Source organism: Spongiivirga sp. MCCC 1A20706 (assembly GCF_046524175.1).
Classification (GTDB): domain Bacteria; phylum Bacteroidota; class Bacteroidia; order Flavobacteriales; family Flavobacteriaceae; genus Spongiivirga.
This window is the reverse complement of the sequence record NZ_JBEFZF010000002.1, coordinates 518784-576454: the sequence shown is the minus strand read 5'-3', so window position 1 is coordinate 576454 and position 57671 is coordinate 518784. Positions and strand designations below refer to the sequence as shown.

50 protein-coding genes (2 of these 50 cut by a window edge) are annotated in these 57671 nt (G+C 37.2%); 25 read left to right on the top strand and 25 right to left on the bottom strand.

Annotation, left to right across the window (positions count from 1 at the left end):
- The 4 genes in view from ABN763_RS06700 to ABN763_RS06685 are tightly spaced (at most 17 nt apart) and all read left to right on the top strand, a layout consistent with a single transcriptional unit that may run on beyond the window.
- Positions 1 to 1581, top strand: the 3' portion of a protein-coding gene (locus ABN763_RS06700) for a MutS-related protein (RefSeq protein WP_410484668.1). Its footprint begins 189 nt before the window's first position; the window shows 1581 of its 1770 coding nt (coding positions 190–1770); its start codon lies beyond the left edge, outside the window; it ends in the stop codon at positions 1579 to 1581.
- Positions 1582 to 1598: 17 nt separating this feature from the next.
- A complete protein-coding gene (locus ABN763_RS06695) occupies positions 1599 to 2741 on the top strand; it encodes a methionine aminotransferase (RefSeq protein WP_410484667.1) in 1143 nt (380 codons plus the stop codon).
- Between the two features lie 11 nt (positions 2742 to 2752).
- Entirely contained in the window at positions 2753 to 3325 is a 573-nt protein-coding gene (locus ABN763_RS06690) for a sugar O-acetyltransferase (protein WP_410484666.1), read from the top strand.
- A 12-nt stretch (positions 3326 to 3337) separates the two neighbouring features.
- Positions 3338 to 3889 carry an AAA family ATPase gene (locus ABN763_RS06685; RefSeq protein WP_410484665.1) on the top strand — a complete coding sequence of 184 codons (552 nt, stop codon included), beginning with the start codon at positions 3338 to 3340 and terminating at the stop codon, positions 3887 to 3889.
- Here ABN763_RS06685 and ABN763_RS06680 read toward each other — a convergent pair.
- On the bottom strand, positions 3882 to 4268 hold the full coding sequence (locus ABN763_RS06680; protein WP_410484664.1) for a thiol-disulfide oxidoreductase DCC family protein: 387 nt from the start codon (positions 4266 to 4268) through the stop codon (positions 3882 to 3884). The genes ABN763_RS06685 and ABN763_RS06680 overlap by 8 nt on opposite strands.
- A 232-nt stretch (positions 4269 to 4500) precedes the next feature.
- Between ABN763_RS06680 and katG the strand changes: the two genes are divergently transcribed.
- Both katG and ABN763_RS06670 read left to right on the top strand, forming a co-directional pair.
- Positions 4501 to 6732: a catalase/peroxidase HPI gene (katG, locus tag ABN763_RS06675; RefSeq protein WP_410484663.1), complete on the top strand. Its 2232-nt coding sequence runs from the start codon at positions 4501 to 4503 to the stop codon at positions 6730 to 6732.
- A 100-nt stretch (positions 6733 to 6832) separates the two neighbouring features.
- Entirely contained in the window at positions 6833 to 7294 is a 462-nt protein-coding gene (locus tag ABN763_RS06670) for an ankyrin repeat domain-containing protein (RefSeq protein ID WP_410484662.1), read from the top strand.
- On the opposite strand, the gene ABN763_RS06665 is transcribed toward ABN763_RS06670, so the two are convergent.
- A complete protein-coding gene (locus ABN763_RS06665; RefSeq protein WP_410484661.1) occupies positions 7291 to 7806 on the bottom strand; it encodes a GNAT family N-acetyltransferase in 516 nt (171 codons plus the stop codon). The two genes, ABN763_RS06670 and ABN763_RS06665, sit on opposite strands and share 4 nt — an antisense overlap.
- A 44-nt stretch (positions 7807 to 7850) precedes the next feature.
- Between ABN763_RS06665 and ABN763_RS06660 the strand changes: the two genes are divergently transcribed.
- A complete protein-coding gene (locus tag ABN763_RS06660) occupies positions 7851 to 8633 on the top strand; it encodes an amidohydrolase (protein WP_410484660.1) in 783 nt (260 codons plus the stop codon).
- On the opposite strand, the gene ABN763_RS06655 is transcribed toward ABN763_RS06660, so the two are convergent.
- Positions 8569 to 10227 carry an Ig-like domain-containing protein gene (locus ABN763_RS06655; RefSeq protein WP_410484659.1) on the bottom strand — a complete coding sequence of 553 codons (1659 nt, stop codon included), beginning with the start codon at positions 10225 to 10227 and terminating at the stop codon, positions 8569 to 8571. The genes ABN763_RS06660 and ABN763_RS06655 overlap by 65 nt on opposite strands.
- Positions 10228 to 10278: 51 nt before the next feature.
- Entirely contained in the window at positions 10279 to 10968 is a 690-nt protein-coding gene (locus ABN763_RS06650; RefSeq protein WP_410484658.1) for a ComF family protein, read from the bottom strand.
- A 48-nt stretch (positions 10969 to 11016) separates the two neighbouring features.
- Here ABN763_RS06650 and ABN763_RS06645 point away from each other — a divergent pair, with 48 nt between their 5' ends.
- On the top strand, positions 11017 to 11898 hold the full coding sequence (locus tag ABN763_RS06645; protein WP_410484657.1) for a hypothetical protein: 882 nt from the start codon (positions 11017 to 11019) through the stop codon (positions 11896 to 11898).
- 3 nt (positions 11899 to 11901) lie between these two features.
- Here ABN763_RS06645 and ABN763_RS06640 read toward each other — a convergent pair whose 3' ends face one another.
- From ABN763_RS06640 to cobA, 9 genes are all read right to left on the bottom strand, one after another.
- Positions 11902 to 13335, bottom strand: coding sequence for a rubredoxin (locus tag ABN763_RS06640; protein WP_410484912.1), 1434 nt, complete (start codon positions 13333 to 13335; stop codon positions 11902 to 11904).
- A 6-nt stretch (positions 13336 to 13341) separates the two neighbouring features.
- Positions 13342 to 16875, bottom strand: coding sequence for a molybdopterin-dependent oxidoreductase (locus ABN763_RS06635; protein WP_410484656.1), 3534 nt, complete (start codon positions 16873 to 16875; stop codon positions 13342 to 13344).
- 188 nt (positions 16876 to 17063) lie between these two features.
- Positions 17064 to 17735, bottom strand: coding sequence for a response regulator (locus tag ABN763_RS06630; protein WP_410484655.1), 672 nt, complete (start codon positions 17733 to 17735; stop codon positions 17064 to 17066).
- 91 nt (positions 17736 to 17826) lie between these two features.
- On the bottom strand, positions 17827 to 19101 hold the full coding sequence (locus tag ABN763_RS06625) for an alginate export family protein (RefSeq protein WP_410484654.1): 1275 nt from the start codon (positions 19099 to 19101) through the stop codon (positions 17827 to 17829).
- Between the two features lie 40 nt (positions 19102 to 19141).
- Complete coding sequence (locus ABN763_RS06620; RefSeq protein ID WP_410484653.1) at positions 19142 to 19975, bottom strand: ABC transporter ATP-binding protein; 834 nt, start codon at positions 19973 to 19975, stop codon at positions 19142 to 19144.
- 12 nt (positions 19976 to 19987) lie between these two features.
- Positions 19988 to 20827 (bottom strand): ABC transporter ATP-binding protein, encoded by an 840-nt coding sequence (locus ABN763_RS06615; RefSeq protein WP_410484652.1) that lies wholly within the window; start codon positions 20825 to 20827, stop codon positions 19988 to 19990.
- A gap of 11 nt (positions 20828 to 20838) precedes the next feature.
- Positions 20839 to 21945 carry an ABC transporter permease gene (locus ABN763_RS06610; protein ID WP_410484651.1) on the bottom strand — a complete coding sequence of 369 codons (1107 nt, stop codon included), beginning with the start codon at positions 21943 to 21945 and terminating at the stop codon, positions 20839 to 20841.
- 10 nt (positions 21946 to 21955) lie between these two features.
- On the bottom strand, positions 21956 to 23341 hold the full coding sequence (locus ABN763_RS06605; RefSeq protein WP_410484650.1) for a CmpA/NrtA family ABC transporter substrate-binding protein: 1386 nt from the start codon (positions 23339 to 23341) through the stop codon (positions 21956 to 21958).
- A 233-nt stretch (positions 23342 to 23574) separates the two neighbouring features.
- The gene (gene cobA / locus ABN763_RS06600) at positions 23575 to 24351 is read right to left on the bottom strand and encodes a uroporphyrinogen-III C-methyltransferase (RefSeq protein WP_410484649.1); all 777 of its coding nucleotides are present in this window, start codon (positions 24349 to 24351) and stop codon (positions 23575 to 23577) included.
- Between the two features lie 167 nt (positions 24352 to 24518).
- Here cobA and nirB point away from each other — a divergent pair, with 167 nt between their 5' ends.
- The 7 genes from nirB (at position 24519) to ABN763_RS06565 (ending at position 32495) form a co-directional block, all read left to right on the top strand.
- The gene (nirB, locus tag ABN763_RS06595) at positions 24519 to 27017 is read left to right on the top strand and encodes a nitrite reductase large subunit NirB (RefSeq protein WP_410484648.1); all 2499 of its coding nucleotides are present in this window, start codon (positions 24519 to 24521) and stop codon (positions 27015 to 27017) included.
- A gap of 19 nt (positions 27018 to 27036) precedes the next feature.
- Positions 27037 to 27414 carry a nitrite reductase small subunit NirD gene (nirD, locus tag ABN763_RS06590; RefSeq protein ID WP_410484647.1) on the top strand — a complete coding sequence of 126 codons (378 nt, stop codon included), beginning with the start codon at positions 27037 to 27039 and terminating at the stop codon, positions 27412 to 27414.
- Between the two features lie 18 nt (positions 27415 to 27432).
- Positions 27433 to 28026 carry a DUF4202 domain-containing protein gene (locus ABN763_RS06585; protein WP_410484646.1) on the top strand — a complete coding sequence of 198 codons (594 nt, stop codon included), beginning with the start codon at positions 27433 to 27435 and terminating at the stop codon, positions 28024 to 28026.
- Between the two features lie 22 nt (positions 28027 to 28048).
- The gene (locus ABN763_RS06580) at positions 28049 to 29884 is read left to right on the top strand and encodes an ATP-binding protein (protein WP_410484645.1); all 1836 of its coding nucleotides are present in this window, start codon (positions 28049 to 28051) and stop codon (positions 29882 to 29884) included.
- Entirely contained in the window at positions 29868 to 30458 is a 591-nt protein-coding gene (locus ABN763_RS06575) for a bifunctional precorrin-2 dehydrogenase/sirohydrochlorin ferrochelatase (protein WP_410484644.1), read from the top strand. The genes ABN763_RS06580 and ABN763_RS06575 overlap by 17 nt, the downstream gene beginning before the upstream one ends.
- Complete coding sequence (locus tag ABN763_RS06570; protein WP_410484643.1) at positions 30455 to 30820, top strand: DUF7009 family protein; 366 nt, start codon at positions 30455 to 30457, stop codon at positions 30818 to 30820. Before ABN763_RS06575 ends, ABN763_RS06570 begins: the two co-directional genes overlap by 4 nt.
- Positions 30821 to 30953: 133 nt before the next feature.
- Entirely contained in the window at positions 30954 to 32495 is a 1542-nt protein-coding gene (locus ABN763_RS06565; RefSeq protein WP_410484642.1) for a glycine--tRNA ligase, read from the top strand.
- Positions 32496 to 32526: 31 nt separating this feature from the next.
- Here the strand turns inward: ABN763_RS06565 and ABN763_RS06560 are convergent, their stop codons facing one another.
- Both ABN763_RS06560 and ABN763_RS06555 read right to left on the bottom strand, forming a co-directional pair.
- Positions 32527 to 33063 (bottom strand): DUF3575 domain-containing protein, encoded by a 537-nt coding sequence (locus ABN763_RS06560; RefSeq protein ID WP_410484641.1) that lies wholly within the window; start codon positions 33061 to 33063, stop codon positions 32527 to 32529.
- Positions 33064 to 33138: 75 nt separating this feature from the next.
- The gene (locus ABN763_RS06555; RefSeq protein ID WP_410484640.1) at positions 33139 to 33690 is read right to left on the bottom strand and encodes a hypothetical protein; all 552 of its coding nucleotides are present in this window, start codon (positions 33688 to 33690) and stop codon (positions 33139 to 33141) included.
- Between the two features lie 150 nt (positions 33691 to 33840).
- On the opposite strand from ABN763_RS06555, the gene ABN763_RS06550 reads away from it, so the two are divergent.
- The 3 genes from ABN763_RS06550 to ABN763_RS06540 all read left to right on the top strand — a co-directional run bounded on the left by ABN763_RS06550 (position 33841) and on the right by ABN763_RS06540 (position 36738).
- A complete protein-coding gene (locus ABN763_RS06550; protein ID WP_410484639.1) occupies positions 33841 to 34605 on the top strand; it encodes an exodeoxyribonuclease III in 765 nt (254 codons plus the stop codon).
- Between the two features lie 16 nt (positions 34606 to 34621).
- Positions 34622 to 35584, top strand: a complete 963-nt coding sequence (locus tag ABN763_RS06545) for an OmpA family protein (protein WP_410484638.1) — start codon at positions 34622 to 34624, stop codon at positions 35582 to 35584.
- A 113-nt stretch (positions 35585 to 35697) separates the two neighbouring features.
- Positions 35698 to 36738, top strand: coding sequence for an NADP(H)-dependent aldo-keto reductase (locus ABN763_RS06540; RefSeq protein ID WP_410484637.1), 1041 nt, complete (start codon positions 35698 to 35700; stop codon positions 36736 to 36738).
- 103 nt (positions 36739 to 36841) lie between these two features.
- On the opposite strand, the gene ABN763_RS06535 is transcribed toward ABN763_RS06540, so the two are convergent.
- The 7 genes from ABN763_RS06535 to panC form a co-directional block, all read right to left on the bottom strand.
- Entirely contained in the window at positions 36842 to 37168 is a 327-nt protein-coding gene (locus ABN763_RS06535; RefSeq protein ID WP_410484636.1) for a hypothetical protein, read from the bottom strand.
- Between the two features lie 477 nt (positions 37169 to 37645).
- The gene (gene radA, locus ABN763_RS06530) at positions 37646 to 39007 is read right to left on the bottom strand and encodes a DNA repair protein RadA (protein WP_410484635.1); all 1362 of its coding nucleotides are present in this window, start codon (positions 39005 to 39007) and stop codon (positions 37646 to 37648) included.
- Positions 39008 to 39034: 27 nt separating this feature from the next.
- The gene (locus tag ABN763_RS06525) at positions 39035 to 39937 is read right to left on the bottom strand and encodes an ABC transporter substrate-binding protein (RefSeq protein ID WP_410484634.1); all 903 of its coding nucleotides are present in this window, start codon (positions 39935 to 39937) and stop codon (positions 39035 to 39037) included.
- A 49-nt stretch (positions 39938 to 39986) separates the two neighbouring features.
- The gene (locus tag ABN763_RS06520) at positions 39987 to 41129 is read right to left on the bottom strand and encodes an alpha/beta hydrolase (RefSeq protein ID WP_410484633.1); all 1143 of its coding nucleotides are present in this window, start codon (positions 41127 to 41129) and stop codon (positions 39987 to 39989) included.
- A gap of 74 nt (positions 41130 to 41203) precedes the next feature.
- Positions 41204 to 42184: a lysylphosphatidylglycerol synthase transmembrane domain-containing protein gene (locus tag ABN763_RS06515; protein ID WP_410484632.1), complete on the bottom strand. Its 981-nt coding sequence runs from the start codon at positions 42182 to 42184 to the stop codon at positions 41204 to 41206.
- Between the two features lie 4 nt (positions 42185 to 42188).
- The gene (gene panD / locus ABN763_RS06510; protein ID WP_410484631.1) at positions 42189 to 42539 is read right to left on the bottom strand and encodes an aspartate 1-decarboxylase; all 351 of its coding nucleotides are present in this window, start codon (positions 42537 to 42539) and stop codon (positions 42189 to 42191) included.
- 13 nt (positions 42540 to 42552) lie between these two features.
- Positions 42553 to 43398, bottom strand: coding sequence for a pantoate--beta-alanine ligase (panC, locus tag ABN763_RS06505; protein ID WP_410484630.1), 846 nt, complete (start codon positions 43396 to 43398; stop codon positions 42553 to 42555).
- A 108-nt stretch (positions 43399 to 43506) separates the two neighbouring features.
- On the opposite strand from panC, the gene ABN763_RS06500 reads away from it, so the two are divergent.
- From ABN763_RS06500 to ABN763_RS06480, 5 genes are all read left to right on the top strand, one after another.
- Positions 43507 to 44310, top strand: coding sequence for a glycogen/starch synthase (locus ABN763_RS06500; protein ID WP_410484629.1), 804 nt, complete (start codon positions 43507 to 43509; stop codon positions 44308 to 44310).
- 96 nt (positions 44311 to 44406) lie between these two features.
- Positions 44407 to 46083: a DUF4270 domain-containing protein gene (locus ABN763_RS06495; protein WP_410484628.1), complete on the top strand. Its 1677-nt coding sequence runs from the start codon at positions 44407 to 44409 to the stop codon at positions 46081 to 46083.
- A gap of 164 nt (positions 46084 to 46247) precedes the next feature.
- Positions 46248 to 48095 carry a glutamine--fructose-6-phosphate transaminase (isomerizing) gene (gene glmS / locus ABN763_RS06490; RefSeq protein WP_410484627.1) on the top strand — a complete coding sequence of 616 codons (1848 nt, stop codon included), beginning with the start codon at positions 46248 to 46250 and terminating at the stop codon, positions 48093 to 48095.
- A gap of 97 nt (positions 48096 to 48192) precedes the next feature.
- Positions 48193 to 51057: a TonB-dependent receptor gene (locus ABN763_RS06485; protein ID WP_410484626.1), complete on the top strand. Its 2865-nt coding sequence runs from the start codon at positions 48193 to 48195 to the stop codon at positions 51055 to 51057.
- A gap of 17 nt (positions 51058 to 51074) precedes the next feature.
- On the top strand, positions 51075 to 52595 hold the full coding sequence (locus ABN763_RS06480) for a G-D-S-L family lipolytic protein (RefSeq protein WP_410484625.1): 1521 nt from the start codon (positions 51075 to 51077) through the stop codon (positions 52593 to 52595).
- 82 nt (positions 52596 to 52677) lie between these two features.
- Here the strand turns inward: ABN763_RS06480 and ABN763_RS06475 are convergent, their stop codons facing one another.
- Positions 52678 to 53943, bottom strand: coding sequence for a sterol desaturase family protein (locus ABN763_RS06475; RefSeq protein ID WP_410484624.1), 1266 nt, complete (start codon positions 53941 to 53943; stop codon positions 52678 to 52680).
- 262 nt (positions 53944 to 54205) lie between these two features.
- On the opposite strand from ABN763_RS06475, the gene atpD reads away from it, so the two are divergent.
- Both atpD and ABN763_RS06465 read left to right on the top strand, forming a co-directional pair.
- The gene (gene atpD, locus ABN763_RS06470; RefSeq protein WP_410484623.1) at positions 54206 to 55714 is read left to right on the top strand and encodes a F0F1 ATP synthase subunit beta; all 1509 of its coding nucleotides are present in this window, start codon (positions 54206 to 54208) and stop codon (positions 55712 to 55714) included.
- Between the two features lie 12 nt (positions 55715 to 55726).
- Positions 55727 to 56020 carry a F0F1 ATP synthase subunit epsilon gene (locus ABN763_RS06465; RefSeq protein WP_410484622.1) on the top strand — a complete coding sequence of 98 codons (294 nt, stop codon included), beginning with the start codon at positions 55727 to 55729 and terminating at the stop codon, positions 56018 to 56020.
- Positions 56021 to 56109: 89 nt separating this feature from the next.
- Here the strand turns inward: ABN763_RS06465 and ABN763_RS06460 are convergent, their stop codons facing one another.
- Together ABN763_RS06460 and ABN763_RS06455 are read right to left on the bottom strand one after the other, a co-directional pair.
- Entirely contained in the window at positions 56110 to 56640 is a 531-nt protein-coding gene (locus ABN763_RS06460) for a GNAT family N-acetyltransferase (RefSeq protein WP_410484621.1), read from the bottom strand.
- Positions 56637 to 57671 carry the 3' portion of a M61 family metallopeptidase gene (locus tag ABN763_RS06455; protein WP_410484620.1) on the bottom strand. Its footprint extends 780 nt past the window's final position, so the window shows 1035 of its 1815 coding nt (coding positions 781–1815); its start codon lies beyond the right edge, outside the window; it ends in the stop codon at positions 56637 to 56639. The genes ABN763_RS06460 and ABN763_RS06455 overlap by 4 nt, the downstream gene beginning before the upstream one ends.

Genomic DNA, 57671 nt, shown 5'->3' with positions numbered 1-57671 from the left:
ATTTTTTTATGGTTGGTTTCCCGATTTGCCGATATTAAGAAAAGGGCAACACTAGAGGAAGCTATTATTCAACTTAATGAAGAAGAGCTAGCCATTGCGGCTGGTAATTTTCATGAGCGAGATGCCGGAAATGAATTTAAAGATTCCAAACATGTATTCAGTAACGATATTGATTTATTTGGCCTCGGTTCTTTCTTTCAATACATCAATAGAACAGGAACACTACAAGGAAAATACAAGCTTGCTGGTATTCTTAGCTCAAATGACATTTTAAACATTGAAAATAAACAGCATGCCAATAAAGAGTTAGCGACCAAAGCCTCATGGAGACAGCATTATACAGCACTTGCAAGCACCATTAAAGTTCAGGTAAAACCAAAGATTATTGTGGATTGGTTTGCAGATTACCAACCGTTTTTATCAAATGCAATGGCATGGATACCCTTCGTCTTTTCCATATTATCGATTATTGCAACCATAATGATGTTTACGGGTTTTATGTCTTTTTCGCAGCTGTTACTATGGATGTTTATAGGGCTAGGAATAACCGGAATTTATTTAAAGAAAGTCAACCTTTTGTCCCTGCATACTAGCGAAATAAAAGAAACCTTCCAGCAATATAGCCTACTACTAGACTTAATTGAAAAAGAAACTTTTGAAACTACCTTGTTAAAAGAACAACAAGAAAAAATACGCACTGAAAATAAACTCGCCTCATCCATTTTTAAAGATTTTTCAAAGGCTCTTGATGCGTTAGATAACCGCAACAATATATTCTCAGCTATTTTCGCCAACGGTTTTTTTCTTTGGGACATTATGCAGTCATACCGAATTGAACGGTGGATTAGAAACTACCATGAGCAAGTAGAAGCTTGGTTTGAAACCGTCGCTTTTTTTGATGCATACAACAGCCTTAGTGGTGTAATGTTTAATCATCCGCAATTTAATTATCCCGTTATCGATCATTCTTCTAAAACGATTCACGCTGATGAGTTGGGTCATCCTATGCTCTCCATTGAAAAGAGGGTTGATAGTGATTTTGAAATGGACGCTTCTTCATTTTACATTATTACCGGGGCCAATATGGCGGGTAAAAGTACCTTTTTACGTACTGTTTCTTACTTCATAGTGATGGCAAATTGCGGACTTCCCGTATGTGCTAAAAATGCGACCTACAATCCCATTAAATTAATTACTAGTATGCGTACATCCGATTCGCTTACTGATGAAGCCTCATATTTTTTCTCTGAATTATCTCGCTTAAAATTCATTAAAGATAACATTCAAAATGATCGTTATTTCATTGTGCTAGACGAAATTTTAAAAGGGACAAACAGCACTGACAAGGCTCAAGGATCCCGAAAATTTGTAGAAAGGCTGGTTCAATTAAAGGCAACTGGAATTATCGCTACTCATGATTTGAGCCTGACCGAGATTGAACAGGAACTTGATGAAATCAAAAACTATTATTTTGATGCGGAGATTATTAATGACGAACTATTTTTTGACTATAAGTTAAAAAAAGGCGTTTGTCAAAATATGAATGCATCATTCTTATTAAAGAAGATGGATATCGTTTAAATATGTAACTTGCTTACATGCAATTTACATCGAAACTACCTGACCTGCCGACCACTATTTTTACCATTATGAGTAGGTTGGCACACAAACATAATGCGATTAATTTGTCACAGGGCTTTCCCAATTTTGATCCGGATCCGGTATTAATTGATCTGGTTGCCGATGCTATGAAATCGGGTTATAATCAATACGCGCCAATGCAAGGCACCTATACACTGCGCGAAGCAATTTCAGAGAAAATCAGTTCATTATATGGTCATGTTTATGACCCTGAGTATGAAATTACGGTAACAGCAGGAGCAACACAGGCAATTTATACTATTATATCGACCTTCATTCATAAAGATGATGAAGTCATTATTTTGAAGCCGGCATATGACTGCTATGAACCGGCTATAAATGCCAATAAGGGAATTCCAGTTTTTGTTCAGTTAGAAGGCGATGATTTTAAGATTAACTGGGAAGTGCTAAAGCAAAAAATCAACGCTAAAACCAAAATGCTTATCATCAACACTCCTCATAACCCTAGTGGCTCGGTTTTGGGTAAGGATGACATGAAAAAACTAGCAGCGCTTTTAAAAGGCACCAATATTATTTTATTAAGTGATGAAGTATATGAGCACATCGTTTTTGATGAACAGCTCCACAGCAGTGCTTCAAAATATCCTGACTTGGCCGAACGTACTTTTGTATGTGCATCTTTTGGAAAGACCTTTCATGTAACGGGATGGAAAATTGGGTATTGCGTAGCACCAAAAACCTTAATGCACGAGTTTAGAAAAGTTCATCAATTTAATGTTTTTTGTGTTGATCACCCTAAGCAAAAAGCACTTACCACTTATCTTAAATCCCCAAAAAATTATCAATCGTTAAATCTTTTTTATCAATATAAACGCGATGTTTTTTTACAAGCAATGGCTGGTTCAAGATTCAAGTTCACACCATCAAAAGGTACCTTTTTTCAGTTAATGGATTATACTAATATTACTAATGAAGCCGATACCATTTTTGCTGAGCGTTTAGTAAAGGAAGTTGGCGTAGCCGCCATACCTGTTTCTGTTTTTAATATGGATAATCAAGATAATAAGGTCTTGCGTTTTTGCTTTGCGAAAAAAGACGAAACCTTAGAACAAGCAGCAGAAATTTTATGTAAGATTTGAAAGATCATGCTATGACAGAAAAACAAAAAATGCTTAATGGCGAACATTACAATTCAAGAGACCCTGAGCTTTTAAGTATGTATCATCATGCACGCAAACTTCTGAAAGCTTATAATACCCTAGATGCTGATTTAAATGAAGAACGGAATCGATTGTTAAGTGATCTTTTCGAAAATAAGGGAGAAGGTGTTTGGATAGAACCTCCTTTTTTCTGTGATTACGGTGCGCTAATTTCTGTCGGAGAAAACACCTTTATCAATACCAACTGTTTGTTTTTAGATAACAATAAAATTACTATTGGTAAAAACGGATTGATCGGTCCCTTTGTTCAAATTTATACAGCTGAACACCCACTAAAGGCATCTGACCGTATTATTCGTAATAAAAACGGTTCTTATTATTTAACATCATCAAAACCCGTAGCAATAGGCGATAATGTTTGGATTGGCGGTAACACGATTATTTTACCGGGGATAACAATTGGTAATAATGTAACCGTTGGTGCCGGAAGCGTTGTAACCAAAAATATACCGGATAATGTATTGGCCTTTGGCAATCCATGTCAGATACAAAAGAAGTTGTAGTATAAACAAGTTATGAAAATTTTGATTTTTGGCGCGTCAGGGTCAGGGACTACCACTTTAGCAAATGAAGTAGCAAAAAATAATGCTTTTGTTCATTTAGATGTGGATGACTATTACTGGAAACCTACCGACCCGCCTTTCCAAGAAAAAATACCTTTAGTAGAACGAAATAAAAATCTGACTATCGATTTTTATGAATATGAAAATGTGATTATAAGCGGTTCTATGGTGAGTTGGGGAAAAAAATGGGAAAGTGCTTTTGATCTTGCTGTTTTTATCCGTCTAGAAAACGACACTAGAATGGAGCGGCTACGAAAACGAGAGCAAGAACGATACAGTAATCTTTTAAAAACGAATAAACAAATACAGGTCAACTCAGCAGCATTTTTAGAATGGGCCAATCAATATGAAAATCCGGAATTCACTGGTAGATCATTAAAAGTACATACCGATTGGATGAAGTTGTTAGACTGCCCTATTCTTAAATTAGACGGGAAATTAGAATTGTCTTTAAATTATAATGCTATAATCAATCAAATAAAACACTTAAAAAAGGTTATCTAAAATTAATAGTACAGCTTTTGGACTCTCCAAACCAATTCACTCGATTTCTGGAAGCAAGTTTGTAAATACCATCACGAATCATTTTAGGTATAAATGCCAACAATGCTGCTACAAGTCTCCATTTAGGTATACTTGATACAATTTTCAAGAAACCGTCGGAATGCGTGTGAATCCCTTTATCATCAAATAAAATAACCGTTTCTAACATATCTGTTCTAAATCCATTTTCTCTTAGTAAAAATTGTCCTTTTGGTGATTGATAGGCAACAAACTCGAAAATATCTTTTGGTGCAAACCGCATTAACCATCCTACAACCCCATTACATAAGTTGCATTCCCCATCAAAAATGATTACGCTTTTGTTTTCTAAAAATTCCATAATACTATTTGTTAGTGATTTACAGGAAATACAGTCGTAAAAAATATAAGAACATTTCAAAAAAACACTTTTAGTCCGAAATGAGACATCAATAAAAAGACATTAGTATAATTAGTTATGTTATAGTTTTTATCTATTAAAAAAATATTTAGCATAGATGAAATGTTAGTAACTTCACCCTTGAAAGGTTAAGAACCAATAATCTAGTACATAACATATAAAATCAAAACACATGTCAACATCAAACAGCAAAACTCATGATATGAATGGTGATGCTAGCCAGTGTCCTTTTTTGAACGGTGAACTAAATAAAGCAGCCGGAAGTGGTCAAACTAATCGTGATTGGTGGCCAAACCAACTAAAAACTAATATTTTACGTCAGCATGGCAATAGTCCAAATCCAATGGATGATGACTTTAATTATGCTGAAGCTTTTAAATCTTTAAACTTAAAGGAGGTAAAAAAAGATATTGAAGAGGTATTAACTACTTCACAACCATGGTGGCCTGCTGATTATGGGCACTATGGACCATTCATGATTCGATTAGCTTGGCATGCTGCCGGGACATATAGAATTCAAGATGGTCGTGGTGGTGCAGGATCGGGACAACAACGCTTTGAGCCACTAAACAGCTGGCCAGATAATGCCAACTTAGATAAAGGCAGATTACTTCTTTGGCCTATTAAACAAAAATATGGTCGTAGTTTATCGTGGGCCGATTTAATGGTCTTAGTAGGCAATGTTGCTTTAGAGTCAATGGGATTTGAGACTTACGGTTTTGCCGGTGGTCGAGAAGATGTATATCAGGCAGAAGAGGATGTGTATTGGGGATCTGAAGCGGAATGGTTGGGCAATAATGACCGTTATAATGATGAAGGTGAATTAGAAAATCCACTAGGGGCGGTTCACATGGGACTGATTTATGTAAACCCAGAAGGACCTAATGGGAATCCTGATCCTATTGCATCTGCGAAAGATATACGAGTAACTTTTGGTCGTATGGCCATGAATGACGAAGAAACAGTTGCTTTAATTGCTGGAGGTCATACATTTGGCAAAACACACGGGGCCGCTGATCCTGATAAATATGTTGGTGTTGAACCAGCCGGGGGCGAGCTTGAAGCCCAAACTATGGGATGGATAAACACCTTTGAAAGTGGAAAAGGAAAACATACCATTACTAGTGGTTTAGAAGGTGCTTGGACGACTACGCCAGCGAAATGGGGTCATGACTACTTTAAGCATTTGTTCGAATACGAATGGGAATTAACAAAAAGTCCCGCAGGTGCTCACCAATGGAAACCAAAGCATGGAGCAGGTGAAGGAACGATCCCTGATGCTCATGATTCTGATGTAACACATGCGCCATTTATGTTAACTACTGACCTTGCTTTACGCATGGATCCTGCTTACGAAAAAATCTCAAGACATTTTTATGAAAACCCAAAGGCTTTTGAAGAAGCTTTTGCAAAAGCATGGTTTAAGCTTACACACCGTGATATGGGGCCTAAGGTTTTGTATTTAGGTGATGAAGTACCTGCTGAAGATCTAATTTGGCAAGACCCAATTCCTGCATGTAATCACACTGTAGTTGATGCCAATGATATAGCCGACTTAAAGAAAAGAGTATTGGCTTCTGGTCTTTCAATTTCTGAGTTAGTATCTACAGCCTGGGCATCGGCTTCTACCTTCAGAAATTCTGATAAACGTGGCGGTGCAAATGGAGCTCGTATTCGATTTGCCCCTCAAAATGCATGGGAAGTAAATAAGCCTGAGCAATTGCAAAAGGTATTGAGTACCCTGACTGCAATTCAGACTGAATTTAATGATGCGCAAACGGGCGACAAGAAAATTTCAGTTGCTGATATTATTGTACTCGGCGGTGCCGCTGCAATTGAAGAAGCTGCCAAAAATGCAGGAAATAATATAACGGTACCATTTACACCCGGTCGTATGGATGCTACCGAAGAAATGACCGATGCATATTCTTTTGAAGCGCTTGAACCTCGCGCCGATGGATTTAGAAATTACCGCAAAGTTAATGCTCATGCTGCTGCTGAAGAGCTGCTATTAGACCAATCTAATTTATTAGGGTTAAACGCTCCTGAAATGACTGTTCTAATTGGTGGTATGCGTGTGTTAGGCACTAACTGGGACGATTCAAGTACCGGGTTATTTACCGATAAAGAAGACACCTTATCAAACGATTTCTTTGTAAACCTGTTAGATATGAGTACCAAATGGAGCCCAGTATCAGGTAATGATAATGCGTACGAAGGTCACAACCGTATTACTAATACCAAAATTGGTGAAGCTTCACGAGCTGACCTCGTATTTGGTTCGAATTCAGAACTACGTGCCATTGCCGAAGTTTACGCAAGTGCTGACTCACAGGAAAAATTTGTAAACGATTTCGTGAAGGCTTGGGACAAGGTGATGAATCTAGATCGTTTTGATCTTTAAGATTGATCACAAAATAAATTACCGATCTTGAAAAAGAAAAAGTAATGTTAGAACCTGCAAGGTTTTTGGTCTTGCAGGTTCTTTTTTATATTTGAATATTATGAATGCATTATTTGAAGCAATTCGCGAGCAGAATGCGGACAAGGTGAAAGCTACCGTTCAGGCCAATCCTGAATTATTAAATACAACCGACCAACGCGGATCGACCCCCTTGATTCTAGCAACGTATTTTAATTTGCTTGATATAACAAAAATACTTATTGATGCAGGAGCCGATGTAAACCAACAGGACGCCTCTGGCAACACTGCTTTAATGGGTGTTTGTTTTAAAGGTAATAGAGAAATTGCCGAGCTGCTGATTAAAAATAATGCCGACCTTAATCAAGTAAATTTTAATGGTGCAACAGCATTAATTTATGCAACCACATTTGCGCAACCAAATGTCATCAAGTTACTCGTTAATAATGGTGCGGATAAAAGCATCAAGGATGGTAAAGGACATACGGCAGCTGAACATGCAAAAATGCAAGGCCTGACAGAAATTAGCGCACTCTTAGATTAAAGTTCGAATTTCATTAAAAAATCAGTTTGCTTGTCATTCCCCAACCAATAAGGATGGCTACCAAATTTTTTGAAGCCATATCGTTCATACAACTTAATGGCAGCTTCATTTTTCTCCCAAACACCTAACCACACTTTTTCTATTTTTTGGCTTTTTGAATAATCAATAATGTAATCAAGAATTTTAGTTCCAAAACCTTGCCCCTGTGCTTGTTTTATTACGTAAATGCGTTCTAATTCAATGGTATTCTCCAAATTTAAGTCTGACTGCGCGCCCTTTTCATTTAGTTTAAAGTAGCCTATTACCTTGTTATTGTATAACACAAAATAAAAATGGGTTGCAAGGTTCTCCAGTTGACCTTTCATATTTGTTTCGTTGAAAGCATTTTCGATGTACATTTTAAAATCGTCAGGATTGTTATGTATTTCGAAAGCATCTTTAAAAGTTTGTTTTGAAAGTGTAATTAAGTCTTTCAATTCTGCAGAAGTACACTTTTTATATTGAAGTTCCATCAATTAAAAATAATAATTTCATACAGTTTGGGTACATTTATAAAATGAAAGACTTGTTAGCCGTAACACTTATACAAACTAATTTGGTTTGGGAAAACCCTATACAAAACCGTATTGATCTTGAAAAGAAGATTCGAGCTATAAAAAATCAAACCAATCTTGTAGTATTGCCAGAGATGTTTACTACAGGGTTTTCTATGAATCCTGAACCATTGGCAGAAAAAATGACCGGAGACACCTTGCAATGGATGCAACGGCTATCCACAGAACTTCAATTTGCAATAACGGGAAGCATTATTGTTACCGAAGACGGTCATTTTAGAAACCGATTGCTTTTTGTTACTCCCAATGGCACAACTACCCATTATGACAAACGACACACATTTACCTTAGCAGGAGAGCATCAATTTTACAAGGCCGGCACCAAAAAGGTCATTATTGATTATTTAGGCTGGAAAATTTGCCCACTTATATGTTATGATCTTCGCTTTCCAGTATGGGCTCGAAATACTGAAGATTACGATGTTTTGTTATATGTTGCAAATTGGCCAAAGCCGCGGGTAAACGCTTGGGATGCTCTCTTGCAGGCGAGAGCCATTGAAAACATGAGTTATTGTATTGGTGTTAACCGCGTTGGGCTTGATGCCAATGCTCTAGAATATTCAGGTAACTCCGCATGTTATGACGCACTTGGAAATAAAATTAGTAACATTCCATTAAATAAAGAAGCCACTGAAACAGTTAGCTTGACCAAGGAACATATTAAATACTATCGCGAACAACTTCAGTTTCTGCAGGATCGGGAAAACTTTTCGGTGTCATTGTAAGCTCTTGTGTCCAATCCCAATTAGCACGTACTTCTAACGGAGTAGGATTGTAAATTATTCGCTCAGGCTGAATCTTCTTCAAATAGTTACCCGTATCCCACGTTCCATTTCCGTTGTTGTCATAAATAATCCTGATAAAATATGTTGCAGGATCTAACTGATCAAAATAATAAGACGCTGCCTCTTCGTTAACGAAGAGCTCATCCACCACTTCTTCGCTTTCATTGGTAACCTGTATAATGATAGGATAACTTTCAACTTCTTTTAAAGTAACTTTTAGCGTTCCAAAATCTGCTAACTTTTTTGTTGACAAATTAAAAACCAATGTATCATTTGTTTCCCCGAAAAAGTCAGTAATTGCTTCTGGAAATAAGGTAAGTTGATATCCTTTTTCGAAATCTCTTTCAAAATTAAAATCGACTTTAGTGCCAATACTGTCAATACTAGCCTGATAAGGCACCACCACCGAATCACGGTCAAAAAAAGTAATTTTAGTAGTGTCTAAAGAAGTAATTGGTGTGGTTGATTGAATAAAAAAAGGCTTTTTAAGAGATAACGTTCTAGATTGGTTTGGCTGTAGCACCAAGGTGTCGTTGGCGAGTTCTTTAAAAAACAACGTCTGGACAATTGTGGTATCTGCTGACGGTAATTCAAATTGAATAGAATCTTTTGGCGCCCCTTTAAACCAATAAAAAAGACTGTCTCGCACCGGATCGGGAACCACCTTATAGTCAAAACTATCAGACACTTGTGTCAACAGTTTTATATTCATCTTCTCTACCGGTCCTTCGTAACCAAAAATGATTCGGTTCCCAGATACCAATGAGGGTGTGGTTGCTCTAAACGGTAGTATTTCTTTAAATAAGGTCACTAAATACAATGAATCTGTAGGGATGCTTATTTCCTCTTCAACAAAACCAATTTTATCATCTTTTGGTTCGTATAAATTATTGGAGGCATCATCTTTAATGGCTACTAACTTGTATTTACCTTCTCTAATATTGGTAAGTTGAAATGTAATTGTACTATCTAAAGTGTTAGTAATATAATTCGGCACTTTTTTATAAACAATTGAATCGTTATAGGTAGAATCAACAGCATAAAGCATGACAGATATAAATTGATCAGGGTCTTTTTGCAGTGCATCTTGCACCATGCCTCCAAGCGTTAATGAATCGATATAATCGCCGGTAGAGAAAACATACTTATAAAACTCAAAAGGATTGTTCTCATTATTATCAACGATACTTTGACCAAAATTAAATACATAGGTGGTATTAGCTTGTAGGGTATCGTTAATTTTGATCTCGACGTATTTTCTTGGGCTTCCCTGGGGTGATATTTCAGCCGCATTTTTTAAAGGTGGCGAAACAATGAGTTGCTTTTGAACATCGTTTAATTTAATAAACTCATCGAAATAAATTCGAATTCTATCACCTTCAAAATTAACAGTCCCATTTGGAGGATCTTCACGTTCAACCACCGGCGGGGTTTCATCTTTTGGACCACCGTCCGGACTTCCAGTTTTTGCACAATTCAAAATGGTAAGAAATGTAACTACAACAGCTACAAAAAAAGAAAATTGTCGTTTCATAAATTGGGTACTACCGTGCAAAATAACAACATTTTTATGTTTGATTTGCTATTATTCTGTCATAGCCAAAGTAACAATACTAACGGACGTTCCTCCTGTTTTTAGCAAAATATTAGCGCAAGCCTCTAGCGTAGCTCCAGTAGTGATGACGTCATCAACTAATAGAATATGTTTATTTATTAAAGCCCGTTCGTCGACTACTTGAAAAGCGTTTTGCAAACGCTGCCATCGGTCTCCCCTACTTCTAAACACTTGTCTACTCGTGTTTTTTATCCTTTTTAAGCTAATTTCATCAAATTCTACACCCAACTTATTAGCCAAAGATTGTGAAAATGTGGTCACTTGATTATACCCTCTTTTTTTAAGTCGCTTTTTATGCAATGGTACCGGAATAACGATGTCTACATCGTTAAAAACCCCATTTTCTTTTAGTATCTCACCATACCAGTTGCCAAAAAAAGTGCCTATTTGTTGTTGTCCTTTGTACTTTAATTCATGGATTATTTGCTGCACAATACCCTTTTTATGAAATAATACAAAAGAGTTAGCGTTTTGTATTGACGCACGCCCGTGAAACAAACGCTTAACCGCATTATCCTTATCTAAATAATTATTAGTAATAGGAAGTTCATGCCGGCATGCAACGCATAAAACTTGCACTGTCTCGGGAAGTTTTCGTTTGCAACCTGAGCAAACTGCAGGAATAAAGACACTAATGATATTATTTAATATATTTACCAACCCCCTAGTTTATTTGCCTAATGTTCTTATAAAAATAGAACTTTATCAATGAATCAAAAGAAAGATAATAAATGGCAATTGTTTTTAATTCTTCTAATGGCGCTAGCTGTTGTTGGATTAACTGTATTATCCTATTTTAATCATGTAGAAAGTAAGCAGAAACTAACCTTTCTCGAAAATGAGAAAGAGACCTTTAAGAAGGAGCTAAACGACATGATTAAACAAAACGAAACCTTACAAAATCAAAATATTGCCATTGCAAAAGAGCTAGAAGACACTAAAGGTCAAATGGTCTCACTACTTGACTCTTTAAGTAGCATGGGACCCAACTTCAGCGAAATTCGAAGGTTTAGGCAACAAATAAGAAGTCTTCGAGCAGAAAATCGTGATCTTATGGTTTCTCGTGATTCATTGCAACGAGTGAACCAACAACTTGTAAACGAACTAAGACAGCGTGACCAACGTTTAGCTAGTGAACAAAAAACAAATGCAGCTTTAAAGCGAGACAATGAAGAGTTAAGTGGATTGATCGAAAAAGGATCTAGCATGCAAATTGAAGATGTAGCTTCAAAAGCATTTTGGTTACGTAGTGCAGGTCAATTATCGCAGACTACTTTGTCAGAAAAAACAGATGTCATGGAAACATGCTTTACCATTTTGCCTAATAACTTGATGCAAAAAGGTGATAAAGAATTATTTTTTCAAATTGTTGCACCCGACGGAGAGGTAATTAATCCCACTTTTCAAACAAGTGTAAACAATAAAAAACTTTGGTTCAGCAAGAAACGAGTAGTCAACTTTACCAATAAAATACTTAAGGTATGCGATAGCTTCAACCTGAGTAACGCGGTTATGGAAAGTGGCACATACCAAATAAAGGTTTTTTTCAATGACGAATTGGTGGGCGCTACAATGCTAGCGCTTCAGTAATATCTAAAACAGGTTTAGTTTGATTTTTCGAAAATCGGTTACGGATGCTTCGCAAACCGAGCAGCAGTAGTTTTCCGGTAATTGATGAAATCCGGTTCCCACTTGAATTTTTGCATTGATATCTCCTACTTTTTCATCATATATGGTCAAACAATTTTTACACTGGTAAACCTCCGTTAATTCTTCTTGAACGGCTACCGATTTAACTTCCTTATTCTTAATAGTCCCTAACTGCTTGAAATATTTCTTACTCAGTTCCATTAAGAGTCCGGGTAATTCAATTTTGTCAACATCCTGCGCATAGTTGATATAGATGTTTGTGTTAGGGTCGAAGTTTTGAAAATGTAACACATTGTAGGTAGGTCTAATTTCAAAGTCTTTTATTAATTCAGGCTGCTTATTTTTTTCTATAATCACCGATGCAAAATGTGTGCGCTTGCCTACATCTCCACTAATCCCAAATGTCAAACCGTAAGTACTAATATCATTTTGATCAAAATTTTGAACTAAGTACTTTTTTAAAGCCAAGGCATGCGCATCATCTACCGGTAAGTGCCAATTCATCTCTAACTGAGAATGGCGTACATTTATTCCCCATTGACCTAAAAATCGTTCTAAATCTGGTCTACTAGCACTTTTTATTCCTTTTACTATAAAAGACTTCCATGGAGTAATACAAATTTTACCAATGCTATTGTCTAAACAAAAACCGCAAAAGTCTTTTAAAAAACTAAGGTCATACCGATTATTTCTCCAATACAAGCCTAACCAATATTGGTCGAGCCCCATGCGATTCATCCCCTCATAATAAGGAAAGGTTAAATAGGGAATTTCAAGCGTTTTATCGATTGTTCTGCTATTCGTATCTATTTTTTGACTGATGACGTAGAATAAAGAATCTACATCATCAATTTCTTCATAAAAATCTTCAATCGCCTTGGCTACCATCACGATATCCCAACTATATATTAAAACAGGATAATATGTTGAAGTATTCCATTTTGGAAGATCTAAATGCAAGTACCAATAATCTTCTTGTGAAGATGCTATAAAATTTAAATTTCCGCTGAATACTGGGACCAATCGCTGTTTGGGATCGGTAATATTGATCTTTAATTTAGGCAGATAGTCAAACTGCTCTAAAATATATAAATAAGTCGACCCTTTTAACCAGTAGGTCATATCAAAAATATCAGCTGATACATACGAACAAACGATATTTTGATAACTTCTTTCAGAAACTACAGAAGTATTAATAACGGATCCTTTCTCGCTATCTTCAACATTTTTCAGTTTTTTAGGAAACAATAAATCCTGTCTTGATCCAAAAAATACCTCTTTGTGGCCAGCAGCTTCCAGCAAATTAATACTGTCTTTTAATTCTCCAGGTGAGGTGACTCCCCCTTTAAATAGAATTCTATGTAAATCATCATTCACCATTCGCTAAGCGGGTTGTAGGGATTCTTTTTGTTCTAGAATAGCTTTTATTTCGGGTTTACAACTACCGCATCCTAATCCCGCACCCGTTGCAGCGCATATAGAAGTAATATCGGTGTTTCCTCCGGCTATGGCATCTTTAATATTACCATCACCCACCTGACTGCATGAACAAAGTAATTTACCTTTAACAGCTACACTATTACTTGATCCACGCAAAAGCTCGTTACGTTTTTCAGATAGCTCAATTTCTTCTTCAATCAAACGTTTAAACTCTGCAAATTCATTTTTATCTCCTAACAGTATAGCGCCTTTGAGTGTATCGTCTTTTACGATACATTTTTTATAAAAACGCTGACTTACATCTTTAAGAATGATCTCTTCATAGGTGTCATCGTCCTTTGGTACATTCACCATCCCGATACTGCACAAATCAAGATTATCAAATTTTAGAATGTTCATTAAAACAGACCCACTATATACACTACTAAGGTCTCCTAGAATATAATTTGCTGCAATATCGGCCTGTTGTTCAGCGGCAGAGGTGATACCAAATAATGAATTCTTAAATTCTGCTATCTCTCCCATTGCAAAAATATTCTGATCACTTGTCTGCAAATACTCATTAACAATAACTCCACGCCTAGTTTCAAGGCCCGCTTTTTTTGCCAACTCAATATTAGGTCTTGTTCCGATAGCATATACGATAGCACTACATTGTATAACTCGCCCAGTTTTTAGGGTGACTTGAAGTGGTTGACTACTTTCTTTCGAATCGAAAACAGTGCTTACTTCATTATCAAAATAGATATCGATCCCACGTTCTGTCACATCTTCGGCCAGTAACTGACTAGCGACTTCATCTAATTGACGCTCCATCAGCCTTGGTGCTCTTTGTATGATACTGATATTAACATTGATCTTTTTCATCGATGCAGCCAATTCGAGACCTAATAGTCCCCCGCCAACAATCACCAGATGTTGCTGATGAGTCGGTAGTCTTGTCTCATTTAAATATCGTTTTAACCGATCAGCATCGGTTCGTTCGCGCATGGTAAACCGACCAGGCAAATCGAGACGTACATCATTAGGAACAAAAGCTCGACTACCGGTGGCCATAACAAGAAGGTCATATGAATGTCTTTGGCCCAAATCATCGATTACTACTTTGTTAGCTGAATCTACTTTTTTGATTCCGTTACTTGGATACAGCGTAACATCCAGTTTATCGAGCTCTCCCTTCTTTAACTTTAGCAGTGACTCCCAAGGTAAATCTTCATTCACGTATTCGGGCAGCAAGACTCTGTTGTAAAAAGGATATTCTTCTTTAGAAAAAACATACAGTTCATCATCTTCATTCTTTTCCCGATAGCTCTGAATAAATCGATAGGCCGCAGCACCTGCTCCAACTACAATAACCTTTTGTTTAAGTTTATTGTACTTTTCTACGCGGACTGCACAATATTTAAAGTCCGGTTCTTTAGAAACAGGATCCACTAAATCACTGGTCAAATTATTTACGCGGCAAAAGTCATTATTTAAAATTTTACCCCAGTGCATCGGCATAAAAACTACTTTTTCACGAATGTCGAAATTGATCTTCACCTTGACCTGTACACTTCCTCTTCTACTGGTTACTACTGCAATATCTCCCTCGTTTAGTCCACTTAAATAAGCATCAACCTTGTTCATCTCAAGATAAGGTGATGGAATATGTGTTAGTAGCCGTTTGACTTTTCCAGTTTTGGTGCGGGTATGCCATTGATCTCGAACACGACCTGTATTTAAAACAAAAGGGAAATCTTCGTTTGTCTCCTCTGATTCATTATATAATCGTCGTGGTGCGTTAAAATGAGCTTTTTGATCAGCAGTATAAAAACTAAAATCCTCAAAAAGGCGTGATGTTCCTTTATGATCAGTAGTTGGAACCGGCCATTGAAAACTCCCCTGGTTCTGCAGCCGATCGTACGATAAACCGGATATATCAATATTAGTACCTTTGGTCATGAGGCAGTATTCATCGTATACCTCACTAAGGCTGTTGTAATCAAAACCACGAAATCCCATTTCTTGCGCAAAGCGCCAAAGTATTTCGGCATCAGCTAACGCCTCAGCTGGAGCGTCAATTACCTTGGGCAAGTAGCTAATACGTCGTTCAGAATTAGTCATGGTGCCTTCTTTCTCAAGCCAGCCAGCCGCAGGCAACAACAGATCGGCATATTTTGTTGTCTCTGAATTATGTGAAATATCCTGGACTACTACAAAATTGGCTTTTTGAAGTGCTTTTTCGATCTTTTTGGCATTTGGCATGCTCACCACCGGATTGGTACAAATAATCCAAATGGCTTTTAAGTGACCACGCTCCAGTGCATCAAACATCTCGGTGGCGGTGTAACCCGGTTCCGGTTTTATAGGTTTACCTCCCCAAAAATCCTGAACTTCTTGCCGGTGTTTTTTATTATTTAAATCTCGATGTGCGGCTAATAAACTTGCCATACCGCCAACTTCCCGACCACCCATGGCATTGGGCTGACCCGTTAAAGAAAAAGGACCGCAACCGGGTTTACCAATTTGTCCTGTTAGTAATGAAAGATTTAAAAGTGATACATTTTTATCAACTCCTATAACACTTTGGTTTAGTCCCATGGTCCACATGCTTATAAACCGCTTTGCATTACCTATATATTTCGCTGCTTTTTTTATTTCTTCTACGGTGATGCCACATTTTTTTGCAGCTTGTCTAAAGGTTAGTTCAAATGCCTTTTCTTTTACAGCAGTATAGTTTGAAGTATGTCGCTGAATAAATGAAAGGTTGATTTTTTTTCGTTCGATAAGGCGCCTGGCAATGGCATTAAAAAGAATTACGTCAGTACCTGGTAAAATTTGAAGATGTAAATCAGCCAGCGCACAGGTTTGTGTTTTTCGAGGGTCGACTACAATGATTTTTACATTGGGATTTTCTTCCTTGTGTTTTTCTAATCGCCTGAATAAAATGGGATGGCACCAGGCTGGATTAGCTCCTGCGATTAAAAAAGTATCAGCTAATTCAATATCTTCATAAGCAATAGGCACGGCATCTTCTCCTACGGTTTTTTTATAGCCTACTACCGCTGAACTCATACACAGACGAGAATTCGTGTCAATGTTATTGGTCCCAATAAATCCCTTGGTGAGTTTGTTGACTAAATAATACTCTTCAGTCAAACACTGGCCAGATACATAAAACCCAACACTATCGGGTCCGTGCTTTTTGATAATACTTTTAAAAACGGCAGCAGCTCGCTTAAAAGCGGTATCCCAATCTACACGTTGCATCGCATGGCTTCGACTCCATCGCATGGCTGGATGTAGTATGCGATCGGAAGTATCCTGAGCGACATAGTTTAGATTCTTACCCTTTGAACAAAGCATCCCTTTGTTAACAGGATAGTTTTGATTTCCTTTTACAGAAATTGATCCTTTAGAGTCTGTTGTGACCGTAACTCCACAACCAACACCGCAGTAAGAGCAAATTGTATTATAAGTATTTTTTCCTTGCATAGCCGCTAGAAATTTCAACGAAATTAGCGTAGCAGCAAATTAGATATTTACGTATAATTACGTAGTGATAATATGATAATACTTCAGTGAATTTCTGGGAGAATCATAATTTTTGCTAGGAAGATTTATCAGAAATTCAATGGTATAGAAGGAGTTTTGTTCGGATTCATTGCGACCCAAAGGTAATTTTAGACCAAATCAAATTCACGGGCTTTAGTTGATAATTCAATAAGGTTTTTGACCTTCATTTTTCGCATTAAATTAAAACGATGGGTTTCGATGGTGCGTTTGCTGTTTTCGAGCTTTTCTGAAATTTCTTTATTAGTATAGCCTGAAAGTACCAGTTCCAATACCTTCAATTCTTTATTGGTAAGATCAAATGGGACTTCTTTAGAAGGTTTAACCTCTACTTTCTGCTGGGTGCTCGATTGGTTAAACAAATTGTTTACCAACACATTCGAGATATCGCCACTAAAATATTTACCCCCTTCCTTTACTGTTCTAACCGCCTTAATAAATTCTGATTTATCAGTATCTTTTAACAGATACCCGCTAGCACCAGCTTTCACAGCATTTAGTATGTATTCTTCCGAATCATGCATTGAGAGAATAATACACTTAACCGCAATCCCATTTTCATTAAGCCATTGCACCGCTTCGATACCATTCATCTCTGGCATTCGTATATCAATGATCAAAATATCAGGCATAGTCTGTTGAACCATTTCAATAGCCTCTTTACCATTTGAAGCTTCACCAATAACATCGAGATCAGTTTCTTCTTCTAACAATAATCTGATACCATCTCGAACCAACGAGTGGTCATCTGCCAATAATATTTTAGTAATTTCCGATGCCATTTTGATAGTACTTAAACAAAAATAAAAAATAAGGGTTATTACCCGACTATTGTCTGATAATAACCCTTGGGGCTTTTTGATATTTTTTTTACTATTTTGCCGTATTCAAGAATTTTGGTTTTATGATTAGCATAGCCCAGCCCCAGTTTTGTGAGCTGGCGGCAGCATCTTCTGCAACACCTTTTAACTCATACATACCATCAGCAGGAAATAAATGTGAATACCCTATTTTTAAGGCATACCCTTTAAAACTCTGTAAAAAAACCATATCAAACTCAGTTCCTAAAGCACTTTCGCCACTTGGTAAATCCTGTTCACCTTGAAAATTTAATACTTGAGCCATCAAACTTGACTTTTCACCCAATTTGAATTTGGCTTGGGCATGAAGGTCAAATAATCCAACAGAATTAGCATGGTTACCTACATAAAAATAGTCCATTAAACCGTTGAATTTGTGATTTGTACCGTACAATGGAAAAAACGCACTTGTTCCTTCTTCATCTACATCATTTCCGCTTATCAGTTCAGTGCCAATCGCTAATGTTACTTTTGAAGAAACCTTATAACTGAGATCTAAACCTAATAAATAAGCACTTTTAACATCAAGTGCTCCCTGGCGTTCTCCAGTTTGTAAAAAAGCATTGGCCGCTAAACCTAATTTTCCTTTTTTATATTCCAGATGGGTTCCTACTGTTTGTAGGTTGCTAATACCATCACCATTTCCATCTCCATCAAAGTTTTGAAATCCGTTATTTAGCAGCAACAAGCTGCCCGAAAAATCAGTCCATTTTTGTTTCATATATAGCATTTGCATGGTTTTGTAGGTAAAAAACCCTGTTGTATTAAAAGTATTACCAACATTTACAAATCCGCCGGGGTTATCAAAATCCTGATTAAAAGCAAAGGCGGCATCTAGTATGAAGTTTCCTTTTTGATATTTGATCATCGCAGCATCGTGATTCCGACCCTGTTGCGCCCAGTCCAATCCTCCAAGAATACGTTGATCGTCATATGATAATACCTGACGCCCTAGTTTTGTAGACCAGCCTGAACCGAGATCCAACGAAGCCCACGCTTCGAATATGGCGAAGGAATCGTTTTCATCATCAGGGCGAATTTGTCGATTTTCACCCCAAACAAGTACATCTTGAAGGCTTAAAAATACTTTGAATTTTTCCGTAGTAAAGCCAGCATTCAGTCGTGCTCGGGTATTAATTGCAAAACCGGGATCAGCGTCATCAGGAATAATGCTACCAAAACCATTACGGTATTCGGTGCGTGGTCTAAATTGCCCGTCGAGAGTAAATTGAGCAAACGTTACTTTAAAAGATACAAATAGCAGTGCTAGAAGAATATGTTTTTTCATCACTTCTTTGAATAAGATTAATTAAATATGTTAGTATTATTTAGTGTTCTAGAAAGTCAATAAGATGCTTACGATATTGATAGTAATCATCATGTTCAAGGACCGACTTGCGTGTTCGTGGTCGTTCGAAATCAATATTTAAAATGTCCCCAATTTTTGCTCTTGGTCCACTAGTCATCATGACAACACGATCGGCCAGAAAAATAGCTTCATCAACATCGTGGGTGATCATTACTGCGGTGATTTTTTCTTTATTCCAAATCTCGATAAGAATATCTTGAAGTTCTCCTCGCGTTAATGAATCTAGCATTCCAAAAGGTTCATCTAAAAGCAATACTTTTGGCTTAATTGCAAAAGCTCTTGCTATACCAACCCGTTGTTGCATTCCTTGAGACAACTCATTTGCTTTTTTATTAAATGCATCTTCTAGCCCCACTTTTTGAAGGTAGTACTTAGCGATATCTTTTCGTTCTGATTTTGTTACGTGAGGAAATACACGGTTTACTCCCAGCATTACATTTTGTAATGCCGTCATCCATGGCATTAAACTTGGTGCTTGAAAAATCACTCCCCGATCAGGCCCAGGTCCTTTGACTGGATTTCCTAAAACAGCAATATTTCCATCGGAAATAGGATTTAATCCGGCAATCATCGATAGCATGGTGGTTTTACCACAACCTGAGTGACCTATGATCGTTACGAATTCCTCCTTCATGATTTGAAGATTCAGATTTTCCAATACTACATACTCGCCTTTTGGTGTTGGATACACCTTTTTAAGATTAACTAGGTCCAACATGATATCCGAACTGAATGGAATACCATTCTGAAATTCGACTTCAGTTTTTGATTTGCTTTTTAATAAGGTTTCCATGATTTTTCTTGTTTAAGCAACAAAGCTTTTTGGACTATAATCTGGTAATCGATACGTTTTTCGAGCCACCGCCTTTCGTTCTTGGCCTATATCCATTAAATATTCAATAATCGAGTTTCTCACTTTTTTGTATTCAGGATTATCGTTTAGGGCTGTTTTATCTCTTGGTCGATCGATATTAATCTTAAACTCCGGCCCTAAAGTTGCCTTTGGTCCCGGTCGTAGTGGAATAATTCTGTCGGCCATATAAATCCCTTCGTCCACATCATTGGTAATAAGCAATGCAGTACGTTTATCTTTACTCCAGATATTTAAGATTTCATCTTGTAAGTTTCCCCTCGTCAGCGCATCCAGTGCTCCTAATGGCTCATCCATAATGATCATTTCAGGATTCATAGCCAAAGCCCGTGCAACAGCAACACGCTGACGCATGCCTCCGGATAATTCTTTAGGTCGCTTGTTCATGGCTGGGGTTAAACCTACCATACCGACATACTTTGCCACCTGGTTGTTTCGATCAGCTTTGCTGCTTTTAGGGAATGCCTCTTTTATAGCCATAGCGACATTTTGACCAACTGTTAACCAGGGTAACAGTGAATAATTCTGAAAAATAACCCCTCGCTCATGACTGGTGTCCACTACTGGTCGGTCTTTAAATAATACCGTACCGCTTGTTGGTTCCAACAATCCATTAATCAAATTAACCAAAGTGGTTTTACCGCTTCCTGTAAATCCTACGATGGCAACAAATTCACCTTCGTTAATTGATAAGTTAATATTAGATAGCACTTCTGTTGCGTTTACCCCTGTACCATATGTTTTGCAAACGTTATTCAATTCTAAATAAGCCATAATACTTAGTTTTATGCAACCGCATTTTTATTAAATGAAACCGTATTTTGAATCAAAAGCATTAAACGATCTAATAAGAATCCAATAATGCCTATCACGAACATAGCAACGATGATTTTTGAATTAGAATCATTCGCTCCGTTTTGAAACTCTTCCCAAACAAACAAACCTAATCCCGGACTCTGCGCAAGTAGCTCAATAGCGATTAGTACCATCCAAGCGACTGAAAGTGTAATACGCAAACCGACAAATATTAAAGGTAGTGATGACGGCAAAATCACCTTAAATATTTTCTGAAAAGAGCCGAGCTTCAATACTTTGGCCACGTTGATATAATCTTTGTCTACCGACGAAACCCCCATTGCAGTATTGACCAAGGTTGCCCACATAGCACATAAACCGACACTAATAAAGGAAATTACAAATGAGTTGTCAGAGCTACTGCCGATTAGCATCGTTTTGACGATCATGAATACCAACAAATACCAAACAACTGGCGATACTGGTTTAAAAACTTGAATAAACCAGTTCATCGCATTGCGAAGTGTATCACTTAGCCCTATAAAAATTCCAATAGGCACCGCTATAAAGAATGCTAATAAAAACCCTGCAAAAACCGTTTTCAAACTGGTTAAAACGATGTCAATAAAAGAAGGCCGACCCGTATAAACAATAGGTTCTTGACCAACCGCCAAGCGCTGTTGATTGACCACTGCTGTTTTTGATATAAAGTCTAACTTATCTTGTTTGATGATATAGTGATCATCAATTAACGTAAGTACCGATGACCATACCTGACTGGGTGAAGGCAAAGTGTTTGTTTGACAGTTTGTGCCATTTTCAGCGAAACAGGCTTTTAACGAATCGGCTGCGGCTTGTCCTTGGTCCGCTAAGGTTTTTTCAATACGATGATCAATTTCTCGTTGTCTTAAGGCTTCAGCACCAAAATGCCACAATGATAAAAATACAACGATCGACAACAGTGGCACCAACACCTTTTTAAGTACTGTTTTTAAGTCAAACTTTGGTAGTTTGAACTTAAATTTCGCTAAGAAAGCCTTTACACTTTCTTGGCGCGATAATGCCTGGGCTTTTTCTACAGTTACTCCTTGTTTCATAATGCTTATTTTAAAGTTCAGCCTCTTCTTTATTACCTATTTTAAAACTATTGATATAACCAATAGGATCTTTAGCATCATAAGTTTTGCCATCGATGAAATCGGCTGTTGCAGGTTTGTAGCCATCTGTTTCAGGTATATCAGTAGCTGGAATATGACCTTCTGTCACCAATGCATTTGCTGCCTTTTTCCAAATATCAGGGCGGTAGATATCCTTAATCGTTTGATCATACCAGGTAGCAGGCTTGCTATCAGGAATTTGTCCCCAACGACGCATTTGTGTTAAGAACCAGATACCATCAGAATAAAAGGGATAGGTCGCATTGTATTTATAGAATACATTGAAATCAGGCATTGAACGCTTGTCTCCTTTTTCGAACTCAAAGGTTCCCGTCATGGAATTTGCTAATACAGCTTCATCAGCCCCAACATATTGAGATTTTGAAAGTATTTTCACTGCTTCTACACGATTAGCGGGATCATCTAACCATTTACCAGCACGGATAAGTGCTTTAGTAACTGCCACTGCAGTATTCGGATTCTCTTCAACAAACTTTTTAGTCATTACAAACACTTTTTCAGGATTGTTTTTCCAGATATCGTAATTGGTAGTTACCGGCACACCAATACCTTTAAAAACCGCTTGCTGATTCCAAGGTTCACCTACACAATACCCATAAATCGTTCCTGCTTCAAGAGTAGCGGGCATTTGAGGTGGTGGGGTAACTGATAGTAACACTTCTGCATCGATCTGCCCTTGTACATTACTAGCTGTATACATTCCCGGGTGAATACCCGCTGCTGCTAACCAATATCTAATCTCGTAGTTATGCGTAGAAACCGGAAATACCATTCCCATTTTAAAAGGCTTCCCATTATTCTTGTAGTCGGTGATTACGGGCTTTAAAGCATCCGCTTTGATAGGATGAACCAACTTTCCATCTGCACCTTTCGGCACATTAGGTTTCATTTTAGCCCAAACATCATTAGATACCGTAATTCCATTTCCATTTAAGTCCATTGAAAAGGGTGTGACCAACTCAGCTTGTCGACCAAAGCCAGCACCAGCGGCAATTGGCTGACCTGCTAACATATGAGACCCGTCAAGTTGACCGTCGATCACGCGATCTAAAACATTTTTCCAATTTGATTGCGCTTCTACTGATACAAATAGACCCTCATCTTCAAAGAAACCTTTTTCCTTAGCGATAGCTAAGGGGGCCATATCGGTTAACTTAATAAAACCAAAGGTTAATTGTGGTTTTTCAATAGCCAAAGCATTGTTAGTTGTTTCCGCTTTTGCAATTGACGGGGATTCCTTTTTATTATTACCGCCACAACTAAGTAATAGCAGTACAAATAACAATTGAGATACTTTTAATAGTGTAGATTTCATGATATAAGTATTGATGTTCTTTCAATTTTACACAACAAACTTATAATAGTTTTACGTATTTATACGTATTATACGATAATATTTGCGTTTAAATACGTATTTTTATCATGATCATTAAACGAGACCTATTTAATTTTTAGATTCTAAAAAAATAGGATGTTATTTTATTAGGTTTCCAATTTTTAGGACAAATAAAAGGGTCTAGAAGAGCCAAAATACGCTAAAAATGGTGTTTAAAACTGTGAAGTTAATACGCGTTGTACCGTATCGTCGAAAAAAGAAGGGTGCTGCGCAACCACATCACCTACAACAATAACACCTGGCTTACTAGAGTCAATAGTATCAGTTAACTCATGGATACCATTGAGGGTGGAAACAAAAGAAACCTCACTTGGTAACGTCCCATTTTGAATTAGTGCGATCGGAGTTAAACCACCTCGATAACGTCTTATTGTATTAGCAATTTCACTTATTTTGCGTACGCCCATCAGTATCACTAAAGTGGCAGATGACTTTGCCGCATGAGTAAGATCTTCAGAAAAAGAACCATCCTTTTTAGTAGCAGTCATCACCCAAAAACTACTACTTACATCCCGTTGAGTAAGTGGAATACCCTGACTTGCAGGAACCGAAATTGCACTAGTCACTCCAGGAACCACTGTTACCGGTATACCAAACGATTCCATATGTTGAATTTCTTCAGTAGCTCTACCAAACACAAACGGATCCCCACCTTTTAATCGAACTACATGGCCATAACTAAAGGCAGTTTCTACAAGAAGCCGGTTAATTTGGTCTTGATCCTTATAATGTTTACCACATCGTTTCCCTACGTATATTTTAGGAATATTAGCTTTCGCTTCGTCCAAAATCTTTTTGTCAACCAAAGCATCATATAGAATAGCATCGGCCTGTTGTATTGCCCGCAAACCTCTTATTGTTATAAGGTCTATGCTTCCTGGACCGGCACCAACCAAACTTACTTTAGGTATGATATATGATTGTTCCATTGCTAATTTTTATAGAAGAATTTTATAGATATGGCAACAAGAATACGTAATTATTTTTAAAAAATCAGTATTAAAATACGTAATAATACGTAATATTGTCAAGTATATGATAATGATCTTAATCAATTATCAATATGATAATTCAGACGGATTTAAAATAAGAATCTATGAAAACAGTAATTGTAATTGGAAATGGAATGGTAGGATACAAATTTTGTGAAAAATTTGTTGCCCAAGCAGAGAACGATCAATATCGATTGCTAGTGTTTGGAGAAGAACCTCGAGTAGCCTATGATCGTGTTCATTTAAGTGAATACTTTGAAAATGAAGATGCAGAGAAACTTACACTGGCCTCAAAAAATTGGTATGAGGACAACAATATATCACTCTTTACAAATGAGAAAGTAATTAAAATTGATCCTCTAGAAAAACATATCGACACAGAGAAACAAACTGAAGTATTATATGACTATTTAGTGCTTGCTACTGGCTCTTCCCCCTTTCTTCCACCAATAAAAGGAGTGGACAAAAAGGGTGTATTCGTATATAGAACCATTGAAGATTTAGAACAAACCATTGACTATGCTCGTAGCATTGAAAATGGAAAAGCAGCTGTTTTAGGAGGTGGACTTTTGGGGTTAGAAGCGGCAAAAGCTGTTAAAGACCTTGGAATGGAGCCTCATGTGGTAGAATTTGCTCCTCGTCTAATGCCGCGACAGTTAGATGAGAAAGGCAGTGAAGCACTACAGCAAAAAATGAATCATCTGGGAGTTCATGTTCATCTCAATAAAGCAACCCGACAAATAACGGGTAATGGCAGTATTACAGGAATGGAGTTTTCTGAAGGTGATCTGCTGGATGTCGATATGTTAATCGTTTCTGCAGGAATACGACCACGAGATGAACTTGCTCGCGATGCCGGGTTAAAAATTGGTGATCGCGGAGGAGTTGTTGTTGATAATACCATGCGAACATCGGAGTGCGCAATTTTTGCAATTGGCGAAGTGGCACTTTACAATAAAATGATTTATGGCTTAGTTGCCCCCGGTTATGAAATGGCTCAGGTCGCAGTGGATCAAATATTGGGTTACGGGACCGTAATGAGTGAGTCAATTGATATGTCAACCAAGCTAAAACTAATCGGTGTGGATGTCGCCAGTTTTGGGAATCCATTCACTACTGAAGAAGAAGCACATGTCATCGTGTTTGAAAATAAGTTGGAAGGTACTTATAAACGGATCAATATTAGTAAGGATGGTACAACCCTATTAGGTGGTATTTTGGTTGGCGAAGCGAATGATTACAATATGTTGCTTCAATTGTATCAAAATAAAATCAGATTACCAGAACAACCAGAAGATCTAATTTTGGGTGCAAGAGGTGGCGGGGCAGTTGTAGGGAACGTGATGGACTTGCCAGAAGATGCTATTATTTGTTCTTGCGAATCCGTTACTAAAGGTGCTATTTGTTGTTCAGTTATTGATGATGGTAATGAAAATGTTAAACAAATTGCCAAAGCTACCAAGGCGGGAACAGGATGCGGGGGGTGTAAACCAATGGTTTCCGATCTCGTTACTGAAAGCCTTAAAACCTTAGGAAAAACAGTAAAAGAAAGTATCTGCGAGCATTTTAAGTATTCACGTCAAGAGCTTTTCGATATTGTCAAACTAAAGCAAATTGATAGTTACGACCAGCTTCTAAATGAATTTGGCAACGGACATGGATGTGAAATTTGTAAACCGGCAGTTGCATCAATTTTTGCAAGTGTGTATAACGAAACTGCCAATCGGCAAGAAACGATACAAGATTCTAATGATCGCTATTTAGCAAACATTCAACGCAACGGAACCTATTCGGTGGTACCTCGAGTAGCTGGTGGAGAAATCACTCCTAAGCAACTGATGGCGCTTGGCAGAATCGCCCAGAAATATGATCTCTACACTAAAATTACTGGTGGACAACGTATTGATATGTTTGGTGCACAATTACACGAGCTACCCTTAATTTGGGAGGAGCTAATTGTTGAAGGCTTCGAGACCGGCCAAGCCTATGGTAAGTCACTGAGAACGGTTAAAAGCTGCGTTGGCTCGACCTGGTGTCGATATGGGATGGACGAAAGTGTTAGTTTCGCTATAGAAATCGAAAATCGATATAAGGGGATTCGCTCTCCGCATAAAATGAAAGGCGGTGTTTCAGGATGCATTCGTGAATGTGCTGAGGCCCGTTGTAAAGATTTTGGTCTAATCGCCGTAGAGGGTGGTTGGAATGTATATGTATGTGGAAACGGAGGAGCCAACCCTAAACATGCTGAATTATTAGCAGAAAAAGTTGATAAAGAAACAGCTGTCAGATACGTTGATCGTTTCTTGATGTATTACATAAAAACAGCTCCACCACTTACAAGAACCGCAGCCTGGTTGGATAAGTTAGAGGGTGGTATCACCTATTTGCAAAACGTTGTTATTAACGACTCACTGGGCATTGCAAACGAGCTTGATGAAGCTATGCAAGGATATGTTGATACGTATAAATGCGAATGGAAAGAAGCGGTTGAAAATCCAGAGATTCGAGCTCGTTATAGCCACTTTGTGAATTCGGAGGATGCTGATGATACCATAGAGTTTGTTTCATTGCGCGAACAAAAAATGCCAAAAGCCTGGGCTTAACCCTTAAATTTTTAAAAAGATGATCGAACAATTAGATACTTATCAAGCAGTTGAAAAAAAGGCTGTCACCATTTGGTTTAAGGCAGCCTCAGTTGAAAAATTTCCTAAAAACGGCGGCGCTTGTATAAAATACAAGGACAAGCAGATAGCCATTTTTAATTTCGAGCGTTTAGGAGAGTGGTACGCTTGTCAAAATCTTTGCCCCCATAAAATGGAAATGGTTTTGTCAAGAGGAATGATTGGTCAAGAAGGAAAACATCCTAAAGTTGCATGCCCGCTTCATAAATCGACTTTTTCTTTAAAAACAGGAGAAAATTTAAACGGCAACCTTGGTAGTATAGCAACTTATCCTGTTAAAATTGAAGACAACTTTGTGTATATTGGCTTTTCAGATTAATACACATTTAAATTCTCAATGTCGAAAGAAAGTGAAAAGCTAGCTGATGCGTTTCGTTTGTTTGATGAAGCCAATAGCGCTGATCCTAACAAAGAGTTATGGGACGGAAAAGTAATACCCAAGGAGCTATTATATGCCCAGCGAATGACGGAGACCTTGAACCGTTTTGAGCCAAGTGCATCCATTGCTTTGCAGCTTACCGCAAGATGTCAACATATTCAGCGATGGGAAATTCCTAGAAATTCCTTCGAAATGAATCGATCAGGATATTTACAATGGCGGCAAGCGTTGAAAAAATATCATGCGGAAGTTGCTCGAAAGATCCTTTCAGAAGTTGGTTTTAACAGTTCAGTAATTGATAAAGTTGAGTTTCTATTGCTTAAAAAGCAGCTTAAAAAAAACGAAGAAACCCAAACACTTGAAGATGTTATCTGCCTTGTTTTTTTAGAATATTACTATGAGGCTTTTTTCCAAAAACACGATGATCAAAAAGTGATTGATATTTTGCAAAAAACATGGCGAAAAATGTCAGCAAAAGGCCACGAAGCGGCCCTGAAGATCTCATTTTCTGAACCAGGATTACAATTGGTAAAAACAGCCGTTTTGAATTAATTTCATCTTTCTGAATCGTGTCATGACCAATCTTTCAAACTCACTAACGCTAGATCAGGAAACTTTTGTTAAAGTGCGCAAGTGGTATTTGTTAGCTTTTGCTACTATCGCATTAACAGTTATTATTGCTCAAATACTTATTCAACAGCATCTCAGTTCGCAATTAAATGATTCAAGAGTGATCAATGTCGCCGGAAGGCAACGGGCTTTTAGCCAAAAATTAGTAAAAGATGCCTTATTGCTGAATACGGCTAAAACGGAAAGTGATCTAACAAAACATCTGACAAATCTGTCCAAAACACTAAAGGTTTGGACTGTATCACATCAGGGACTTCAATTTGGCAATGATAGTATCGGGCTGCCTAAAGAATCTGATCCAGAAATACTTGCTTTATACAATGAAATCAATCCGCACCACCAAGCAATGGTCTTAGCGGCACAGTCTATTCTTCAAAGTAACGAACAAGTAGGTGGTTTTGCAACACAAATAGATCAACTACTCCAAAATGAACGATACTTCCTTGTCAAAATGGATAGCATTGTAAACGAGTATGATGCCAAGAGCAAGTCAAAACTCCAAAACCTCAGGTACAAAGAATTGAGTCTTTTTGCCCTTTCCTTGTTGATTTTAGGATTGGAAATAGTGTTCATATTCCGTCCACTATCATTACAAATCAAGCGTACCATAAGTTCTCTTATATCCAGTAAAAAAGAATCCGAAGAGCGCGCTGCCGAGAATAAACAATTACTAGTTGAGAAAGAACGGTCACTAAGCAGATTACAAGAACTCAATTTTGCTATTGACAATGCTGCTTTATTCGCTAGTATCCGAAATGATGGCAGTGTTGTTTTTATGAGTAAAAAGTTACAGAGCCTGTTGCATTTAAAAGAAACAGATCTAAGCAAGCCAATTGCAGAGATACTCACCAACGAAGAAGGTCAGCAACAATATCTTAGGGAAATTCTAACCAACAAACGAAAACAAATTCGAACCGAGGAAATTGAATTAAAAATAAAAGATAGCCAACGCATCTGGTTAGATATGTCCATTATTCCCATACATCAATCAGGATTGGAGCAGTCTGTTTTGATTCTTTGCAATGACATTACCCTGCGGAAAAAAAATCAGGAGAAAATTGAAGAACTTACCAAACAGAACTATGAAGATGATATTAGACGTCAACAAATACAGGCAAGTCAAATTGTCGAAAGTCAAGAAGAAGAACGTAAACGAATTGCGAAAGACATCCACGATGGCATAGGTCAAATGCTAACTGCTTTAAAGTTTAATATTGAATCTATCAACTTAGATCATCTTGAAAAGTCAAAAGAAAAGATTGATTACTTAAAAACATTAACGGCTGATTTAATAAAAGGAGTTCGCACCGCAACCTTTAACTTGAATCCGCCTGAATTACAGGATCATGGCTTATTACCAGCGCTCCAAAAAATGACACAAGAGTTACGCAAATTAACAGGAAAAAACATTCTTTTTGAAAATAATGTCCATGATAACATTCGTTTTAATTCGCTAGCCGAAACTAACATCTACAGGGTCACACAAGAAGCAGTGAACAATGCCATTAAATATGCTGACTCAAGCTATATTTTAGTGACCATTGCGTTAAACGAAGAAATGTTAAGTATCAAGATAGACGATGACGGAAAAGGTTTTGATCCTAAAAAAATTGAGACTGCCCCAAAAAATAATAGTGAGGGCGGAATGGGAGTCTATTTCATGAAAGAACGTATTAACTATATTAACGGAAGAATATTTATTAATTCATTGCGTGGTGAAGGAACAAGAGTTACGATAAACTACAACTTAAAAAATGAAAAAAATGAAGGAGAGAAATGAACTATATCCTATCTTCTTAAAGGTCAATAATCTTAAAGTATTGATTGTTGGAGGAGGCAACGTAGCTGAAGAAAAACTTACTTTTTTGCTTAAATCCAGCCCCAATGCGGTGGTAGAAATGGTCGCACCTATGTATCGAAAAGGCACCAAAAAGTTAGCTAAAAAACATAATGTTACCATGCATAAAGGCAGGTATAAAAAGAAGTTTTTAAAAGGAAAACATATTGTTGTAGCCACCACAGATTTGCCCAAAGTAAATGAAAAAATATATCATCATTGTAGAGAAATGGCTACCTTGGTAAACGTGGCTGACAACCCGCCATTTTGCGATTTTTATATGGGTGGTATCGTTACTAAAGGAAATGTAAAAGTGGCCATTTCTACCAACGGTAAGTCTCCAACTACGGCCAAGCGTTTGCGTCAATTTTTTGAAGAAGTGATACCCGAAGACATTGATAGTTTGGTGAAGAATTTAAACGAATACCGTAAAACCATAAAAGGGAATTTTGAAGAAAAAGTAAAAACCTTGAATGAATTTACACAAGGTCTCGTTCAAAAAAAAGAAGAAAAATGAAAATAAGGATTAAAGGAAATTCAGTTCGTTATCGGTTAACAAAGACTGAGGTCGAAACTTTTTGTAAAGAAGGTTTTTACAAAGAGGAAACGGTATTTGACAATTCAACGCTTTCTTATATTATTAAAACCAAAGAAGGAATTACAGAATTAGAGGCCACCTACACTGATAATTCAATTACTATATTCGTTCCAAAGCAAGCAATAGAAAATTGGGCATCAAATAGTCAAGTAGGATTTAAAAACTCAGCGGATTGGAATGATGAGAGCGCTCTTTCGTTGTTGGTTGAAAAAGATTTTATTTGTATGGATAGTACTTTGGAAGATCAATCGGATAATTATCCAAATCCAAGATTGCAATAACCCACATTTCCATTGCAGAAAATAACGTCATCTCGCTAGGCTTAAAAGATAAGTCTTGATCATATCTGAGCCTATATTCAATTAAAACCACTTTCAAACTTTCTCATTTTGCAAATTGAATTATTTTTACGCCATGGCAAATAATGAAGATCAATTTAAGAAGGTAATTTCACACGCTAAGGAGTACGGATATGTATTTCAATCAAGTGAAATATATGATGGCTTAAGTGCAGTTTATGACTATGCGCAAAACGGAGCACAACTTAAAAAAAATATACGTGAATACTGGTGGAAAGCTATGGTTCAAATGCATGAAAATATAGTTGGAATTGACGCCGCTATTTTTATGCACCCTACCACTTGGAAAGCCTCAGGCCATGTCGATGCTTTTAATGATCCTTTAATTGACAATAAAGATTCAAAAAAGCGATATAGAGCTGATGTCTTGATAGAAGATTATGTTGGCAAGCTTGATACTAAAATTGAAAAAGAGGTAAAAAAAGCGGCAAAACGTTTTGGCGATGCGTTCGATAAGGATCAATTTCTTGCTACCAATCCTCGAGTTTTAGGATATAAAGAAAAAGGAGATGCCATTCTTAAAAGAATGGGACAGTCACTTGAAAAAGAAGATCTAGCTGATGTAAAAGACCTTATTGAAGAATTAGAAATAGCATGCCCTCTTTCAGGTTCTAAAAATTGGACTGATGTAAAGCAGTTCAATTTAATGTTTGGCACAAAATTAGGAGCATCTGCAGAAAATGCTATGGACTTATATCTACGTCCTGAAACTGCCCAAGGGATTTTCGTCAACTTTTTAAATGTTCAAAAAACAGGACGCATGAAAATTCCTTTTGGCATCGCACAAACGGGAAAAGCCTTTAGAAATGAGATTGTTGCCCGCCAGTTCATTTTCCGTATGCGTGAGTTTGAGCAAATGGAGATGCAGTTTTTTGTGAAGCCGGGTACTCAAAAAGAATGGTACGAACAATGGAAAGAAACTCGACTTAAATGGCATTTATCATTAGGAATGGGTCCCGATAATTATCGTTTTCATGATCATGAAAAATTAGCCCATTATGCTGATGCTGCATCAGATATTGAATTTAGATTTCCATTTGGATTTAAAGAATTAGAAGGAATTCACAGCCGTACTGATTTTGACCTAAAAAGTCATGAAGAATTCTCCGGTAAAAAATTGCGCTATTTTGACCATGAAGACAATGAAAGTTATATCCCTTATGTAGTTGAAACTTCTATTGGTCTGGACCGCATGTTCTTAGCAGTATTCTCTAATTCGTTAGTAGAAGAAGAATTGGATAATAATACAAGCCGTGTAGTACTAAAACTTCCTGCCGTATTAGCACCAACCAAAGCTGCCATTTTTCCGCTGGTTAAAAAAGATGGCTTACCAGAAATTGCAAGGCAAATTGTCGAAGACCTTAAATGGGAGTTTGATGTGCTTTATGATGAAAAAGATGCTGTTGGTAAACGGTATAGACGACAGGATGCTGCTGGTACCCCCTTCTGTATTACAGTGGATCATGATTCCATAGCAGATAATACCGTGACTATTCGTCATCGGGATACTATGGAACAAAAGCGCGTTCCGATTGCCGATCTAAAATCAATTATCGCTGAAGAAGTAAGTATGAAAAAGTGGTTGATGAAAATGTAATAAAAAAGGCGCTAGTTAAGCGCCTTTTTTATTACAATCGAAGCCCTATCTTTATTCCTCCTTTTCCAATTATCTCGAAGTCGGAATCCCCGTCAGTGTTGAAAAGATTTCTTCCAATACCACCATATATCTCAGCAACAAAATTTCTTTTAGTTATAAACTTTGCACCAAGCCCAACACCGATTGCAAAATCTGTCTTTGTTTCAAAAGTACTAGAGCTTTCAAAAGTGATGTCGTCAAACATATAGTTTTCATTTTCAACTGAATTTAACATCCCAAAACCTTCTACAAAAAAACCTCCAGCCCTTTTTTTTCCAAAATACCATCGGTAATACGGAGAAATATAATAATTGATATCGATGTCTTCATCTATAGGCAAGAAGACAGATACTCCAACGGTAGATTCTTCATTTAAAATGTACTCATATTCTAGTTCAAGTGCTCCAATGACTAAAAACAACGCATTCAATTTTAGCTCGCTATTTCTTAAACTAACATCTGATTCATCTTGAGAAAACATTGGCGTACTCAAAAAAAAGAGCACAAAAAGGATAATTAATTTCTTCATTAAAATTTGTTTAGGTTACTGCTTTTAGATGAAAAAATAAAGAAAGGTTGCTTTCAAGCTAATGTATTGTCAGGTCTAAAATCTAAATCCGACCGAAATACCCCCTTTACCAACAAAAGCATCTTGCAAACTTTCTTGGGTTAAATTTCTACCCAAAGCGGCATTTACATCCAGAGAGAAGTTACTGCTTCTAGTAAGTAGTTTAAAACCAATACCAAAACCAAGTGCAAAGGTGTTAAAATCTTGATTAATTCTTGGCATATCGGCAATTACATCTTCAGACAGCGTTCCTGTATAGTAAAGTCCAAAAGCCTCGGCATAAACACCGTTTGCATACCGTTTTCCAAAGTAGACTCTAAAATTTGGACCAATACCAAACTTCCCTAAAGCATCACTACTATCACCATCGTAGTAGGCCGTTGCACCAATACTCGATTCAGAATTAATAAAATATTCGTAAGCAGCTTCAATCGTTCCATCAACAATAAACCAACCCACGTTCAACTTAAATTCATTCGGATAGCTAGTATTCGGACTACCTTGAGAAAAAGCAGTCAAACAATTAAACAACAAAAAAGCGAAACAAAAGAGTGATTTATGTATTGTTTTGATTGGTGACAATTTCATTTTTTCGATTTTGATAACGGAAAATTACTAAACATACCTCCCGATTCTCTGACGATTTGCAATAGTTATTAAAAGAGTTTTTAAGATAACTTTTTCATACTACTAACACAGATATTCTTACATTCGTTACTATCATTTTTTTGAACTATTATGAATATTATTTCGTACAACGTAAACGGCATTCGTGCAGCATTAAATAAAGGATTCGGTGATTGGCTTCATGCAGCAAATCCTGACGTAATTTGCATACAAGAAACCAAAGCAACTGTTGATCAGGTTGACACATCAATTATCGAAAATGCTGGTTACAAACACCATTATTGGTACAGCGCACAAAAAAAGGGATATAGTGGTGTTGCTATTTTTAGTAAAAATGAACCTGATCATGTAGAGTATGGTACAGGTATTGACTATATGGATAATGAGGGCCGAAATATTCGAGTCGATTTTGGTGATCTTTCGATTATGAGTATGTATTTACCTAGTGGAAGCAATGTTGAACGCATTGATTTTAAACTAAAATACATGGCCGATTTTCACGAATACGCCACCCAACTTCGAAAAACGCGACCCAACCTAGTTGTTTGTGGTGATTATAATATTTGCCATGAAGCAATTGATATTCATGATCCTATAAGAAATAAAAATGTATCCGGTTTTTTACCAGTAGAACGCGAGTGGATCGGAAATTTTATAGAAAGTGGCTTTATTGATACATTTCGCTTTTTTAATAAAGAACCTCATAACTATAGTTGGTGGAGCTATCGCGCCAATGCTAGAGCTAATAACAAAGGCTGGCGTTTAGATTATGCCATGGCATCAAAACCGTTACAAGAAAAACTAAAACGAGCCGTTATATTAAGCGAAGCGGTCCATTCCGACCATTGTCCTATTTTGGTAGAGGTAGATCATTAATTGTAATGTGAAGAATATGATAAAAAGAATTGTTATTGCTTTACTGATTCCTGTATTACTTAACTCGTGTGTATCGGCTAAAGTGTTTAAAGAATTAGAAGATAAATATGCCGACTTAAAAAGTGATCATGAAGCTCTAATTGATAACTACGCGGCATTAGAGGCTGAAAAAAACAAGTTGCAAAACGAATTCTCCGCACTTGAAAAACTATATGCTGAGACTGAAGAAAAGAAAAATAAGTTAGAGCGTGATTATATTGGACTTCAATCTAAATACGATAAATTGAATGACTCGTATGTAGCGTTAGAAAAAAATAGTAGCGCATCGATTGCAGCGAATGTGAAAAAAAATCGTGAATTGCTTGCCCAATTAGAAGCTAAAGAAGCAGCATTGGCTGCAGAGAATGCTAGACTTGAAAAACTTCAAAAAGAGCTTAATACAAGATCGAATCGTATTAACGAACTTGAAAGTGTAATAGCTAGTAAAGATGCTGCGATGAAAAAATTGAAAGATGCCATTTCAAGAGCTTTACTGGATTTTGAAGGCAAAGGTTTAACAGTTGAACAGCGTGATGGAAAGGTATATGTTTCTATGGAAAACAAGTTACTATTCCAATCAGGTAGCTGGGCTGTTGGTACTGAAGGGCAACGTGCGGTAAACGCCTTAGGAACTGTTTTAGCTAAAAATCCTGATATTTCTGTACTTATTGAAGGACACACGGATAATGCACCGTATTCAGGTAATGGTAATATTAAAGACAATTGGGATCTTTCTACCAAACGAGCGACTTCGATAGTTGCTATTTTAAGGCAAAATGGTCAAATAAAACCAGAAAATTTAACTGCTGCTGGTCGTGGAGAATATTCACCTATTGCACCTAATAGTAGCGCCGAAGGGAAATCGAAAAACAGACGCATTGAAGTGATTTTGACTCCTAAGTTAGACGAAGTCACCAAACTACTTAATGAAGTAGAATAAGCTGTTTATGACGCAACATTTTTATAATGTTTTGTGCAATTTTTTCAAATGATTATTCTGTAACTTTACAATTCACAAAATCCCATTTAATTGGGATTTTTTAATGCTATAAAATGAAATATACCACACTACCCAACACCGATATAGAAGTAAGTAAAATATGCCTGGGAACAATGACCTGGGGCGAGCAAAATACCGAAGCTGAAGGCCATGACCAAATGGATTATGCAATTGAACAAGGTATTAACTTTTTTGATACGGCAGAATTGTATTCCGTTCCAGCCAGAGCTGAGACTTACGGAGCGACTGAAAAAATTGTAGGCACCTGGTTTAAAAAGACAGGAAAACGAAAGGATATTATTTTAGCTTCAAAAATTGTGGGGCCAGGACCCTATACTGCTCATATACGCACTACAGGATTTACCCCGGAATCAATCCATGATGCAGTAGACAATAGCTTAAAGCGTTTACAAACCGACTATATCGACCTGTATCAAATTCATTGGCCTGATCGTAACACTAATTTTTTCGGAAAACGTGGATACGCGCATGATGAAAATGAACAATGGGTTGATAATGTACATCAAATTTTGACCACATTGGATGAGATCATCAAGTCGGGAAAAGTTCGATATATCGGACTTTCCAATGAGACTCCATGGGGTATTATGAGGTATTTACAAGAAAGTAAGGTTCATAATTTGCCTAAAATAGTCACCGTACAAAATGCCTACTCATTATTAAACAGATCATATGAAGTTGGTAACGCCGAAGTATCCATGCGAGAAAATGTTGGTTTATTACCATATTCACCGTTGGCTGGTGGGGTGCTAAGCGGAAAGTATTTGGGTGGTAAAAAACCAGAAGGTTCACGTGGAGCTTTGTTTCCTAATTTCGTAGCACGTTATTCAAGTAATCCTTCTACTGATGCAACTCAGTTATATGCTGAACTAGCAGAAAAACATGGTTTATCGTTAACTCAAATGGCATTAGCCTATGTAAATACACGACCATTTGTGACCAGCAATATTATTGGGGCAACTTCTGTACCTCAACTAAAGGAAAATATTGATAGCATCGATGTTCATCTTAACAGCGATATATTAAAAGGTATTGAAGAAATACACAATATTATTCCAGATCCAGCACCTTGATATTTACTTCTTTTTCCTATTATAAGAACAAAAAAACCGCCATCTTACAACGAGGCGGTTTTCTTTTTCAAACAACAACAATATCATTTCTGATATTATTTAATCATATGACAAATCGAAGGTTAACACTATACACTTCCGTTGCATTGTCAAGATAAATTGCAATACGTTTATCGTCTAAGCGATCTTTTACGTATTTCGCCAATTCCATATTGTCAGATTTAGCAGAAAGAACCTCTAATTTTCCATTTTTGGTAATCATAAATTTTAGCCGAACTTTCGCTTCTTTATTGATTGTCATAGAAGGCTGATCTAATAACCTAACAATCTGATTTTGTAACACCTTTACAGGAACCTCTGCAGGTGTTGAAGCTCCAAACGCATTTATACTAAATGCTAAAACCGATAATAACAAAGCTACTCTTTTCATGTCTTTTAATTTTTAATTAGACTTTGAATTACACTTCAAAATTATGGGCATAATGTTGGGGCAACAAGGGTTTGATGTTACCAAAATGTCAAATGAAAAGAGCAAGATATTCAGGCGAAAAACATGAAAAAAAGTGCAGGTTTTATTTTTTATATGTGCCTTTTTAGAGGGAACAATTTTTTTGAGGCTTAAATTATCAACTTCATAAAATCAGAAAAATCTTGTTAATTTTTAAATTCTTCTAATGTTAACTTAATGTTACCAAATACTATTTAAATCTTCTAACTTTTAGTCTTACATTGAATAATTTTCATCAAAAACGGTTATTTGCTCTTTTTCGATGCAAATAATTCACCTTAACGCCCTGTTTGATGATTATTTATCAAATCTAAAATACTAATACAGAAATTTGGAAATCATCCAGTTTGAAGATAAAGTGGGTGTTATTGATCTCTTATCAGCTAATTTGGTTTTTTTCTACCCAAATAACCAACTCACCACATCCTCGATCTTTGCAACTTTAACTATCTCAATTTGATGGCTTTTCACAGAAAGCTTGCAGTATTTGGATACAAATATTTTGGCAAAGCCCAATTTTTCGGCTTCCAGTATACGTTGATCCACCCGATTTACTGGTCTAATTTCGCCAGAAAGTCCGACCTCGGCAGCAAAGCATACATCTTTTTCAACCGGAATATCTTCATTACTCGATAGAATTGCGGCAACTACCGCCAAATCGATTGCTGGGTCATCTACACTAATACCACCAGTGATGTTTAGAAACACATCTTTAGCTCCTAGACGAAATCCCGCTCTTTTTTCTAAAACAGCAAGAAGCATATTCAATCGCTTGGCATTATATCCTGTAGTACTGCGTTGTGGTGTGCCATAAACCGCAGTGCTTACTAATGCCTGAATCTCGATCATCAAAGGACGCATCCCTTCTAAGGTCGCTGCAATGGCATTGCCACTTAATTCCTCATCCTTTTTACTGATTAAAATTTCACTTGGATTGGAAACTTCTCTCAAACCTGCACCAAGCATCTCATAAATTCCGAGTTCTGCTGTGCTACCGAATCGGTTTTTTAAGGCTCGTAAAATGCGATATACATGATTGCGATCTCCTTCAAACTGAAGCACCGTATCAACCATGTGCTCTAATATTTTAGGCCCTGCGATATTCCCATCTTTTGTAATGTGACCAATAAGCACAACTGGCGTTGAAGTTTCTTTAGCAAATTTCATCAACTCGGCAGTTGTCTCCCGAATTTGAGAAATACTCCCTGCCGATGATTCAATATAATCTGTATGCAGGGTTTGAATAGAATCGATAATGACAATATCAGGTTCTAACTCTTCGATCTGCCTAAAGATATTTTGCGTTTTGGTTTCGGTAAGAATGTAGCAATTATCAGCATTTGGCTGAATACGTTCAGCTCGCATTTTAATCTGTTTCTGGCTTTCCTCACCCGAAACATAAAGCGTTTTATAAGGTAATTTTAATGAAATTTGAAGGAGTAGCGTACTTTTTCCGATGCCCGGCTCACCACCCAATAGAATCATGCTACCAGGCACAATACCTCCACCAAGCACTCGATTAAATTCGGCGTTCCCCGTATTCATTCGGGCTTCCTTCGCAGTATCAATCTCATTAATTTTTAATGGCTTTGAAACCCGTTTGGTTGGTGACTGAGTTGCTTTCCAATCTGATTTTTCCGTTTTCTGAACGACTTCTTCTACAATCGTATTCCATTGTTTACAGCTGGAACACTGTCCCTGCCATTTAGGGAATTGCGATCCGCAACTTTGACAAAAAAAGGTAGTTTTTACTTTCGCCATATAACGAAAATAAAGGTTTATTTACGATTACTCTAAAAATTCGTTAGTGATAATATCACTGGGCATAAAACGGGTCGTTTCTAGATTGTTTTTATGTAACCAAAGTAGAAATGTATCAACACTTGTAGGATCCATCATGCCCCAATTATCTTGATCGCCAAAAAAAGGACTGCTAGCTGATAATGCTTTTATTAAGTTAATATTTTCATCATATTTCGGCACATGCTTACTGAGTATGGCACATGCCTTTTCCGGATTATCTTTTGAAAACAAAAATCCCTTTTTAGTGGCATTCATAAACTTTTTAATGGCCTCCTTTTTTCGATTAATATTTGATATTTCAGCCACTAACACCGGTGAATATGAGTAGGGAATATCATAATCTTTTAGCTTAAAATAAGATAATTGCTCATTGGTTTCTTGGGCCTGTATGCCTTCCCAGTTTGTAAAGATCCACGTAGCATCGGCTTTGTTTTTTAAAACGGTTTCCCAAATCCCCAATTTGTCAGGATATAACTTATTGACTGAACCTTTGCCGCCATCATTCTTAATCATTTGCTCTACGATCTTATCTTCGTACCGCGCTTTGTATGATGCATAACTTTTACCATCCAGATCTTTTGGAGAATTTATAGTTTGATCTTTAACGACAATAGCGCTAACATCTTCTTGATACATAGCTGCCAAAGCCATAAGCATACAGGGTTGATCTTTTACCCGATAACTTAAAACACTTTCTAACGGACAAAGAGCAAAGTCTGCTTTACCTAACTCCACTTTTTTAGCTGGTGTTAGCCGATAATTATCATCAGCAGGGTTTATTATTTCAATGTTTAATCCGTTTTCTTTGTAAAAAGAAAGCGCATCGGCCACAAAAAATCCGATATGATTAATATTGGGCGTCCAATCAATGGCTAGTTTAAGGGTCATTTATTTTATACTTGAGAAGCAGGGTTTTATCGTATGTTAGCTTTTTATATCAATACCCAAAATCCGCTTTGAGGGCATCTATCCGTTCTAATACCAAATCTTTAGTTAAGAAATCAATCTCAGATGACCCAAATGCTTTTTCGTAGGTGCGCAATGCCTTTTTAGGCTCACCTGATAATTCATGAAATTCGGCCTCGAAGAAATGACCCAACATGGTATCAGGATATTCTTTTAAACCCAACACTCCTAATTTTTGAAGCGATTCTAAATCTTCTTTTTTCTTAGCTGCTGCATAGATGGCCATGATGTCATTCATGGTTGTTTGCTTTCTAAACCCAAAGAAGGTTTCGATATCATTATATTTTTTTTCTAGGTAGCTAAATACATCGCTCTCCATCGTGGCTATATTCTCGCGATATTCCTTAACCGATATTGGTTTGTACATTCCAAAAATTTGATCCATTGCGCTTGCAATACCATATCCTGCTACAGCATTTTCTCCAGCGTTGGCAAATTCATCAAAGTAAAAACTCAAATTCTCATTAGTAGATGTCTTTACCTTATCATTTAAAGCTTTTATTGCCTTTCTTCCTCGTTTGTCATCATTCTCGCCCGTTGCCAGATAGTAAAAGCGTCTTTTTTCAGTACCATTTAGTTTATCTGCTAGACGCTCTTCCATAAAAGGAGCAAATTTTGGCGCTAGGCTTACATACGCATCAAACATAGGGTCCTCTTTGAATAAATAATAGTTTAAAAAAGCTGCAGTACGATCATGACCAACTATCATTTTAAAATTGGCAGTCTTATATCCTTTTGTAATATAAGGAACAAGCTCCATTGCTATAAATTCAAAAAAAGCAGCACCACGCTCTTCAGGTAAACCACTATCATCATTATATTTAGTATCACCAATACGTACATTTTCCTGTTGTACGCCTACCACAATTGCTTCAGGCATTTCTTCCCAATAACTATATAGTTTTGTGTTTGAAACTGCCAGATCGAACAAGTAATCACCGTCAAGTACAATTACCAATGGATATGTCTTCTTATCTTCTGCTGAGTAACTTTCGGGTATATAAATATCAATTTTTCGTGTTTCGCCTAATTTGTACGAGTTAAATTCTTCATTAAGTACTTGGGCGTTCATTGATGTAGAGCACACCAATAAAAGGATCAATATTTTTTTCATGATAAATAGGTTAGAATGTTCGTTGAAGATAGCTATAAATGAACAAACCGGACAAGAATCTAAAGCAATAGGTGTTAGCTTTCGTTTTTCGGCTTGGTTTTTCTGTTATAGAACGGCAGGATCAGAAATGAAATCCCTCCGAAAATCAATATCATCACAAATTGTGCAGTCCAGATAATCCAACCTAAGGCAACACCAGCAGATTCTGGAATATTATACAATAATAAAATTGCAGCAACTAGATATGGGTATGACCCAAATCCGCCATTTGTAAAAGCGATTGCAAAACTGCCTACTACAAAGGCAGCAATAATAGCTGAAAAACTAATACCTGAAGTTTCTGGCAAGGCAAAAATTGAAACATAAAACATGCCAACATACATTGCCCAAATAAACAACGTATGAAACAAAAATCCCCCTAGGCTTTTCATCTTAAGAATGCTAAAAATGCCCTCCTTTAAGCCTATTAAAAACTCCTTTATCTTATTAGAAATAGCGTTGTTGCTATACCTAAAAAATAAAACCAAGCCTATTGCTAGAACAGCTAGTACTGCAAGTGCTAAGACTAATTTTTCTTGAGGAATTTTTGTAATTATATAATCACTTAACAAATCGTATTGAAGTACTAAAGCAAGAATTACCAGAATTAATAGAATTACAAAGTCGGCAACCCGTTCGGCAATAATGGTTCCAAAACCCTTTTCAAAAGGAACTTTTTCATATCGCTGTAGTACTAAGGCCCTAGAAACCTCGCCGGATCTTGGAATAAACATATTCATTAAATAGGCTATTCCAACAGCCATAATATTATTAGGAAGTTTGGATTTAAAACCTAAAGGTTCTAACATATAATTCCACCGGTAAGCTCTTGAAAAATGACTTAATAAAGCTAAAACAACACTTAAAACTACCCACATATAGTCAGCACTTTTAAAGTAGAACTTAACCTTTTCAAGCTGCTCTGGTGTAAACTTATTGTATTGGTACCAAATAAGAAATATCCCTAAGCCTAAAGGCAAGATAATTTGTAAGGCTTTAGAGAGTTTTGGATTCAAGCTGTTAATTTAACTTGTTGTTCGATTCATTAGGAAAAACCAGTGACGGTTTGAAACTTTTTGCTTCTTCAATATCCATCATTCCATAACAAATAAGGATAAGTACATCACCAACCGCAACTTTTCGGGCAGCAGCGCCATTTAAGGTGATTTCTCCACTATTACGTGGTCCCGGAATCGCATAGGTTTCTAATCGCTCACCATTATTATTGTTCACGATTTGTACTTTTTCTCCTTCAATAATATTGGCAGCATCCATTAAATCTTCATCAATAGTGATACTACCGATATAATTAAGGTCAGCACCGGTAACTTTTACACGGTGAATTTTTGATTTAACAACAGTTACTTGCATGGGGCAAAGTTAATTAATTTAGGGCTAGATTGTCTATTAGTCGGACGTCATTTGCATACACTGCAATAAAGGCTCTGTATTTTTTATTTTTTGTTTTCCTTTTAACACTTTTTAATGTCAAAACCTCAGCGATCTTGAAATATTCAAGTCTTAAAAACGAATGAGTTTCAAATTGTTCTGTAACCCACTCTACTACTTTATTAGCACTTTCTGTGCCAAATTTTGCCCTAGCCGCTCTTAGTGTTTTGTAAATAAATGCGGATTTTTCCCTTTCTTCTTCGGTAAGCCTTTTATTTCTTGAGCTCATTGCCAATCCGCTATCTTCTCTACTTATTGGACATCCTACTATTTCTACCGGTATTTTGTATTTTTTTACCAGTTTTCGGATGATCTGTAGCTGCTGAAAATCCTTCTCTCCAAAATATGCTCTGTCAGGTTCTACAATTTCAAGCAAGCGCTTAACCACGGTTCCAACTCCATCAAAATGTCCATTTCTAAATTCTCCCTCCATTTCATTCTCTAAGCCATCGAAATCAAATTTTTGTGAAGAAACATTACCATTATATACATCATTTGGAGTTGGTGCATATACAATTACATTTTTTTTAAGGCTTTTTATCAGCTTGACATCTTCATCTAAAGTTCTTGGATATTTTACCAAATCAGTGGGGTTATCAAACTGCGTCGGATTGACAAAAATACTGACAATTGTCAATGCATTATTTAAAGTAGATTGCTGTATTAGAGCGAGATGCCCTTTATGAAGAGCCCCCATCGTAGGAACTAACCCTACCGATTGATCATTCTTTGATTGATTGCCCACAAAGGCGCTAAGTTTTGACTTTTCGGTAAAGACCATGGTACTAATTAAAAATAAACAGCCTGCAAACATAGTATTTTGGCGTTAATCTGCATAATTTTTGTAATTTTGCGTGTTTTTTAAAATAACCTAATAGGAGAGCATTTTATGACGAATAAAAGGGTATTGTACGTGTCATCAGAGGTGGTGCCATATTTGCCAGAAACAGAAATATCATCGATGTCTTTTGAGGCACCAAAAATGGTAAATGATAGAGGGGGACAAATACGAATATTCATGCCTCGTTTTGGTAATATAAACGAGAGAAGGCATCAATTACATGAGGTTATTCGACTTTCAGGTATGAACCTCGTTATTAATGACATGGACATGCCGCTAATAATAAAAGTAGCTTCGATACCTAAAGAGCGTATGCAAGTCTATTTTATTGACAATGAAGAATACTTCAAGCGTAAAGCTACCCTTACCGATGAAGATGGGAATCTGTTCCCTGATAATGATGAAAGAGCTATTTTCTTTGCAAAAGGTGTTGTAGAAACAGTCAAGAAACTAAACTGGGCACCAGATATTATTCACGTTAATGGTTGGATGGCTTCTTTGTTACCATTGTACTTAAAAAAGTATTATGGTGATGAGCCTCTTTTCGCTGATAGTAAAATTGTCACTTCGGTCTATGAGCAGGATTTTGAAACCACTTTGGATGCAGAAATGCTTAGCAAGGTTAAATTTGACAATGTAGAAGGTGCTGACGCATTAGAAACACCTACATATGTTAATATTATGAAAGTTGCAGTAGACCATTCTGATGCAGTTGTAATTGCAAGTGACAACCTCCCTAGTGAACTTGAAAGCCACATAGATCAACTAGACAAGCCTGTTTTACCATTCGTTTCTAAGGAAGAATTCGCAGATGCTTATACAGAATTTTACCAGACTAAAGTTTTAAGCTAGTTTTAAGACGACCTTAGCTTTTCTGTCTGATCAAAAAAGTTACATTTGTCCGCAAGCATGTATTTCTCAAGCTAATTTCTGAAAACAACAATTTAAATGAAGCGATTAATCAATGCCGGTTATACGGTATTTAGTTTTGTACTTATTATATTAATGTCTAGTTCTTGCGAACAAGAGTTCAATACAATAGGGGCTGACGTCATAGGTGGGGGTGATTTTAATGTGGAAAGTGTGACCATTAATGATCTGTTTTTAACAAATACAAAATTAGGTCCGGTACGAAGTAATTTTTTACCATTGTACCAACTAGGTACTAGGCAAGATGCTACTTTTGGTAGAAGAACTGCGACAGTAGCGTCTCAACTAAGATTAGTTTCCGGAACAGGAACAAATTACAACCCTAGCTTTGGTAATTTTAGTCAGGAACAAGAAGACATCAATGCGGCCGATACAGACCCACTTACTTTAGATGAGAATGAACGTGTATTAAATGCTTATTTAGATATTCCTTTTTTTAGTACAGTCACTGAGACTTCTGATGAAGGCAGCACCTACGAATTAGATTCGATTTATGGAAATCAAAATGTTCCATTCAATATGAAAGTGGAGGAATTAACCTTCTTTTTAAGAAGCTTAGACCCTGATAATGACTTCCAACAAATACAACAATATTATACGTCTACCGAAGAAGTCATGGGTGGACCAACTAATCCTACTCCAATCTTTGCGGACTTTACCGGTACTGTGCTTTTTGAAGGAGAAACTTCTATAAACGATGAAGAAATTGAAGTTGAAAATCCTGAACCAGACGCCGAGGGCAACACAGTGATTGACGAGCGCTTAACTCCTAGACTTAGAGTACCACTTGATTCAACTTTTATACAAACACGTATTTTAAACGCAGAAGGCACTAGTGTTCTATCTACCGATAGTGAATTTACCGATTATTTACGCGGAATTTATATTACCACCCAACATACTGAAGACTTGCTTATGTTGTTGGATTTTGCCAATGCCAACATTCGTATCGAATATGAATTTGATGAAATTGACACCAACAATACACTAGACGATCCTAGCGATGATACTATAGTACAAGATCAAGACACCTTTTTAATTCCTTTAAGCGGAAATGTAATTAACGTTTTTGAAGACGAGCTAAACCCTTCTATTGACGCTGCCATTACAGACACTACGGAGCCCGAAAGATTATATATTAGAGGTGGCCAAGGTATGATGACTCAAGTGAAATTGTTTGATGAGAATGAAGAGGATACCCCAGTACTCGATCAGCTAAAGGCAAATGATTGGTTAATAAATCAAGCCAACCTGATTTTTTATGTTGATCAAGTTTCTAGTTTAGATACCTTACCCCCAAGGTTGTACCTATATGATCTTGAAAATGACACTACATTGTTTGATTATCTTATTGATCCAACTTCCTCATCAGCAGCTAATGAAAGAGCCACATCTCGAAGTATTTACGATGGTATTTTAGATGAATCTGATGATGACGGACCCTTTTATCGATTCGGAATCACATCGCATTTGAGCAATGTGATTAGGAGAGATTCAACCAATATAAAACTTGGACTCTCGCTAACATCAGACATTACTAATATTAATATTTCAAGACCGCTTTCCGATCAGGATATTTCTACACCAGAAGCAGCAGTAGTAAACCCTTTTGGTGTTGTTCTTTTTGGAAATAGTTCTTCAGTTCCTGCCAACAAACGAGCTAAACTTGAACTGTTTTACAGCGAAGTAAATTAAATCTTTACTGAATAGCTAATTTCACTAATGGTGTAATAACGATAATGAGTGCCTACTTATCGAGTTTTTTTCTAGTAGCTAGGTAAATGAATCAATTTCGCACCTTATATTAATTAAATTCTTGTTGCGAATCACAATAAGAACCGAATCTTATTTATTTACATATGTGTGGTATAGTTGGTTATATAGGTCATCGAGATGCATATCCTATCATTATTAATGGTTTAAAACGATTAGAGTATAGAGGGTACGACAGTGCCGGAATTGCATTATATGACGGAAACGATGTTCAACTAGCCAAAACCAAGGGCAAAGTTGCCGACCTCGAGGAGCGTGCTGAGAACGAAATTAAAGCAAAAGGAAGTTTAGGGATTGGGCATACCCGATGGGCTACTCATGGTGTGCCAAATGATGTAAACTCCCACCCACACTACTCAAATTCAGGAAATCTAGTAATCATTCATAATGGGATTATAGAAAATTATGATGCGATTAAACAAGAGCTTATAAAAAGAGGATATACTTTCAAATCTGATACTGATACAGAGGTTTTAATTAATCTTATTGAAGAGATCAAGAAAAATGAAGGCGTAAAACTTGGTAAAGCCGTTCAAATCGCATTAAATGAAGTTGTAGGTGCTTACGCTATTGCTGTTTTTGATAAGACAAAACCAAATGAGATAGTAGTTGCCCGGCTTGGTAGCCCATTAGCCATTGGAGTTGGAGAAGATGAATTTTTCATTGCGTCAGATGCTACTCCGTTTATTGAGTTTACCAAAAACGCGATTTACTTAGAAGATGAAGAGCTTGCTGTTGTTAGAAGAGGTAAAAAAGTTAAGGTTCGCAAAATTAAAGATGATAGTTTAGTTGATCCTTATATTCAAGAACTACGTCTTAATATTGAACAAATAGAAAAAGGTGGTTATGACCACTTCATGCTGAAAGAGATTTACGAGCAACCAAAAGCAATTCGTGATACGTACAGGGGTCGTTTGTTGAGAGAACAAGGTCTTATTAAAATGACTGGTATTGAGGACAATATGAAAAAGTTCTTAAATGCTGATCGTATACTTATCGTCGCTTGTGGTACATCATGGCATGCTGGCTTAGTTGCTGAATATATTTTTGAGAGTTTCGCAAGAATACCGGTTGAAGTAGAATACGCTTCCGAATTTAGATATCGCGACCCTATAATTACGGAAAAAGACGTACTGATTGCTATATCCCAATCGGGAGAGACAGCAGATACTTTGGCCGCCATTAAGCTTGCAAAGTCTAAAGGAGCATTCGTATTTGGGGTCTGTAATGTCGTTGGATCCTCTATCTCAAGAGAAACACACGCTGGTGCCTATACCCATGCAGGACCGGAAATCGGGGTAGCATCAACAAAAGCATTTACGACTCAGATAACAGTACTAACCTTAATTGCCCTAAGACTGGCGAGAGCCAAAGGCACCGTAACTAACAGTGAATATCGCACGCATTTATTAGAGTTAGAACTTATTCCTGAAAAAATAGAAAAAGCATTAGAATCTGATGACTTGATTAAAGAAATTGCTGCTATTTATAAAGATGCGCCGAATTGTTTGTATTTGGGGCGTGGCTATAACTTCCCAGTAGCACTCGAGGGCGCCTTAAAGCTCAAAGAAATTTCATATATACATGCGGAAGGATATCCTGCCGCTGAAATGAAGCATGGTCCCATTGCTTTGATTGACGAGCACATGCCTGTCGTTGTTATCGCAACTAGAAAAGGCCACTACGAAAAAGTAGTAAGTAATATCCAAGAGATCAAGTCTCGTAAAGGAAAAATCATTGGTGTTGTTTTTGAAGGTGATAAAGAAGTAAAAGGGCTTGCAGATCATGTAATTGAAATACCAGAAACTGAAGAGGCACTTTCTCCATTGCTGACTACCATACCATTACAGCTATTATCATATCATATTGCAGTAATGAGAAATTGCAATGTTGACCAGCCTAGAAATCTTGCGAAATCTGTAACCGTAGAGTAACTTTTATCCTATAACGTTAATTTCTTAACGTTATATTAAGCATTTGGCAAAAAAGTGTATATTGGGTGGCAAATTCAAAGTAACCAATAACACTTATATGAGAACACTCTTTTCTTTATGCCTGTTACTTTTTTGTGCAATAAGTTTTGCACAAACAAATGTAACAGGAAAAGTGGTTGATGAAAATGATCAACCCATTCCCGGTGCAAATATCAAATTGACAGGTCAGGCTGTAGGGGCGGTAACAGATTTTGATGGGAATTTTAGTTTAAAAGTCGATCAAAATCCCCCTTTTGAAATTCAAGTATCCAGTATCGGTTTCGCAACACAAACCGTTCAAATTACGCAGAACAATCAAAACATCACTGTTAAGCTAAAAGAAGATGTTGCTCTTTTGGATGAAATTGTAGTGTCGGCTTCCAGAACTCCGGAACGTCTTTTTGAATCTCCTGTAACCGTAGAAAGAGTTGGGGTTACAGAAATCAAAAACTCGGCTACAGCTAACTTTTATGACGGGTTAGAAAACTTAAAAGGTGTCGACCTTAACACGGGTAGTTTAACCTTTAAATCGGTTAACACTCGCGGTTTTGCAACCTTTGCAAACACTCGCTTTGTACAACTTCTAGATGGTATTGACAACTCATCACCAGCACTTAATTTCGTTATAGGAAACTTAGTTGGTATGAATGAGCTTGACGTAAATAGTATTGAGCTATTACCCGGAGCATCTTCTGCCCTTTACGGTGCAAATGCTTTTAACGGTATTTTGTTTATGACTAGTAAAAATCCTTTTAATCATGAAGGAATTAAAGCATATGCTAAAACCGGAATCACTTCTTCTGAAGATGCTGGGGACAATAATTTTTATGATTTTGGTATTCGAGCGGCTAAAAAGTTTAGTGAAAGATTCGCTGCCAAGGCCAATTTCTCTTACTTGCAAGGTACAGACTGGTTTGCTACCGACACTAGACAATACTCTGATGTAAGAACAAGAATAGGTGAACCAGATGAAATATTTGAAAAATCAGCAGATCGTTTAGATCATGATGGGTTAAATATTTATGGTGATGAAATTAGCACTGCTGCAGTGGGAACAGACCTGCGTGGGGTGGCGCAATTACTGGAAGCTCAAGGTTTAATTCCTGCAGGAGCTAGTGCTCTTGTGCCAGCAGTAAATGTAGCTAGAACAGGTTATCTTGAACAGGAGCTTACAGACTACGACGCAAGGAGCATCAAGTTTGATGCAGCACTACATTATCGTCCATTCGCAAACGATATTGAAGTTATTTGGAATTCCCGAATAGGTAAAGGAAACACCATTTACCAAGGAGCCAATAGATACCAGCTTAAAAATTTCATTTTACAGCAACACAAGTTAGAAATTAAAGGTGATAATTTTTTCGTAAGAGGATATACTACCTCTGAAGATGCGAAGGACTCGTATGATTTACGTTTTACGGGTATTAATATGAATCGTGTGAACGCAACTGAATGGTTCGGAACCTACGCAGGTGCTTACTTACAGTCTACTCTAGCGGGAGCTACTGATGCCGATTCGCATGCAGCTGCACGAGTTGCCGCTGATGCCGCATTTACACCACAACCCGGAACTCCTGAGTTTCAAAGACTTTTTGATCAGGTTACCTCTGATCCTGATATCTCAACCGGATCAAAATTCTTAGACAATACAAAAGTATATCATGCAGAGGGTAATTATAATTTCTCTAGCTTATTAAATGATGCTGCCGATGTGCAAGTTGGTGCTTCGTACAGACAATACTCACTAAATTCTCAAGGTACTATCTTTACTGACTTTGATGGCCCAATCGAATATGATGAATATGGTGCATACGTACAAGGTGTAAAAAAATTCGGAGAAGATGAAAGATTGCGATTAACAGGATCACTGCGTTACGATAAAAACCAGTTTTTTGATGGTAATTTTTCACCAAGATTATCTATCGGATATTCTGCCGGTGAAAACAAGCAACATAATATTCGTGCATCGTTCCAAACAGGATTTAGAAATCCTGATACACAGTCGTTATTTATTGGTTTCGATGTAGGACGTGCCACTTTAGTAGGTTCGTCTCCTGACAACTTAGACAGACCATTACCAAATACTGACCTTGTAGGACGTGATGTTTATTTTGATTCATACTCCTTAAATTCAGTTCAAGACTTTAGTGCAGCGGTAGCAGCTGCTGTTCCAGGAATTTTAGCAGCGAACCCAGGCATTACATTAGAACAGGCACAAGGACTTGCAGTGCAGCAAAATGCTGGCATTTTAACTCCTGAAACAACGGGATTAGTTCAGCCAGAAAAAGTTACCGCTTTTGATATTGGATATCGTGGTAAGTTAGGTGATGTTACTTCTGTTGACGTAAATGCATACTACAACATATATGATGGTTTTATAAATCAGCGTAACGTAGTAACTCCTGTTACCGGAAGCACTACAGATGCAACCGGTGTTGCTGATATTGCTACTGGCAATTTCCAAGTATTTCAAACATATACTAACTCGTTAGCAGATGTTTCTTCGTACGGTTTAATATTTGGAATCAACACTAAACTATTAGATAAATTTGATGTTGGTTTAAATTATACACTTGCAAAATTTGATTTCGACCAAAGTACAGATCCAGGTTTCAAGGCAGGATTTAACACTCCTGAGCATAAGGTGAAGGTTTCTTTGGGAAGCACCAACTTATTTGACAACTTTGGTTTTGGCATCAACGCAAGGTGGAGTGACGAGTATTTCTGGCAAGCCAGTATTGCAAACGCAGTAATTCCTTCAAGAACATTGCTTGACGCACAAATAAACTACACTGTACCAAGCATAAAGTCTCTATTTAAAGTAGGGGGCTCAAATATCTTAGGCGATGAGTACATTACCGCTCCAGGATCTGGTAATGTAGGGTCTCAGTTCTATATTTCTTGGACAATCAATAATCTTTAAGCCAAATCAGATACATTATGATAATCAAAAATTCAAAATATATAGCACTTGCATTTGGTGCATTAGGTTTCGTAGCATGTAATGATGACTTACTACCTACAGGAACAGAAATCGAAGAAGCTGAGGCAATAGAAGTTTCAGCAGGTTCAGCTGATTTTTCGAACTTTGTTGCGATCGGTAACTCACTGACTGCAGGCTTTATGGATGGAGCATTGTTTGCTGCTGGTCAGCAGAATTCTGTACCAAACCAATTAGCGCAACAATTTGCTAAAGCAGGTGGTGGTGATTTCACACAACCATTAATGAATGATAATATTGGTGGCTTATTGCTTGGCGGAAACCAAATACAAGAACCTCGCTTATTTTTTGATGGTTCTGGTCCGGTACGCTTAGACGCAATGCCAACAACCGATCTTGCAACAAACAACCCATCAGGGACTTTTAATAACTTAGGGATACCGGGAGCAAAGAGTTTTCATTTATTGGGTCCTAATTACGGTGAACTTGCAGGGGTGCCTATGGGAACCGCAAATCCTTATTTCGCAAGAATAACGAACGGTGCTGCAGGTAATTCTCCCTTAGATTTGGCACTAGCTCAAAATCCAAGCTTCTTTTTATTATGGATTGGAAATAACGACGTACTAGGCTACGCTACTTCGGGTGGTGATGGTAGCGATCCTATTACACCCCTAGACGGTATGCCTGGTGTTGGCTTTACCGCTACATATAATACCTTAGTTGGTGCATTAACCGCTGGCGGCGCGCAAGGGATCGTAGCTAATATTGCTGACGTTACAAGTATCCCGTTTTTCACGACCGTACCTCATAATCCAGTGCCTTTAGATGAGGCAACCGCTGGTGCTGTGAATCAAGCGTATGCTGCCTATAATGGTGGTTTACAACAAGCATTAGCTGCATTAGCAGGTACTGGCTTATTAACACAAGAAGAAGTTGATCGTAGAACAATAAGTTTTACTGCCGGAGAAGGGAATGCGGTTGTTATTGAAGATGAAACCTTAACCGACCTTGGAGCAATTAACCCAGCTTTTGCTGCTTTACCGCAAATTCGCCAAGCAACAGCTGAGGATTTGCTAATACTACCTGCATCAAGCTTTATTGGAACATTAGCTGATCCTAATAATCCACTTTCTGTAAACGGTGTGGCCATACCACTATCGGATAGATGGGTATTAATACCAAGTGAACAAGAAGAAATTGCAACGGCAACAGCTGCTTTCAACGATGTTATTCGTGCTGCTGCAGATCAAGCAGGACTTGCATTTTTCGATGCAAATGCTACCCTTAGACAATTAACTGTAGGCGGCGTTGGTTTTGGTAATTTTACTCTTACCGGTAGTTTAGTTACAGGTGGTGCTTTTTCTCTGGATGGTGTGCATCCAGGAGCTAGAGGGTATGGCTTGACGGCACAAGAAATGCTTCGAGCAATTGATGCTACTTATGGCTCTAACTTTATAGCAGCTGGTGCAGTGCCTGATGCTGGAAGTTTACCTACTAACTTTCCGCCGACACTTCAATAAAACTTATAACATTTAAAACATAGAAACCGTCTAAAAGTATTTTTAGACGGTTTTTTGTTTCCAAAGCGGCCAAAACATAATATTATGTCGTTGCTAAATTTCTTGTCTTAAATTCGTTTAATAAAAAATAGCCAGTAACAAATAACGATATTGATAAATACAGCCCAATTATATATGAAGCAAATGGAACAATAGCATCTAGTCCAAACCAACCATCAACTTGTATTAACAAATAAACCCCAAAACAAAACTTGATAATCTCAGCATATAAAGCTAAAATATGTTGATCCATAAGTGAAGTATAAGCAAATATTGATACCATTAAAAACAATGCGTATAACACAATTTGTGTCATACTTAAATCAGCAACGCTAATCAACAAAAAGTACATCAGCACTAATGTGAATACTAACTGAAACCATCCCCACAGAACAAAAAATAAGGAACCTGAGGTCCGGTATTTTTCCATCGAAAAAGGATCGTCTACAATAGAAATCGGATATTTGATCTTTACATCTTTCGGTCTCCAGCCCGTTGGCATAAACCAAATTCGCAGTTTATCCTTCCAACTTTTAGTTCTCCAAGCATCTTTGACGATTCCCCATAGATGCATAAAATTGATTAGAAGCGGATTCCAAGTTCTTACGGGTTTTTTAACTCCATATACAGGAGGTACATCAGCCAACTCTTTCTGAAAAGTACCGAAAAGCTTATCCCAAAAAATGAATATCTCTGAATAATTTTTATCCAAATACTCATCATTTATAGCATGATGCACACGATGGTGTGAGGGTGTTACTATAATGTATTCCAAAAAGCCCATTTTATTAATAAGCCTGGTATGATACCAAAACTGGGCAAAAAAATGAATAGGTGCTACTACTGCAACCACTTCGGTAGGAATTCCTAGCAATGCCATTGGCACATATAAGAAAAAATATACTCCAACCACCGCCGAAACACTTTGTCTCAAAGCACAGGCTAGATTAAACTCTTCACTACTATGGTGAATAATATGCCTATTCCAGAATACATTGATAGTATGATTAAATCGGTGAGACCAGTAACCAGCAAAATCATGGCCAATAAAACAAGCTATATAGACCAAAACGGTCGATTTAATACTAAATATGGCCAAATGAGATTCCATCCACTCATAACTCACAATTACCACAGTCAGACCCATCAAAGTTTTCAAGGTATTTGTAAGACCAGAGCTAATACTAGAAATAGTATCTAGGCCGTAGTTAACTTGCTTTTTCATAAGTACACTGATCCCATACTCAAGAAGAATGAGCATTGCAAAACCAGGAATCGCATAGCTCAGAGCCGTTGCATAGGTCTCCATAGACAAAAAATTCGTTTTCTATTAGTTGTTACTGCAAGTTATTAAAGATATAAAACTTTTAAAATCATTTAAAACCTGTAAAAATGATCCGGAAAAAATAGCCGTTTTAATTGCTCAAAAAACATAATAAAAAAAAGGAAATTGTAGCTATTGTTTTTTAAGATAAAAACATATCTTTGCAGCCAAAATTCAGATAGGCTTTTTGCCTTTAAAATCTGAATTTTAGACAACAAAAAACAACACTTTTAAATACAGAATAGTAATGTCTAAAGTTACAGGAAAAGTTGCACAGATCGTAGGTCCGGTTATCGATGTAGAATTTGAAGCTGGCACCGAACTTCCAAAAATTTATGATTCCTTAGAAATCGCGATGCCAAACGGTTCGCAGTTAGTACTAGAAGTACAATCTCACATTGGTGAAGATACTGTTAGAACCATTGCAATGGATTCATCTGATGGATTAAGTCGTGGAACTGAAGTTGTAGCTACTGGTGCTCCAATTCAAATGCCAATTGGTGACGATGTATACGGACGACTATTTAATGTAATCGGTGATCCTATTGATGGGATGGAAACGTTACCCAAAGCTGGAAAAGACGGACTTCCTATTCACCGTGAAGCACCTGCCTTTGAAGAATTATCAACTTCTACTGAAGTTTTATTTACCGGAATCAAAGTGATCGACTTGATCGAGCCTTATGCAAAAGGTGGTAAAATTGGTTTATTCGGTGGTGCTGGTGTTGGTAAGACAGTATTGATTCAAGAATTAATTAATAATATCGCTAAAGGTCACGGTGGACTTTCAGTATTTGCAGGTGTAGGTGAGCGTACTCGTGAGGGTAACGACTTACTTCGTGAAATGCTAGAGTCAGGCATTATCAAATACGGCGACGACTTTACGCACAGTATGGAAGAAGGCGGATGGGATCTTTCTAAAGTAGATAAAACTGCTATGAAAGAATCTAAAGCGACATTCGTTTTCGGTCAGATGAACGAACCTCCTGGAGCTCGTGCTCGAGTTGCACTATCTGGTTTAACAATTGCGGAATACTTCCGTGATGGTGCTGGTGACGGTCAAGGTAAAGATGTTCTTTTCTTCGTAGATAACATCTTCCGTTTTACACAAGCAGGTTCTGAGGTTTCGGCACTTCTTGGTCGTATGCCATCAGCAGTAGGTTATCAGCCAACCTTAGCAACTGAGATGGGTGCTATGCAAGAGCGCATTACATCAACTAAAAAAGGATCTATTACATCAGTACAAGCGGTTTACGTACCAGCTGATGATTTAACGGATCCGGCCCCTGCTACAACCTTTGCTCACTTAGATGCAACGACTGTACTTTCGCGTAAAATTGCTGAACTTGGGATCTATCCTGCGGTTGACCCTTTAGATTCTACATCACGAATTTTAACTGCAGATATTTTGGGTGATGAGCACTACGACTGTGCACAGCGCGTAAAAGAGCTACTACAACGCTATAAAGAATTACAAGATATTATTGCAATTCTTGGTATGGAGGAACTTTCTGAAGATGATAAACTTGCTGTAGGACGTGCTCGTCGTGTACAGCGTTTCTTATCGCAACCATTCCATGTAGCTGAGCAATTTACTGGTATCCCTGGTGTGTTAGTAGATATTAAAGAAACAATCAAAGGATTCAACATGATTATGGATGGTGAGTTAGATCACCTTCCTGAAGCTGCTTTCAACCTTAAAGGTACTATAGAAGAAGCTATCGAATCTGGAGAGAAAATGCTTGCAGAAGCGTAATTAATTGAGATTATGTATTTAGAAATCGTATCGCCGGAAGCAACTTTATTCAGCGCAAATGTTGACTCTGTTGTTGTACCTGGTATTAATGGTGAGTTTGAAATGCTTGAAAATCACGCACCGATCGTTTCTTTATTAGGTGAAGGTATGGTAAAGGTTCGTGTACACAGTCAGGAACATAAGAGTTTTGATGAATTACCAGATGTTATTGTTCCTTCTGCAAACGATGCAAAGGTATTGACATTAAATATTCAGTCAGGCACCATTGAAATGAAAGATAACAAGGTTATTGTTTTAGCTGATTAAGTTAAAACTACTTTCAAAATATGAAATCCCAAATTCCAATCAAGGAGTTTGGGATTTTTTCTTTTTAACCCTTTATACCTGAAATCTCCTCATTCGTTCCATTCCCAAACGATAAACATCCAATCAACCTCATCATTTGATTCAATAACATTAAAACCTACTGCTTTATGTGCGTTTAACGATCTAATATTTTGTTTTGCCACAATAGTAATTAATGGGTCGTATTGATTTCGATAACACTCTCTCATATGGGTATACAAATCTCTAAAAACACCTTTACCTCGATAGTGCTCATCGACACAAACCTGTCCCATCACCAAATATCTACGGTCAGGAAAAAGCCTATCAGCCATTTTAAACATTCCGTCTAACAGCGGAATATCTTCTTTAAAATCGACCAGCATACTTAAAGTAAAGCCAACAACACGATCTTCATCCTTAGCAATTATATGAGGACAGGCATCATTCATACGCTTTAAAAGCGAAAATTCATGCTTTAAGGTTACGAAACCATCGGATAATTGTTTGTTTTGATCAATCTGATCTTTCAAATTTTCAGACTGAAGCCTCAAAATTTGGTGCAGTTCGTTATCCGTATATGCCTTGCAATATGAAATCATTTTATTTTCACTTTTGAAGATAGCCAAGCCTCTCTTTTCTTCAATGCTTTTTTACTTAGTTTCCCTCCAGCATTCTCTAACAATCGTATCGCATAACGCGATCCCTTGTCTAATTGTACTCTTGCTTGTTGGTTTCTTCCAAAACGAACAAACTCAACCAAAATTTGATCACCGGGTTTGAATGAACCGAAAATTTCTGCCGCATTAGTGCCTCTTATTAACTCGCCATTGACTTTTAACAGCTCATCACCTTTAATCAAACCTGCACGATAGGCCGCTTGATCTTGATACGGATTACTCGATATTATTACTTTATCATCTACCATACGAATCCTAGCGCCAAATCCTGGTGCTTCTTTATTCTGCTCAAGCTTCACTCCTACTGAATTAAAAAGCGCTTGATAATCTGGCATAGCACTCGTATATATGTAATTGTTAAAAAAAGCATCAGCAAATTCTTTACCTGCATATTGTTCTAGTCCTTGTTGAAGATTAGGAATAGTATATGGTTGTTCATTTTTACCAAAGCGGTTCCATAACATTTTCATATAACCATCAAGATCTAGACTTCCTTTAGTTCGTAAGGAAAGATCCAAAGCCAGCCCAAGCATGCTTCCATAAGAATAATATGATATGAAGGTATTTTCCCTATTTACAGGATCAACGGATGTTGCCGCATCGACAAACGGTGCCTGATAGCTCATTTCAATGGGGTTAAAATATGTCAACGCTGGTGAATTCCAAACATAGTTAAACGTACCGCTTAAGCCCTCTATATATTCTTTTTGTGTTCGTAAACCTGCTCGACATAAGATTAAATTGGTATAGTAGCTAGTAAAACCTTCAGCAAACCAGAGCTCGCCACTCATATTGGCATTTTCAAAATCAAAAGGCTCTAAACTTTTTGGTCGAATACGCTCTACATTCCACGCATGGAAAAACTCGTGGGATACCGTCCCTAAATTTCGTTTCATCCCCCCCTTGGCTAAACTTCTGGTTGAAGTTAAAATAGTACTATTTCTATGCTCCAT

Bases quoted from the DNA above. Each gene is read 5' to 3' on its own strand.
- ABN763_RS06695 (WP_410484667.1), top strand. From the start codon at position 1,599: ATGCAATTTACATCGAAACTACCTGACCTGCCGACCACTATTTTTACC.
- ABN763_RS06480 (WP_410484625.1), top strand. From the start codon at position 51,075: ATGATAATCAAAAATTCAAAATATATAGCACTTGCATTTGGTGCATTA.
- ABN763_RS06605 (WP_410484650.1), bottom strand. From the start codon at position 23,341: ATGAAATCTACACTATTAAAAGTATCTCAATTGTTATTTGTACTGCTA.
- panC (WP_410484630.1), bottom strand. From the start codon at position 43,398: ATGGTCTTTACCGAAAAGTCAAAACTTAGCGCCTTTGTGGGCAATCAA.
- ABN763_RS06575 (WP_410484644.1), top strand. From the start codon at position 29,868: ATGAAGGAGAGAAATGAACTATATCCTATCTTCTTAAAGGTCAATAAT.
- ABN763_RS06625 (WP_410484654.1), bottom strand. From the start codon at position 19,101: ATGAAAAAACATATTCTTCTAGCACTGCTATTTGTATCTTTTAAAGTA.
- ABN763_RS06460 (WP_410484621.1), bottom strand. From the start codon at position 56,640: ATGATTTCATATTGCAAGGCATATACGGATAACGAACTGCACCAAATT.
- atpD (WP_410484623.1), top strand. From the start codon at position 54,206: ATGTCTAAAGTTACAGGAAAAGTTGCACAGATCGTAGGTCCGGTTATC.
- ABN763_RS06690 (WP_410484666.1), top strand. From the start codon at position 2,753: ATGACAGAAAAACAAAAAATGCTTAATGGCGAACATTACAATTCAAGA.
- ABN763_RS06525 (WP_410484634.1), bottom strand. From the start codon at position 39,937: ATGACCCTTAAACTAGCCATTGATTGGACGCCCAATATTAATCATATC.
- ABN763_RS06545 (WP_410484638.1), top strand. From the start codon at position 34,622: ATGATAAAAAGAATTGTTATTGCTTTACTGATTCCTGTATTACTTAAC.
- radA (WP_410484635.1), bottom strand. From the start codon at position 39,007: ATGGCGAAAGTAAAAACTACCTTTTTTTGTCAAAGTTGCGGATCGCAA.
- ABN763_RS06680 (WP_410484664.1), bottom strand. From the start codon at position 4,268: ATGGAATTTTTAGAAAACAAAAGCGTAATCATTTTTGATGGGGAATGC.
- ABN763_RS06660 (WP_410484660.1), top strand. From the start codon at position 7,851: ATGAAAGACTTGTTAGCCGTAACACTTATACAAACTAATTTGGTTTGG.
- ABN763_RS06670 (WP_410484662.1), top strand. From the start codon at position 6,833: ATGAATGCATTATTTGAAGCAATTCGCGAGCAGAATGCGGACAAGGTG.
- ABN763_RS06475 (WP_410484624.1), bottom strand. From the start codon at position 53,943: ATGGAGACCTATGCAACGGCTCTGAGCTATGCGATTCCTGGTTTTGCA.
- glmS (WP_410484627.1), top strand. From the start codon at position 46,248: ATGTGTGGTATAGTTGGTTATATAGGTCATCGAGATGCATATCCTATC.
- ABN763_RS06495 (WP_410484628.1), top strand. From the start codon at position 44,407: ATGAAGCGATTAATCAATGCCGGTTATACGGTATTTAGTTTTGTACTT.
- ABN763_RS06555 (WP_410484640.1), bottom strand. From the start codon at position 33,690: ATGAAATTGTCACCAATCAAAACAATACATAAATCACTCTTTTGTTTC.
- ABN763_RS06520 (WP_410484633.1), bottom strand. From the start codon at position 41,129: ATGAAAAAAATATTGATCCTTTTATTGGTGTGCTCTACATCAATGAAC.
- ABN763_RS06540 (WP_410484637.1), top strand. From the start codon at position 35,698: ATGAAATATACCACACTACCCAACACCGATATAGAAGTAAGTAAAATA.
- ABN763_RS06550 (WP_410484639.1), top strand. From the start codon at position 33,841: ATGAATATTATTTCGTACAACGTAAACGGCATTCGTGCAGCATTAAAT.
- ABN763_RS06535 (WP_410484636.1), bottom strand. From the start codon at position 37,168: ATGAAAAGAGTAGCTTTGTTATTATCGGTTTTAGCATTTAGTATAAAT.
- ABN763_RS06610 (WP_410484651.1), bottom strand. From the start codon at position 21,945: ATGAAACAAGGAGTAACTGTAGAAAAAGCCCAGGCATTATCGCGCCAA.
- ABN763_RS06655 (WP_410484659.1), bottom strand. From the start codon at position 10,227: ATGAAACGACAATTTTCTTTTTTTGTAGCTGTTGTAGTTACATTTCTT.
- katG (WP_410484663.1), top strand. From the start codon at position 4,501: ATGTCAACATCAAACAGCAAAACTCATGATATGAATGGTGATGCTAGC.
- cobA (WP_410484649.1), bottom strand. From the start codon at position 24,351: ATGGAACAATCATATATCATACCTAAAGTAAGTTTGGTTGGTGCCGGT.
- ABN763_RS06620 (WP_410484653.1), bottom strand. From the start codon at position 19,975: ATGGAAACCTTATTAAAAAGCAAATCAAAAACTGAAGTCGAATTTCAG.
- panD (WP_410484631.1), bottom strand. From the start codon at position 42,539: ATGCAAGTAACTGTTGTTAAATCAAAAATTCACCGTGTAAAAGTTACC.
- ABN763_RS06500 (WP_410484629.1), top strand. From the start codon at position 43,507: ATGACGAATAAAAGGGTATTGTACGTGTCATCAGAGGTGGTGCCATAT.
- ABN763_RS06485 (WP_410484626.1), top strand. From the start codon at position 48,193: ATGAGAACACTCTTTTCTTTATGCCTGTTACTTTTTTGTGCAATAAGT.
- ABN763_RS06565 (WP_410484642.1), top strand. From the start codon at position 30,954: ATGGCAAATAATGAAGATCAATTTAAGAAGGTAATTTCACACGCTAAG.
- nirD (WP_410484647.1), top strand. From the start codon at position 27,037: ATGATCGAACAATTAGATACTTATCAAGCAGTTGAAAAAAAGGCTGTC.
- ABN763_RS06570 (WP_410484643.1), top strand. From the start codon at position 30,455: ATGAAAATAAGGATTAAAGGAAATTCAGTTCGTTATCGGTTAACAAAG.
- ABN763_RS06665 (WP_410484661.1), bottom strand. From the start codon at position 7,806: ATGGAACTTCAATATAAAAAGTGTACTTCTGCAGAATTGAAAGACTTA.
- ABN763_RS06580 (WP_410484645.1), top strand. From the start codon at position 28,049: ATGACCAATCTTTCAAACTCACTAACGCTAGATCAGGAAACTTTTGTT.
- ABN763_RS06645 (WP_410484657.1), top strand. From the start codon at position 11,017: ATGAATCAAAAGAAAGATAATAAATGGCAATTGTTTTTAATTCTTCTA.
- nirB (WP_410484648.1), top strand. From the start codon at position 24,519: ATGAAAACAGTAATTGTAATTGGAAATGGAATGGTAGGATACAAATTT.
- ABN763_RS06635 (WP_410484656.1), bottom strand. From the start codon at position 16,875: ATGCAAGGAAAAAATACTTATAATACAATTTGCTCTTACTGCGGTGTT.
- ABN763_RS06465 (WP_410484622.1), top strand. From the start codon at position 55,727: ATGTATTTAGAAATCGTATCGCCGGAAGCAACTTTATTCAGCGCAAAT.
- ABN763_RS06615 (WP_410484652.1), bottom strand. From the start codon at position 20,827: ATGGCTTATTTAGAATTGAATAACGTTTGCAAAACATATGGTACAGGG.
- ABN763_RS06585 (WP_410484646.1), top strand. From the start codon at position 27,433: ATGTCGAAAGAAAGTGAAAAGCTAGCTGATGCGTTTCGTTTGTTTGAT.
- ABN763_RS06630 (WP_410484655.1), bottom strand. From the start codon at position 17,735: ATGGCATCGGAAATTACTAAAATATTATTGGCAGATGACCACTCGTTG.
- ABN763_RS06685 (WP_410484665.1), top strand. From the start codon at position 3,338: ATGAAAATTTTGATTTTTGGCGCGTCAGGGTCAGGGACTACCACTTTA.
- ABN763_RS06560 (WP_410484641.1), bottom strand. From the start codon at position 33,063: ATGAAGAAATTAATTATCCTTTTTGTGCTCTTTTTTTTGAGTACGCCA.